The sequence below is a fragment of the Synechococcus sp. MIT S9504 genome, assembly GCF_047497135.1.
In the GTDB taxonomy this organism is placed as follows: domain Bacteria; phylum Cyanobacteriota; class Cyanobacteriia; order PCC-6307; family Cyanobiaceae; genus Synechococcus_C.
Genome location: NZ_CP138942.1, coordinates 766,433 through 815,852 on the forward strand (window position 1 = coordinate 766,433; position 49,420 = coordinate 815,852).

Genomic DNA, 49,420 nt, shown 5'->3' on the forward strand with positions numbered 1-49,420 from the left:
GCGGTGTAGCTGAGTTTGCGACCACCTTTGCCCATGCCGGCAGAACCACCGCCGAGATCGATGCCCTTGGCATTCAGCAGTGCTTCGTAGAACGCGGTGAAGTTCACCCGGTCAGAACCGTCTTTCTTCTTTGAGACATACCCACAGGCAGTTGCCAGATCAGTTTTGGATACATCACCTAGTTCTTTGACCTTGGACAGTAGATCGGCGCCGGTGAGCATTTCAGATAAATGAATTCGTCAACCATATTTATACCTTGCTGCCCATGAATAACAAGTCTTGAGCTTGTCTTGCCCTGAACCTTTCGTGGATCTCCTCTTTGGCGGATGTAGCGGATGAGCTCGCAGAAACCTGTCCCATGCCTGTAAGGATTTAGCTCAGTCGATGAATGCGACCTTCTCAGTGAGCCTCTCCCCAGCTCTCTGCAATGTTGCATTCCGCCTGCAGTGGAATGTCACCCAGGTACTGGTTCTGAAGCTTCTCTGAAGTCATCGAGGCCAAGGCGACGGCCTTCACTTCCTCCACCAGATCCCGTGGAACCTCGAGAAGAATCTCATCATGAATCAGGCCAATGATGTGAACACCTGGGAAGCGATCCAGCGCAGGCCAAAGGTCACCGAGTGCAGCGGCGAGCAGATCGCGACCAGAGCCCTGAACAGGAAAGTTGATTCCGTTGGTTCGTCCCAGCGGCTGCATCGCTCTGGTTCCATCCGGGCCTGCCTGTTTGCTGCGGAATGTCATTCGTCGTCCGGCAATACTGCGCACTTCAGTCACCGTCTCGCTGGAGAACTTCTCCATTTCCTGGCTCATCTGCGGGTGCAGGCGATGCCAGGCGTCGTAAACCTTGTGGGCTTCCATCTCCGAGACCTGCTCACCGCGAGCTCGGGAGAGCAATTTGCGAACACCTGAGAGCCCGCAGCCGTAGGCCAGGGCGAAATTGGCACGTTTCCCAATCGTTGAGCGCTCCGGATCCGCTTTGCTGATCTCTCTTCCGCAGGCCTGACTGGCGATGTAGGAATGCGGGTCGATGCCCTCCAGCAGGATCCTGCGCTGGCCATCGTCGTTGTAAAGCCTTGGGCTGGCCTGGAGACGGATCTCAATGGATGACCAGTCGAGGTCCATCAACACGCTGTTGGGGTTGCCGGTGCCCAGTGCTTTTTTGCGATCGCCGGTGATGCCCTGGAAATTGAACCCACACTGCCCGAGCTTCACGGCTTTGGGTTCGCCTTGTCTCTGGCCTGTTTTGAACCGCTCGGTATCGGAGGGAACGTGACTGCTGGTTTCGCGGATCAGGGCACTGGTGCTCATGCGACCAGTGCTGGCACCAATGATCCGGTAGTGGGGACGGACCCGGCCATCGGTGAGCCTGGCTTCTTCAAGCAGCCAGTTCACTTCTTTCAGTTCCTGATCCAGCGCCTTCAGCTGAAGCAGCTGCCCGATCACAGGATCGGGCAGGAAAGAGTTCAGAGTCCGGTCTTTGGTGTTGTCGATCGGCTCGTCCAGGTGACGACTCAGGGCGTTCTGCAACTTGTCCGGACTCCTGTAATTCTCGATCCCGAGTCTCTCCTGCACCTCTGCTGCCAACCGTTCCCGTTCGCTCAGAGCCTTCGTTCTGGATTGGAGTGCAGCCTCCATATCAACCGCCAGACCTCGAACCTGACCATCGGCGCAGGCACTGATCATGGAGCAATCAAGCCGGTGTACCGCGACCTGTTGCGTGGCCACAAGTTGCTGATGCAGCGCACGCCCCAGAGGCAGAACAATCTCGGCATCCAGAGCCGCATAGCGCAGCTGGCTGGCGGTGAGGGCATTCCCCCAGTCGCTGCTCTGTTCACCCTTGTCGAGTGCCCGATGCAGGTAGTGAGCAGACGCGGCGGCCAGGCTGTTGCTCGGCAAGTCGCCGATGATCTGACAGGCCAGCATCGTGTCCCACCACTGGCACAACGGTCTGATCCCTGCAGCGATCAGAAAGGTGGCTTCAAACAGGAGGTTGTGGCCCACCAACATGCGCTCAGGGTTGCGCGCAAGTGTGCACAGCCAATCAACGGCCGGTTGGCCGATCACCGCCACATCAATCACCAGCGTGCTGCTGCTGTCAGCCGTCTTCAGCTGAGCCAGACGAATCTCGCCCCCGAGAGATGGGCTGAGGCTGGCCTTGTGTCGCCAGAGATCGGTTCGACGGTTGAACGTCTCCAGATCAAAGCCAATGGACAGTGCCATCGAGTCGGGATCCGGCAGATCATCCGGCCTGACGATGTAATGGATGCCATTGGGGGACTTCCCGGAGAAAGGCACCGGGTCAGCCGGTTGGATGGCGTCAGACCCTGGGAATAGCAGTTGCTGATCGAACAACGAGTTGACGTTCTCCAGGCAGTCTCGGCTGGTTGAGGCGATTGAGGAGTGCCGGGCGATGCAGGGGCTCTCGATCCGACTCAGTTCTTGACTGGGCAGGCGCAGGCGTCCATCTGCAGCTCGCGGGTCACGGCTGCCACACCATCCATGTCGCGGAAGGCGCGGTACATCTCCAGCTGTTTGTTCAGGTCTTGGCAACGGTTGCTGTTGGCTTTCATCTGTCCAACTCCAACGATGGTGGTGCACTCATGCTGGCCAGCGCAAATGCAGGCGTCGGTGACAACGGCTACGGATAACCGATCGATGTGTTGCCCTCTGTGATGCGTGGATGAGTCAGATGAAAAAAACCTGTGAATCTGCCTCTTTGCAACTCGTCCGGAAAGATCCTGAAACCGAACCTCTGAGGTCGGCTGTCCCCTCTGCTCAGCGCAGTGAGGCAGGCATAGAACGAAAAGGTCCTTCTCGGAGACATCCATGACAGCAGTTCCTGTTCAGTGCGCCTGTCCTGGTTGCAGCTGCGCCGTTGATGAAGCCACAGCCATGCGGCGTGGCAACCAGCTCTTCTGTTCGCAAGCCTGCGCCAACGGTCACATCAACAGCGAGCCCTGCCATGGCCATGAGCCCTGGGGTTGCAACTGCGCCGGCTGATCTCCCTGATTCACTCTGCATCTGACCCATTGCACCTAAAACCATGACTGACACCACCCAACGCCGCTTTGGCTTTGTCAATTTCGCTGAAACCTGGAATGGCCGTTTGGCAATGCTCGGTTTCGTGATTGGTCTGGGCACCGAACTGCTCACAGGCCAGGGCATCCTCAATCAGCTCGGTTTCTGACCGTCGCTGTCATCTGCAAAGATCGGCTTATCAAGCTCTGAGCCTGAGCGTGTGTTCGGCTCAGGGCGGATTTCACTGTCACGATCGGGCTTCGGCCTGGCGATCGTTGGATAACAGTCATTCAACGTCTCACCTTGGTGAGGCTTCTGCCGTCTCTGCACCATGACCAACCATCGCCTGTCGGTTGAGCAGAAATTCAACCTTGAATCGTCGTTTCGTGAGATCGATGCCTGTGAGGACATCGAGCAGTTACGAGAGCTCAGCAAACAGATCATCACGGCGCAGGAAAACGAGAAAGCCTTTGCCCGGGAAACGATTGTGCAGATCAGACGCGAGTTCGAGGCAAGCGCCGCTCGCCGTTTCGGCTTCGCTTAGGTCAGGAGTCAGCTGATGTCGCCACTGCAAACGATCAACCGCTATCTGGTGCGCTACCGGGATCTCAGCGGAGCAACCCTCGAAGGTTGCGTCTATGCCTCCGATGCGATGGAGGCCAGAGATCTGGCCCGCGAATTCACAGCTGAACTGCGGCAGCGTCCGAATCTGATCCGCGCGATCCTCAGAGTTCACTGAACACTGATCCACCGCAGTCTGTTCAGCCTGCACGCTGCTGTTGAAGCACCTCGATCTTCTGGTTCAGTTGTGCGTTGAGTTCTTCGAGGTGACAGACCTCATGTTCGAGCACCTGCATGTATTTGGCGATGGAGGGATCCGTGCCTCGCAGGCTTTTGCGCGCCTGCTTCTGCAGGTCTTTGTCCACATTCATCCATCCAGCGGCCAGTGAAGAGAACCCTACGGAGCTAAGCCACAGTGATGTGGTCACGCGGGGTTGGCTTATGTGGAGACCTTTCTCAACCTGGCAAAACCCTCGCGCGATTTCTGGTGCTGTTCACAGTGAGCCTCATCACGGCTGTCTGGCTGCAGTGGTCATGGCTATACCGGCTGCTCGCGGCAGCTGCGCTGTGGGTGCTCTTCAAGCTGTTCCGGTCGTGAAGGTCGACATGCGTTCTTCGCTGAAGCCGCCGCAAAACAAATGCCCCGCCTCAAGCGGGGCTTGTTGCTGAGTTGGAGATTGATCAGCTGATCAGCCTTCGAGCTTGGCGGGCTCGGCCTCGCCTTCCCTCAGTTCGGCGTCGATGATCATCACAGCAGCAGGGTTGCCGGCAGCGAACTTGACGCGGCCCAGCAGATAGGCGGCTTCGTGCTCAGAAAGACGTTGGGCGTCAACGATTGCGTCGAGGAACACAGTCGTGCGGCGGTCAATGTCCTTTTCAGCAGTGCCGTAAAGCTGCAGCACCGAGGCGGTCACATCAGCTTCCATGCGGAAGACATTGGCGATCACCTGCTCCACATCAGGCCATTGCTGGCGGGGTGGTTCGATCGTGTCGAGCACAGGGCGCTGACCTCTGGAGATCAGATAGTCAGCAAACTTGGCGGCGTGCTCCTGCTCCTGCTTGGCTTCATCACGCAGATGCTCGGCAAAGCCGGTCAGTTCACGTTCAGCAAACCAGACAGCAGCAGCGAAGTAATCAGCAGCTGACTGACGCTCAAGGTTGAGATGGGCTTCCATCAGGTCGAGCAGTTCGCTGGACATGGGTTCGGCCATGGCCCGGCCTGCAGGACCGACGGGAATGGTGATGGTGGCCTGGGTGGCGGAATTTGTCATTGCGTTGTCCTCTGGGAGGGATGCATCAGTTCTACATCACAAAACAGCGAAAGATATGCGTAAAAACCGAACATTAGTGGATCAAAATATGCTTTTGAGAATCACATTCAAAAACCCCAAATATGCTTTTGAGAATCACATTCAGCAGTGCTAATCTGCTGCTGAGAATCAGTTTCGTTTGCGGGGCAGGACGGATGGCGGCCGGCGGCCCGGACGCGCCTGCGGCTAATGTTTCGCAATGTTAAGAGCGCGGGCCGCTGGCCTTTCGCCTCATTGCTGCATCCATGACCTATCCCTTCGGAGCTGCCAGAGCCGAGCTTGAGAAAGCTTTTGCGCTCCCTTCTGTGCCGCCCGCCTCCGAGTCGAATCGGGTCTCCAGAGCACGCGAACTCAGTGAGTCCGACCGTGCAGTGGCTCTGTTTGAGCATCCCGACCACTGATCCGATCGTTGAATGGACCTTGCAGTGCCCGACCAGCTCACTGCTCAGGAGATCGATCGTGTGATCGAGATGGCCTGGGAAGATCGCACCCCGTTCGAAGCGATCGAATTTCAATTCGGTTTGCCGGAGTCGGCGGTGATTGCTTTGATGCGTTCTGAGCTCAAGTCCGGTTCTTTTCGTGCCTGGCGCAAGCGAGTGACCGGCCGGCGCACCAAGCATGGAATTACCAGTCAGTCCGACCGGTTCCGCGCCACCTGTCACAAATGAGATGACAACATCCAGATCCAGCTCAACCCGCAGTGTGCTGATCACCGGTGCCTCCAGTGGCATCGGCCTGGCCACGGCCCATCAGCTGCTCGATCGAGGTTGGCGTGTCTTTGCGGCTGCCCGCCGACTTGAGTCGATGGAGCCGTTGCGCAGCCGCGGTGCTGAGGTGCTGCCGCTTGATCTGGCTGATGAAGGGTCGCGCCGGCAGCTCGCCGATGTGATCAATCGCGAGGCAGGGGCATTGGATGCCCTGGTGAACAACGCCGGCTACGGGGAAGCGGGTCCGGTGGAGACCATGCCTGTCGAGCGTGCCAGGGCGATGTTTGAGGTCAATGTTTTCGGGCTGATCGGCCTCACCCAGATGCTGCTGCCGCCCATGCGTGAACGGCGTTGTGGTCGCATCATCAATCTTTCATCGATTGCGGGACGTTTTGTCACGCCCGGGGCCGGCTGGTACGGCGCCAGCAAGCATGCTCTTGAGGGCATCAGTGATGCTCTGCGTCTGGAGCTGCACAGCTTCGGGGTGCAGGTGGTGCTGGTGGAGCCGGGACTGATCCGCACCGGCTTCGCGTCCAACAGTGCAGCTTCCTTGCAGTGGCAGGCATTGCACCCCGTCTGGGGCCTCATGATGCGTCGTGTGGGAATGGCATGGGATCAGGGTTATCGCCAGGCTTCCTCGCCGGAGCTGGTCGCCCGCACCATCGTCTCGGCTCTGGAGGCACCCAGGCCGAAGCCTCGTTACCGCTGTGGCAGTCAGTCGGAAGCACTGGTGCTGCAGCGTTTCATCCCCACCCGGCTGTGGGATGCACTGGTGCGCCAGCGCATGATCGGTTAGCGGCGTCCAGGCTTTGCAGCGCCAGCCACTGAGGCATCAATGCGCGCGGAATTGGTCTGGGTTAATAGTCACGTGGATCAACCGGTCCATGACGCAACACCGTATTCACCACTGTTGCAGCCTGATCACTGCGGACGATGGCGGCAGGCGGAATTCTCGGTGGAATGCGGACCCAGGTTCGATCATTTTGCGTCAATCGGATTGACTGAACTGGCGATTCTGAAGAATGATCAGATCTATGTTGCCACTCAAAACCATCAACTGGTCGGTTAGGCGACGATGGCAGAACAACTCGGCGTGCAGGCTGGTTGTCACGTCCGCAACGAGCGTTTTATGACTGGTCAGGGGATCACTGAAAAAGGCATTTCCCGTGTCAAGGCCTCCGCATCGGATGATTTCAATTGATTGTTGATTCACCATAATATTTGCATTGATTGTGCAAATCATCGCGACTCAATCGTTGGAGCTGATGTGTGCATGAATACCCATTCAGCCTGTTGTCAGCTATTGATCATTCGCTGCTTCAGCGATTCAAACGATGGCTGGTTCCAGCATCGATGGTGAGATCAGCCTGAAGCCGGCGTCCTTGATCTTCCGGTTCGAAACACGGGCATTCATGCTGCGTTCGCTAGTTGAACTGGAGTGGCTCCAGAGCACCGGAGGCAAGCCATCCTGATCGCAGATCAGGGTGGAGAGTTCTCTTCGGCTGAGCTGCATGTCGTCGACCAGGTTGTAGATGCCTGTCAGTTTCTGTTCGGATGCGAACTGCACGCCTCTGGCGATGTCGACAAGGCCGCTCCAGGCATTGATGGCATTGCCGTTCTTGGGCACCTGCTGCCCGGCGGCCTCGCGGATCATGCCCACCATGTCTCGACCGGGTCCATAGATCCCGCCCAGCCTCAGCACGCAGATCGAGGTGTCAGGGCGGTCAATGTCGAGCATCAGCTCTTCAGCTGACGCAAGCATGCTGTTCACCGGCGAGCTGGAGTCCACTGATGAGTGCTCCCACACCTCTGCTCCCTGCCGGTCTCCGTACACGCTGACGCTGCTGATGTATGTGATGTGCAGGGGTTGCGTGCTGGTTCTGCGCCTCAGTGCGCCGGCAAGATTGCGCATGCCTCGGGCGAACACATCGCTGTAGCCATCGTTCTGCCTGGTGGGTGCCACGCTGATCAGCAGGCCCTGCAGATCGGCAAGGAAGGAGAGGTCTGGATCTGCATCGGTGATGTCGAGCTGGCGGACGTCATCCATCAGTTGCCGCAGTTCGCGCACGTTCTCCACTGAACGAGTGGTGGCAGTCACGGCCTGACCGGCCCTTTTCATGCGCATGGCCACGGCGGTGCCAACGTATCCGCTGCCGATGACTCCGTATCTGAGGACCATGTTTGCTGTTCATGTCAACCTCTTTTAACGGATCTTGAACTGCCACTGTTGCAGCAGCGCTGACCGTTTGGCCGTTCTGTTGGTGCGGGCTTGCTGATGATGCGCGATCCATGATTGGCTGCCCTGATTGCGATGTGCAGTGAATGGACGACGAAAATCAGATGCAGCTGGAGCGCCTGCGCACTGTTCTTGAAGTGGCCAGGCGCAACGGCAATCAGCTGTTTATCGACAACATCGAGCGTGAGATCGCAGCCCTGGAACGTGGTGAGTGTTCTCCCATCGTTGAGGAGTACCTCACGGAGGAGGAACGTTCTTGAGCTTCAGCAGTGCCACATCAGCTCTGACGCATGCGCTGCTCAGGAATGCGGTGATGTTGGTGATGTTGACGGATCCCTCCTGGGCCGGTCTCGATCACTACACAGAGCTTGACCGGGTCAACGGCTGGCTGATTGAGCGCAAGCAGGGGGCCGATGGTGCTTTGAGCTGCCGCGCGTATCTGCCCTCAGGTGCGTCGTGGTTCAGCAGCAACATTCATCTGGATGTCAGCGGCGAGCTTATGGTGCCCGCAGGACGCCGCTTTGAAGGGGATCAACAAGAGCTCAAGGCGGTTCGTGAGGCATTAGACCGCTGCAGCCGTGATTTTCTTTATCTGCCGCGTTGAACCGCGCTGATCATGAATGATCAAAGCCTGCGAACCGGCACAACGGTCATTCCCACCGGTGCCAGGGCAATCAGGGCCAGCTTCATGTGCTGAATTCCGAAGGGGATGCCCACGATTGTCACAAAACAGGCCAGGGCGGAGGTCAGATGGCCGATCGCCAGCCACCATCCCGCCACCAGAAACCAGAGAACGTTGCCGATCAACCCCAGTGATCCGGTGCCCAGATCATCGCGGCCGCGCAGCTCCCTGCGGTTCACGGCTTTCTGGCCGAAGGGCCAGAGTGAGAAACGTCCGATCACGAAGCAGGAGCGTGCCCAGGGCAGCCCCACCACCGTGATCGCGCAGATCACTCCGGCCAGCCACCAGCCAAGAGCCATCATCAGACCGCCGAGCACGATCCAGAGAATGTTGAGCAAGGAACTCAGCATGGGAGCTGCTTCGAGAATCGCGATCTCTCCACACAATGATCCGCTTTCACGCATCCGCTGGAAATCGTGTTCAATTGCACCAGTTCATCAGCAGCGATGACGGCATCACCGGTTCAGCAGTTTCTCGAGCGTCTGGGCCGTGATCCGCTCCTGCAGGTCAAGGTCCAGGCGGCGGTTACCGCCGACGAGGTGGCCCGGCTGGCCCAGGAGCTCGGTTATGCCTTCTCCGGCAGCGACCTTCTGATGTTGTCTGGCCGCAGTGCGGCTGGGGTTCGCGTCACACGGGTGAATCACCCCGGTGAATATCCAGGTCGTTACTACTGAATTCAGCTGTTGTCATGGAGGTGCATTCGGTCACAGACAACTTCGCAGAGCTCTGACAATGTCGCTGGAATTTGAGATTTCAAGTGGCAGCCAGGTTCTTCAACAACGTTCCTGTCCGCTGCAAAAAAGGCTGCGAAGACAGATTCATCGCCGTGACGGAGCAATGGGTCAATCCCGAAGGGATGCTTGATGCCTACTGGGCCAGGACAGGCGAACGCTCCTACTGCTTTGTCGGTCTCTGGGAGAGCTAGGAGAGTCTGGTGGCAGCACGGCCTCAGATGATTAAACATCTCATCTCGGTGAGCGAGTTCTTCGAGGAGCTCTCGCCGGAGCTCGGAGTCACCGACCCTGCCTATGGCCCTGTCATCACCCACAAGCCTTGAATTGGCGACCCGGTCACACCATCGACGGCCAGTTCAACGGATCTTTTGTGCCGAGCTTTCAATTCACTGGATCCTGGCAGCTATGGAAAAAAAACGGTCTTTGAATCGCTTGGGTCATGGCATCAACCAATGACGAACAGAAATAGGCTCATTAGGATTAGATGCCATGCTTAAAGAAGATGATGAGTATCAATGAGGTCGCGTATGAACATGCGGGAACCAGTTATAAAGACTGTTTTATATATCCAGAATCGTTGGATAAGCCTGTCCCGATTGTGATTGTTATTCCTGATTATCATGGATTCACTCCATATGTTCAGGCAGAAGCGAGATGGTTGAGCGAGATGGGATTTGTTGGATATTGCGTTGATATTTATGGTGAACAAGCGATGCCAAAGTTATCAGAGGATGCAGCGAAGAAGGTCATGCCTCTGTTCAATAATCGTGCAGAGACTCTTGCGCGCACGCACGCTGCGCTGACGCACGCCTGCTCTCTGCAAGGAGTTGATTCGACCAGATCGGGTGTGATCGGCTTTTCCAGTGGAGGCCTGTTTGCTCTTGACATGGCACGTCGGATCAAGGGTATTCGAGCTGTTGCTTCCATTTGGGGAGTTGCCCTGCCATGGGAGCTCAAGCCAGCACCGATGATTGAATCCAATGTTGATGGAGCAAGTTTGCTGCTCATTCACGGAACCAAGGATGTCTTTAATCCTATGGAGTCAAATATGAATATGATCCGAGAGCTGGATGAAGCAGGAACTGATTATCAGCTCATACTCCTGGGAGGCAAAAAGCATGCCTTCAGTTTGAAAACCGAGGATAATTTAGAGGTGATTGGCGGAGAGGAGCCTCAGGCACTTCTTTATGATGAGTTGGCTGATCAACGTGCACATCACTATCTAAAACATTTTTTTTCAGAAGCTTTCGAGGAAAGCCCCAAGCAGGATTCATGAATCAGCTCTCTGGAGACAGGGCCTTTCGCTGATCAGGAACGACAGCTGTTTGCCCTGGCCTTGAATGCGTTTTGTGCTGCGTGGGCAACGTCCGGGAAACTTTTGTTTTCAGCTGCTGCTGGGATTGGTTGGAGTGTTGCTGTCGATCTGATGGCCTGACCCCTTGATTGGCTTTTCTTAGGTTCAGGGGACGACCTCATGGTTGCTATCACTGTCGTGATGCTGCCGCTGAAGCTTCGTCTACTGCTTGGACGCTCGAATTGTGATGAGGGCTCCGCTCTGGACCGTGATCAGCACACAAATCACCTTCAAATTTCAACATGCATGTCGCGATCGTTGTTGCGGGATCGATTGAGGCATGCAGCGCTTCTGTGCTGATACGCTCCACCTCCCTGCGTTGGTTGTTCAGTAAGCAGCGAGACTCTTCAGCTCGGTCAGGCCATTGATACGGTGGCTCTGCTGATCAAGCTGCAGATTGGGAACCAAAGTCTGATGCTGTGCTTGTTGAAGGCCATCGATTGTGATTCCGACTGATTCATTAAGTCATTCAGGTGTTCTGCAGCAGCCGGCGGATCTGCGTCAATGTGGACATACCCGACGATGCATTCCGCAATACGCCGTCGGGTTCGTCACAAGCGAACGCCCACCTCTGAACGGTCGCCCTGTGATCATGGCGAGGCGGTTTGCATTGTTGTTGCATCACTTGCACCGCATCGCCTGACAAATGCACCGTGTGCATCAGTCGATGACGTAATTCATCGGGTCGTCTCCGTTGAAGCTGCTGCAAGGGGTTTGTGCCCGGCCGCCGGGAAGCATTGTTTCTGGAATCAACCCATCCTTGAAGCCCTGACAGAGTTCAGCCGGTGGTCTGCTGTCTACCCAGTCCTGGAAGTCGAAATCACTCCATGCCATCAGTTGTGCCATCAACAGAATTTCCTGCATGCCGACTCAGCTCTCACTCCATTGCTAGCCGGCTGAGCCTGTTGATGGCTTGTTCTGATCGCAAGCTGGCGCGGCAGTGATCAAGGCTGTTTGCTCTGACGCAGGCTTGCGTATTGCTTACCGGGCCAGAAGAACAGTTTGAAGTTTGGATAAATCGCCAGGATGCCAAGGGTGATGATCAGAGACTGCATGCCAACAAAGGGAAACACCTCATACCCAGGCATCAGGCTGCTCAACACGGAAATGTAGAGCCAGTTTTTCTTTAAGCGTGGCCCCAGATCTCTCCATCGTCTCCAGGTGATCGGCAGCAAGAGAAAGATGTACAGAATCTCAGCCAGCAGCCACACTCTGACGGCGTGATCAGAGCTCCATTGTGTAATTGCCGTTGATAACTCCTCGTAAGAGCTGCTGAAGTAACCTCTGAAAATCAAGGCAAAACAAAGGAAGAGAATCAGTCCGCCAATGAATGACCTCAAGATGGCGCTACCCCAGTAATCAATGCGACCCATCTCACCATCAAAAGAGAAGAAAGAAGGCTTTTCTTTGGTCATATCAATCAGACCTCAGCTGAATGAACGCTACCTGATTTGACGCTGAAAAGCTCAGCTTCGCTTTGCTCGCTCATTGTTTGTTTTTGTCGTACAGGCAGATGTTGCGCGAAGCCGCAGCGGCGGCCTGCAACAGCTCGGCATAGAAAGGTTGACCGGCTTGCCCTGACAAGACACGCAGTACATGCATTTCATGCATCTGCATCATTTCTGGAGTGCTGAGCAAAACAGCGCCCATCAGTGTGACGGCGGCGCCGGCCAGGTCTGACTGGAAAGCCATCAAAGAGATTGCGTTGGAGATGTATCCGGTGTAATCAACCTCCGCATGTTCACTGCTCTCGTTGACCGGATGCAGTATTGCCTGTGACTTTGCTCATAGAGCAGGATCGAGTTCACTGGGAATGAGATTACGCGTGCAGTCTCCGTAATCAAAGTATTGCTTGTTGGTGAGTTGCTGTCTGGAAGCGGCTGTTCAGGCACAACGCACGGAACCTGGGAGATTACAAACAGGTTGTGAGAAGCTTTATCCGTTAAGTTGATGATTCAGGCCGTTGTCAAGATTGCTGAACAGATTTTCTGCCAACGAGACAAGATCAACTCAAGGCATTCGTCGTTCAGCTGCAAATAGCTGGCAACTGACAGGAAAAGATCAAAGCAGCAGTTAAGGACAAGGTTGTCGCGTCCACAGCCTGAAAAGCAGGGTTCAGCATCCCCACCGATGATATCAAAAGGGCCCAATCAATCCGAAGCTTCTGATCAAGAGCTTGATGGTGGCGCAGGTGGAGCTGCTGCACTGTGCGAAATATCTGTATTTAATTGCCGTATGAATCTTTAGACGTTTGTCAGAATTTTGACGATTTTAAAATATATGCTATACGAAAAGATGGAAGGCAGACGGCTCCAGTGCAGGCGGCAGCTTAAACACTCAAAGTCACTTCAATAGAAGAGGCTGTTTATTTTTTGATTGCCCCATTATTTGCATGGATTCAAATACAGTGCCCGGCGTGGCTGGGCCCAGTTGGCCGCAAGTCGATCGAATCAAACGCCTATTGATGTCTGCGGTCAATTGCTGAACCCAGGCGATTTTCCTTCAGCGGCAGCCAGCGATCTCGACACCCAGGCATGAGTGTCGACACAGATGCATGACTGGCTTTTGCTGCAGCCAGAGCTGCCTTATGCCAGGGCTAGGGCCTTCTTGTTTTCGTCTTGCACGCTTGTTTCAACAACGGGCGGGAACAGCATGAACACCAGACAGGTGAGGATTTCATCGAGACCGTCGTCATCAAGGGCCTGACGCGACGCTTGTCCTGAGATTGAGAGCCAGGCCAGCAGCGCTGCTCCATCGCTGTGATCCACTTTGGTCATTTCGCCCTGATCACCATCGACGGTTTCCATGCCATGACGGTCCTCCAGGATCGCCACAACCCTTTCCAGCAGGTGCTGGCGGTTGAGACCACCCTCCGCCTCCATTTCAACGAACAGGTCTGCCCCCTCGGTTTCAAAGCGGACGTTGTAGAGCTTCGCGGCCATTCGTCGCTCCTTGATGGATCCCTGTGCGGGTGTCTATGCAGTATCGGCAGGTCCGTTCCACACGGCAACGGAGGTCGACGTTCAGCTCACCCTTAGTTGCAGAAAAGTCTCGTCCACCTCAGTCGTGGCGCTGTCGTCCTCATGGCTGCTGCAGCAGTAGAGCAGGTTGATGATGCGCCCAATCTCAAGGTTCCGATCACCGACCTCTTGCCAGAGCCGGCGTGTCAATTCCTGATCGGCCAGAACGAATTGTGCGTCGACAAGCTTGCGGGCCATGCTGAAGCAGGTCTGACGGTCATTGCGGGCACGGCATTCCACTCCGGCCAGCACGGTTTGATTCAGCAGTTGCGTGGAGACCATTGCTTCGCTCAGGTCTGACGGCACGGCATCAACTCCCTGGTGCATCATGCTTGTCTCTCTCTTCGCTCAGTCTTCAGTCTGATTTGCACTTCAGGCGCGAGAATCGGTGTTCCTGCTCAGATCAGCTTCAGTGGCAAATGATCGGATGTATCGGGTGAGGGTTCTTCGCGACGATGGCGTTGAAGATGAGCTTACGCGCAGGTGCTACGGCACCTACGACGAGGCCTACGACGAACTCGAACGGTTTTATGCCGACCTCTGTTGTTCCGATGACCGTGTTGAGTATTCAATAACGATGGATGAGACTGGAATCTCGAGTTCCTAAGCATGCTCGGCATGGTTGCTTCATGCAGAAGACTTGATTGGTCTGAGCAGTCGAAGCACTTAAGGATTGACCCTCAGATCAGCAGGCCTGCATAGCAGCTGGTGACCACACCGTCTGCTGATGGGTATATCGCGAAGCCTACGTTGGCGTCTTCAAACACTGAGTTATTGGTGCTCAGGACGCTGCCGGGGATATCAAACAGGGTCCATTCCGCATCGCTGAAGCCTCCTTCCTTCAGACGTTTCACTTTGGCGATGGCTCCAATGCCGATAGAACCGTCTTCCGCGCTGATCGTCGCGGGCAGGGTGTACTCATCTTTGCCGTTGAAATAAATCCCTTCGAAGTGTGTTTCGATCGAGTCATCCCTTTCAATCTCGGAGCTGATCACGCCTTTGTCGATCAGCAGCTCATTAAGGGCATCGATGTCGTCATAGGAATAGGTGCGAAAGTTGCCGTACTGGCCAGTGATGGAGTCGTAGTCAATCAAGGTGGCCACACCGATGCCGTCAGCGTCCAACCCTGTATCGAGAGCAGCGCCGCCGGCGATCGTGTAACTGCTCGATGTGTTGTGCCAGATGCCATAAGCAGTTGTGGTTTTGTAATTCCCTGGGTAAGGGATGTCGCTGCATCGACCAGTGGCAGGGTCATAGAGAAAGGCCTGGATTGCTGTTTCGGAATCAGTGCTCGCATCGAAAAGGTCGTATCCACCAACTGCGAGATCACCGCTCACGCTGTGCAGAAAAGTGAAAGTGGCTTTGACTCCGTCTGGATTTGTCGGCCAGACGACTTGGAAATCGCTGGCATCCGGCTCGGCAGTCACCGGACCTTGATAGTAGAAACCCTTTCGATAATTCTGCTTGCTGTTAGCTGTTGTCTCACTGCTGTCTTGCCAGGAGCCAACCAGGTTGACGTTGCCATCCAGTCGCGGATTAACGCCATAAATGCTGGTGGCATCAATGTTATTGCGGCTCACGTCGTTGAAGATCGCATTCATCACGGTCCACACACCACTCCCGCTGCCACTGGCGGTCATTGCATGATTGATCGGACCGTAATAAACAGTGCCGTCGTCACCGCTTGTGCCAACGATGTAATAGTTATCACTCTGAACGGAGCCCTTGATGCCTTGCAGGCCAAACTTGTTGTAAAGCGAACTGGTCGTGTCGGTTGACGCGCCTGGCCCGGTGTAGAGGAATGGTGCAATCAGGTTGAGATTACTTGTGACACGTCCCATTGATATGCGGTTGGTGATGATCTTTATTGATACTGAATCCATGCCAATCCGGATTCAGGCTTCCACTTCAGATTGCAAAAGTCCGATGATAGTGCGGTGTTTTTTTAAAAATTCTTCAGCTTCAGGATGGATTCGTAATCATCACAAGCCAGATTTTGATCAATGATTAACGCTGATGTTGCAAGAGTTCCGTTTCGGTTTTATTTTGAGTGTTCAATCATTGTCAAGTGTCTGTCACCAGCATTTGCTCCGAGCTGGTCTCTCTGTCACACCCTTCCTTGACAACACCTTGCAGGCGCGAAGGATTCGATGTCCAACCGCACTGAATGAGTTGATGATTGAGGTGATTGTCTGAATCAGAACCCTAGCTAAAACGTCTGTTGATTTCTGTTGCTGCTGATTGGCTGATCTGCATTGATGCAGGAAGCTTTGGCTTGCTCGATATTCTTACGATTATTGATCTGCTTAACTACGCAACTGCAGGTTTCGTTGAGTTGACTCAGGAGTAATTGTTTCTCGGCCTGCTGATACTCCTTTCGCATGGCTGCGGCGCAGCTGCTGAAGATGATGTTGTCTTTGAAATCAGCCTGGGCAGGTTCAGTCGCGCTGAATGCGACCAGAGCAACAGTAATCGTGCTCAACACTCGTGCCATGGAGACTCACAATCTTTTGCTTCAGCGGTAGCTTAAACCCCGTAGTGCAGTTATCGGTGATTCACATCTGGTCATTGTTGCTTTCACCAAACGCTCACTTTTCGTTGTTGACATCGGCGAGGGTCGATCAGACCCATGGCTACGTTGACGCCTTTTAAAATGATCTTTGAATCCTCGTCGTGAGGGTTCAGACGAGGCAAGCCTGTTGATCAGAAGCGCTGTGTCATGTGCCGACAACTCACCGTCGATACCCCACTTCAGGCAAGACAGCGGTGCAGGGGACTGACTTCTCATCTGCAGAACGTACGATTGGATTCCTGTCACCCTAAAGTCAGCGAATGCGGACAAATAAGCAAACAAGCTGAAGAAATGCGGTCCTCTTTGAGTAAAAATCACCACCAGATTCGCTGAATCGCCGTCACCGGTCAGCAAAGGCTTACGGCAGAAAGCAGCCGCCTTACATGCGAACTCATCTCTGCGACCGCTCGGTTGGCTTGAGGATGGTGGATGTGGATAGGTCTGTACGCGACTGGGTAGGCATGTCTGGCATTGCTGGCCGCGCCTCGACGTTGTTGTCGCTTGTGGGAATTCGGTCTTGGTGAAAGCTTTTTGGCTTGAGGCGAGCTCCTTCTGCGTGGCATCACTGCATTAAAGGCGACAGTAAGCTATGCATCAGCAGATACAGAGTCACTCCAATCAGGACGGCAGGAAGTGTGAAACTCATTGAAATCCTCCGATTGTTTTGACTTTATAAGGGTCATTCGTGCTTTTAGTAGTCCTTGCAACACAAAACTTTGACGAGGTAATAATGCTTAGGGCTATATACTTAACAAGGTTTCTGTTGTTCAAGCTGAATTCTTTCTTGCGCTGATGTCAGGTTCCGGTGCTGATTGTTCTTGGATTCAATGGATCTGGACTGTTTGGCCAGGGCGTCGAAAGCAGATTTGTTTGTTGCTCTGAGGGTTACTGCAAAGGCCTTGCCTGATGAATCTGCGCGACAGAGCGGAGCATGTTCCCCGTGGGCGGTTTGGCGACGTCCACATCGAGCAGTGTCGAACCAGCAATCACAGCCACACCAACAATGGCGCAGGTCAGGCGGCAGCCATGCAGTTTGATCGTTTCGAGGATTCGCGCATCGCCGACACCAGCTGCGCTGATTGAGATCAAGATCAGCAGTACGAGAACAGTTGGCATAGATCAGATGCCGATAAGAACACCATCGCCTGACGTCCGTGGATACGGCTGCTGCGGATTCCACCACCTTCAGATGAAGGAAGGGTTCGTGACACCAGCTTGCCGTTGAGTACGGGGTTGATACCGTTAGTAAAATGAATTTTCATTCTTCAACCGATAACAATGGCTCAAGGATATCGCCCGCTCACCCTTGAAGAATTAGAGGCAGCTTCTGAGATCTTCTTTCCCCGCTTCAATCTGATTCTTGAACGTATGCCAGAAAAGGCAACAATCGAAGATACTCTTAATGTCATGGAGAAGGTTTTGAAGCTCGGTCATAAGCAGAGGCATGATCGCGAAAAGGCTCAGGAATTCAGTTTTGGAAGGCTCAGAAAATTTGGATTCATACAGAGCAACGTCAAGGCAGACGATGATGTTTAAATCACCACTTCTATTGAACTCTCAGCGGTTTAAGCGGATTTGATGATCAAAGCCGATTGTTGATTGATCATTGAATCAATAGTGCATTGATAGTTTGTTTGAATTAATTTCAAAGTCCGCCAAGCCTAATGCGGTCTTGCTGTTGGAGTTGTTGTGATTTTTTTTCTGATCTTCAACAGGTTCTCATTGTGATTGGCTTTGCCTTCAATGAAATCAATGTCATTGCTGTGATAAATGTGCCTAATTGTGTGATGTTCTTGCTGATGATTCTTTCTCTTTCCCTTAGTTTCCGCTCATCTAAACCCTGGATTTATGTCTGGTTTTCTCAAGGCTTTTGCGATGTTTCTCGTTAATTCAGCTTTATTGATTTGCCTCAGCCTGGGGCTACTTGTCACAGCATGTTCCAATCCAGGTGTTGCCCTGAACAGTCAACCTGTTGCCCTGGAATCTGTCTCAATGGAATCAGTGGATGCTGATCAGGCGCTTGATGACTCTGGTTCGCTGAACGATGCGATCAACGGCTCCGGACTCTGAGCTTGTGACTACTGAATGCATTTCAGCTGAATCTGAACAGGCCTTGGCTGACTTCCTTGATCAACCCCCATGTCATCGATGACTCCCCAGAACCGCAAATTCCCCTTAAGATCAGCACAAATACCTAGCTTTGAAGCCTTCTTCAATGGTCTCCTTCATCGTTCTCGGCACGGTCGTCGCTCTGACGATCTTTCTGAGGGCGACCAGTGAACTGGATTCTGAGGTCTGAGCACCCATGTGGTTAATCACGGTTTCATTGCTGACCGGTTTCACTGTTGTTGCTCTCGCCCTCTGAAAACAGGCAGAGCATTGCCACCAGCTGTTGGTGATCGCTGAGTTGTCTTGCTGTCTTCGGCTTGGCACAGCTGAATGTTCTCTCCAGGCTTAGCCTTCAGGACTAATTGCACCGTTCCCATGGGCCTGATCGGTTGGTTGTTGCAATGGCCCGTCCGTGCTGTGGTTCTGCTCCTTGTGGCAGCGATGCCTTTGGGGGTTGAACTGGCCGGGTTCCAGGCGGCTCTCTCGTCAGCCGTCGCGATTGGATTGCTTGGCACTCTGCTGATCCTGCCTTTGAAATTTGTGCTGGCGCTTCCCTGGGCGGTGACCAGTCTTGGCGGATTGATTGCCCCGGTCAGCTGGTTGTTCGACTGGTTAATCACCGTGATTCTGTTCAGTCTGGCCGCAGCGTTGATTGATGGTTTTCGCTTGAAGGACGGACTGCGAAGTGCTGTGCTCGGTGCCGTGGCCTACAGCGTCATCAGCGCTGTATTCATCCGTGTTCTCGGGCTCGCCGACGTTGGGGTGATCCGGGCCGCTGCCGGAGGCTGAGGCCTCGCTTCCTCGAGCGAATGCAGTTCGATCGGGAAGATAAGCAAATACACCTGGTTACACAGCTTTACAAAGCGCCTATGATTGTTTACAGAAGTTTACGGTTTTGATGACTGATTATTCCGCGGCGATCTACGGCCTTATTGCGTTTGCCTCTGTCATCACGGCAGGAGTCGTTTACGTGCTTGCTCAGCCCACAGATCTCCCTTCGTCTAGAAAGGCCACGAATTGATGATGTCGACAGCACTACTCCCTTTTGTCTACGCAACTGCATGTGCATTTGTTTTGTTGTCTGCATTCCGTAGCCTTTCATTGGCATTCAGGCGTCAAAACAGAAAAGCTGACAGAACAGGTTTGAAAACCACACACCCGGAGTTACTGGATGAAAATGGCTTCATCACCAGGGAAGAATTGCTTGTTGTCCACTTCGGTGGATTCGATGGCAATCCTTTCTCAGTTAATGCGTAATCGTGGATGCTGATCTGATGGAAGTTCTTACAGCGATTGCAATTCTTCCTTTTGTTGCCGCACTGGCGATAGGTGCACGTCAGGCAGAACGTGAGGAAGATTAATTCTCATCCTGAGAAGTACTCTCAGCCTTTTGATGCATCCCCGGGTCTGCATAAGAATCATTCATGTTGACTCTTGCATTCTGCGGAATGCTTGCATTGATGAATGCGGTTCTTATTATGCTTGCTCTATTTGTTGATAAAATATTTGTTTGACATTATTGTTTCACACTATCATTTGCCTCAATATTCTTGTTTTAACTGTTTTTGCGATTGTCGAACCAGTTTTAATTCAAACAAATTAAAAGTATTGCCGAAAAGCTTTGAAGTTTCACGGCAATACGGGTCAGATCCAGAGTGTTTGTTGCTGGAGGCTTAAATTCTGGTATCAATTTGTCATGGACAGTGTCAAGACTTGATTGGATCTCTGGAGATATTCACGCTTGGAGTTCTTGAATTCTTGATGGCACGTTCTAGCAATTCATCCGCAGATTGCTGGGTGATCAGACGTTTGCCTGATCTGATGAACTGTTCGCCAAGATCAGAGGGGTGAATAGCCATGGCAGGTCTTGCGACGACCTATGTGCTAACGCAGGTTATGACCACTCTGAAGGGTGTATAACCGCACCCCTGAATCAACAGTTGCTCGACAAGTTCTTTTGGACCTCTGAACGCATATGACTCAGTAAAGAGGACAAGACATGCTGGTGCCTCTTGCCACAGACATGCCGTTCAGCTTGGAAAGGCCAATGGCCTGGAAACTTTTGAACCATCTTTCAACAGCTTCCCTCTCTTCTTCGTTGCAACGTTCAAGGATTTCGCGCTGCAGGACCTGTCGAATCTGTGAGTCCATTACAAAACTTCATGCCAACAGATTCTGGCGAATTCTCCTTGTGCGATTCGTTGGCTTGATTACGGAAGGATGTTCTAAATGCTGCTGAGATCTGGGTTTTGAGCATTTTTACTCAGCCCTGAAATTCCTTTGTTGCGCGGGTCGATGTGGGCTTGGCGTCATAACTTTGCTTTGAGTTCTTCGGTCGTGAGGCTTTTGAGATGGTTGAGATACGCCTGTTGCATCATTTCAGCCGGACTGATGCCGATCTCCCTGCAGTAAGCACGATATTTTGCGAAGACCTGATTAACCAGATTTTCTTTTTCGTTCATTGAGCCATCCATTGAACGCTGAAGAACATGGTGAAGCAGCTTGTGCAGATTTGGGCAAAAAGAAACCCCCGCCAAAGGCAGGGGTTCAGAAAGATCATCGTGAGTGTGTCCTTGTTTCCACCACGTGAGCTTTTCTCCTCACGAAAGTAATTTAGCCGTGCAACTGGCACTGTGCCACTTGTTCGCAGGACGGTCTCTTGAATGGCACAGAGAAGCTGCTAGAACTCGGTTGGTTGGTTCTCCTCACAGAGACTCCAACTCCTCACACCCACTGAAGGCCCTTTGGGCCTTTTTTTTTGCGGATTGGGAACCATCCCCTTTCATTCCTTGTTCAGCTGGATTGTGCCATGCACACCACTGCTGGTGCTTTTCAATAAAAAAGCCTGCCACTGGGGCAGGCCGGGTGATGGGGTCTCCAAAGCTAGATCGCCGAAACGCTAGATGCAGGGGTTTGCCCCGAGTGTTTCAAGACTGTTAATAGTTCAGGCAATTCTGAAGGGTGTCTTTAAAAGCTCCACATATGTGGTCTGCGCATTACCGTTTCCACCAGCGCCACAAGATGTGGTGCAAACAGCCGGGTGATGGGGATTGCTGGGCTTGAGGGGTGAACCGCTCCATGTCTGGGGCGGTTCTTTTGTTTGCATCTGTCGCTTCATTGCTGGCGGGCCTGCCGGGGCAATGGTCTTGAACTTGAAGAAGACCATTGCTGATGAGCTGCCACCAAGCAACTTGCCTCTGCAGACGTTGCTGTCCAGTGGTTGCTGGAGATAAAGCGTTGATCAGGCTGCGCGCTTGTCGTCTTTGAGCCAGATGTTTCGCCTGCTGTCAGGTAGGCGTACAACCGATCTTTCGTAACGACTGCGGCAGCTCTGCCTGAGGAGGTGCTGTTCTGCTTCCTGTAGAAGGATTGTCAATCTTTGATCCGTCATCACTGAGTCACAAAGGGCTTCATCATTGAGAAGCAGCCCGCTTGATTGTCAAGGGATTTGATTGTGAGTTCTTTGTTAACTCTTCCACAAAGTGATCCGGATCGCTTGTGGCATTTTTGCTCAGCCCTGAACGTAACGCAATCTTTACAACGTGAAGCGAAGGTTACATGGTTGGGACTTGCAAATCTTTGCTTCTTCGTGTTGCTCTTTTATGAGATGAGAGGCCAGACTGTTTTCATCCAGGAGTAGGTATGGCTCGTCGTCGCGTCTTCCCAAGTCCTGAGACAAGGGCGGCTCAGAAACTCTATGAATCGCTGATTGTGACCGGGGTTGGCATTGCTTTGATCGGTATGGTCACCACTTGCTATCTGGCCTTGTCCGAAGCTGCGAGTGCCCCCTTTAATGCCTGGATTGACGGCAGAGCGTTTTTTTGAAATCGGATTTCATATCTCACCGGTTCCATCCCGCTGAATGTCCCCTATCGGTATCACTCTGCAGATTCTAAATTTTCATCATAGGGAACAATTTAGATGATTAACATTCGCTTGATTGATGTTACCCCAGAGTTTTAGACCAATTATTGCGAAGCTGCATCTCAATGGCTCATTCCAGTCGCATCTGCTTGACTTCAAAGGGGTCCACCATCGATGCCCTGGGAGGTGGTCAGTACAGAGTCTGCGATCAAAGCCGAAGCTGCACAGTCACCGAAGGGCTCTGGGCTGCCTATGAATCCTTGCGTGAGCTCGAGCAAAAACGCGTCCAGTGAGTCAGTTATCTGCTTCGAGTTGCTTGAATTGTTCAGAAATTGGGGCAATCAGAGCCTTTGATTCCTCTTCACTGAGATTGAGGTTTTCGGCTGCCCTCTCGATCAGAGCTTCAAGTGCTCGTCGCTTGTTGTGATCAGTCATACCAGTTTTCTAGCGAGTCTTGCCTGCCGACGCACAACTCGCGTGCTTAAGACCACACATTTTGCTTATCGATCCAGTCGTGATGAGCGCGTCAATTTTTACTCTGAACTGGTTCGTACCGCAGGTTGAGGTCATCACCCAAAACCATTAAGAAAGTGATCTCTGACTGGAACGAGAGGAGATGACAGGTCTGTTCCTCTTCATTGGTTCCATAGCAATAGGTGTCGAAATCAGATGGATCTCTCTCTGATTCGAACACCTCGCCGTTCCTCAGCACAAATCTTGTCATCATCGTTTGAACCCATGATGGTTTGGTAGCCAGAGGGCACTAATGAGTCATGTCATTGTGCAGACCAGGTCCTGATCTTCTGACAAGCTTGCATGCTTGTTCTTGTCACGACCGCCTCTCAGCTGAGCTGGTGTTGTTTGGCCTCAGCGTTGTGTGAGCAGAGGGTTTTTGACCTGCGCATGCCAGACAGCCCCCATTGATGCGATAGGGGGCGAGATGTCCTCTCAGGCAACAGCTTCCACGAAAAAACAAGACCTGTCCTAGTTCTCGAGCATGGGCATCGGTCAACGGAAGTCGAAGCCAGCTGTCCGGTACTTGCCCCTTCAACGCTTCGCGCTGACGTTCAGCGTCATCTCGTCTCTGACGTTCTTCACGGTCATTCTTGGCGCAGACACCCTCGACCTGCAGCTCTCTGGAACAAACCAGACAAGCTGTGATCACTGGTTTCTTGCGTGCTGTGTTCTTTGAAAGCTTGTCACCGGGCACCTCTCTTTCTCTGCCACAGCTGCAACGGCACCACCAAAAGGCGTTTCCACTTTTGGTACGCCGTCCGGAAGCGCGAACCACAGTTAATCGGCCGTAGATCTCACCAACACGGTTGCGGGGTTGCGATGGCATGCCAATCTCCACATCTCAAAGATGTAGCAGCGGCCTCAGGTTCAAGCTTTATTTTTCGTCTTTCGTCAGGTCGACACCAATCTCTTTCATTGCACTGACGGTGTCATTGACTGAGGGCACCACTGCAACCCGCCTTTTGAGTTTGTCCAGAGGTTGAAGTAACCAGGTCCAGACAGACGATTTTTTGCCTCGTTTTTGGGTCTCCAAGTGTTCGGTTCATCACCATCATTAATTTAGCGCGTCTTTTTCGTACCGTTGTCGATCCTGTCAGCCTCTTGGCAGATCTGCTTGGCTGATTGACTCTTGGATCCACAGCTCTTGAATATTTATCTTCACTAACCTCTGAACCACAATCAAATTCCCCCCCTGATCTGATCAATCACGTTAGTTTTAGCGTTAAGAAGTCGACCGACAATTCGTGTTGTTTCGCCCTCACCCACATTCAGGTCTGAAAGCTCCTGAAATTTATTGAAGAAGAGCTGATCAATTTCTTCGCAAAACGTGTCGTAAAAGATCGAAAGAGCTTTTTTTTTGTCATCGCCATAGAGTCTTTCCAATGTCATCAATCAGGTAATTACAACCTACTGTATCAAAAGTCAGTCTGGATGAGTGGAATTGCTGCGTTGCTCCAGTTGAAACTCATCAAATAGAGCTGATGCTGCCAGTGTTTGTTTTTTGGCAATTAGATGTTCAATGCGATTGGACAGCCACTGCTCCAATCGGTCAATGTTTTCACCTGACCAAATAAAGGTTGGCAGCACTTAACAAAGCTCCCTTGACTTTGAGATCTTTTCATCTTGTCAACAGCTGGGGCTGTTGATGTTTTTGATGCGGTCCTCATGAATAATCTCCCAAGTCCCATCTTGATGGGTGATTAGGAAATATTCTTCGGAAATTTTTATTAGCTTATTTTTAATCATTGTAATAACATACTTTCTTGTAGGCTTTTGAAAGTGTGCCGATTGATACTGTCTGTTGATGTTTTTGCTTCTTTGCTTCTGGGTCTGTGATGGATCCCTCTCTTTCAACTCTTTGCTACACGAATCCGGCCACTCGCGACACCTGATGTGGTCTCATTCATTTCAGGTCAGTCGATTTTCTTGGCCGAAGGTTGAAGAGCCGATTGCTTATCCGCGATTGGCTTGATTTGATTGATGGAGATTCCTCCTTTCAATTCGAATCAGGCACGTTGGGCTGGTGAGGACTAGGGATGGTTTCACCAGCGCAACGCATTCAGATCTCTCTCTGTTGCGTACCTCGACAACGGTCAGGCTTTGATCAGGTGTAGAGTTGTCAAGTTTTATTTGCCTGAAAGTCATGAGCGAAGAAACATCGAATCAATTTTCCTCTGACTTGTGCCTACTGATTTTGCGTGTGTCAGCAGGCGTTCTAATGATTCACCATGGTTTTGAGAAGCTGCAGGATCCTGCTGGGTTTACCTCATTTATTGTTGATCAGTATTTTTCATTCCTGCCTTTTGATCATGTCCTCTGGACATATCTGGCTGCCTACACTCAGATTATCGGATCGGTTGTTCTCATCTTTGGGATTGCAACTCGTCCTGCCGTGATTGGTTTGCTGTCGACCATGCTGTTCGCCATGACCTTTCATCTTCTGGATACAGGCCTTCAAGGTGCTCCATTTGCAGTTGTTGAAGCCCACAACTATGAATTTGAGACTTCAGCGCTGTACCTGTTTATTTTCCTTGTTCTTGCCATTGCCGGACCAGGTTCGCTGAGTCTGTCCAGGATCTATCGAGATCGATTTCCGCAACCTCTCCAAGGCTTTGTGTGAACGGCTGATCACTCTTTTGTCACCGAAACGTCGCAGCAGCCACGTTTTGGCACTGAGTATTTCTACCATAAACTAGCCCACCTGCGCAGAAAGCCCTCCATTTGGGAGGGCTTTTTACTGGGTTTCTGCAAGCATCTGGTCAATTGCGCGTCGAGCCGCAGCATCGGCAGCCTTCAGTGATGGATATTCTCTGCCGAGTTGTTTGAGGTGTCCCTTCGGCGAACCAAGCACGAGATATCCAGGTCCACCAGTCATTTCTTTAATGACATAAGCCATGCCTTTGTGCTCGTATCGACCCTGGAGCATCGAACAGTTGTTGATCATTAATCATCCTTTAGCAGATTTATGGCTTTTTGACCGTCTCATATGGCGTCTGGCTTGATCGGCTCCATCTTCTCTGTTGCAGACGAGTCATTGATTGACGACCTGAGACTCGTTGGATCTGAATGATTGAAAATTTTACATTTGTTCGCGGAAATTTAGCCACAATCTTGTTTTGGAAAGGTTTGACTGACTGGCTTAGGGATGTGCGCCTTCGTATTGCTTGAGTCACTGACACGACCTTTTAGAGTTGTCCTTGCTGGCAGCAGTCGAGTGATTGCTTGTTATTTGCTGCTGATTCGGTCGAGAATATTGAGCTCGATCCATTGCCTGGTCTGAGCTCTTTCCTTTTTTAAAGGTGTCGGATTGGAAAGAGCTCTGAGGTCGACATTGCTTTTGTAGACAGAGGGTATGTACGAATCTTCCATCAATCTACGCAGAAGAGTGTTTTTAATATATTGATCTCTCGCGAACGTGATAACGACTGAAATGATGAAAGCTGGTGGAAGTGTGGCGATCAGGATGCTCGAAAAGTCGGCGGTTTCTGTAAACTTTGGAAGAATATATATAATATTGAAGATCAGTAATATGGCTGCATATATTTTGTTGCTCAAGAGTCCTTCTTCGAGCTTCTTTCCCAGCTTTCTTGGTGTGGTTAGATTGAATTTCATCAGAATTGTCTATTTTAATTAATCTAATTAAGTCTCTCTGTTGTTGATGCAAAAAACATCACATTCAGTCTGGACATTCAGTTTGAGCGGTGAGCCTCAGTTCGCTCCTGTTTCTGGTGGATGCCGCCGCAGGCGATGATCAACTGCGTTGCTTGTGTCCATGGCTCTTGATCAGTTGAAGGCGTTTCTGGTTCTGATGCAGAACGATCCAGATCTGAAAGACGCCGTGCTTGCCTCCTCCACTGCTGATGATGTGGCCAGGATCGCTGCTGATCTTGGCTACGAATTCGCCGGCGATGAACTGTTGCGCTTTTCTGGTCAGAAAGTTGGACGTGTCACTGTCTCTAAACGTGAAACACCTGGGGAATACAACTGAAGGGTGGTGTCTGTCACGCTTTTGCCTCTCGCGCGTTCAGCACGTTGTCGTTCAGACCTGTCGACGATGAAAACCGTTGCTTAACTAAGCAAACCCTTGATGGGAGCAACCACTGATGTCATCTGCTGTTGCCCCTCTGGATGCTTCAGCCACTGTCGTGGCAATTGGCGATGTTCACGGTTGTGCCACCAGATTGATGCTGGCGCTTCTTCCCCACTTTCATACGGGGGCTGAACTGATGTTCCTCGGGGATCTGTTTGATCGGTCACCCGAGCCTGAAGGCGATGCCAGGGTGATCGAGCTGGTGCGATCCTTGCAGGCCGACCCACCTGCCTATGGACTTTCGGCCGTCACGGTTCTGCGCGGCAACCATGAGCAGATGTTGCTTGATGCGATCGATGAGCAGAGGCCTGGTGGTGCCATCCAGCTTTGGATGCGCAATGGCGGCAACCATGACTTCCTTGCGACCGCCCGTGAGCATCGCGATTGGTTAGATGCTCTCCCTTTATCTGCAATTCGAGGCTCGTATCTCTTTGTTCATGCAGGTGTCAGGCCAGGTGTTCCTCTGGATCAGCAGCTGGATAGCGATCTGCTCTGGATCCGTTCACCTTTTCTGGAGTGTGAGCATGGATTGCCTTACACAGTGGTGCATGGGCACTCCATCAGTCGCGATTTTGCCGTGACGCGTTTGCCACACCGTATCGGTATAGACACCGGTGCTTTCCTCAGCGGCAGGCTCACTGCTCTGCCACTACGGATATGAAGCAACTACCCGGGCGCAGTCGCCCTGCCTGGCTTCAGCAGTTGCTTGGTTTTGCTGCACTGGTCATCGTCACGGTCTGGATGGTGACGCTTTTGCCGGTACTGCTGATTGTTGGTTTGATCGCAGCGGTTCTGTTGATTCCGGTGCTCAAGCAGATCGGTCAGGAAATGGATCACCTTGATCGAAGTCAAAGGGGTGAACCTTCCCCACCCAGGGATGTGACGCCCTGGCATCGACGGATCTGGAATCGCTGGAACAGCCGCTGATTCGGAAGATCCGTGTTTCTTTACCGTCAGCTGTTGTCATCATCGGCTTAGAACAGCAACTGTCTCCTCCCGTGGGCTCCAGTGACCCCCTCTTCCAGGCCAGCTCCATTGCTGCAGCGATCGAGCAGTTGGCTGATCAGCTCACTCCATCTGTGATTCGTGCAGCCCGTGCAGACCAGCAAGGATGTGCAGATCTCGATCGCATTGAGTACGCTCTCGGAACCATCGGTAAAGCATTAATCCTGACGGATTACGCCATTGACCAGGAAAAGGACATCGACAAACTCCAGGCTTTCAGAGAGTCTCAGCAGGGCTGAGTCGTTTAAGAATGATTCATCTCTGAAACCGATCATCATCACCATGCCTCTGATCAATCTGCGCACATCTCTTGCTTCTGTCGATCGTCGCGATGAGCTGCTGCTTGAGCTTTCAGCCAAGCTGGCCGAGCTGACCGGCAAACCTGAGGATTACGTGATGACACTCCTCGAGACCGATGTGCCGATGACCTTCGGCGGTAGCTCCGCTCCTGCCGCATTCGTTGAGATCAAGTCAATTGGGGCCCTATACCCTCCTGCGATGACGGCGGCATTCTCTGAGCTGATCACGGCTCGAACTGGGATTCCTGCCGACAGGATCTACATCAGCTTCGATGACGTTCCTGCAAGTGCCTTGGGTTGGAATGGAAGCACTTTCGGCTGACGCGTTTTCTGTCTGTTGCACTGGCCGCTGCGCCCAGTTGTCCATAACCTGAACGGCCATACATCGTTTTCATGGCGGTTCTCGGGCGTCAGGCCATCTTGCGGGCGATCGACAATGGTGCCATCAGCATCACACCGTTCATTCCGGAGCATGTGGGCCCTGCATCGGTGGATCTCACCCTTGCCAGCAGTTTCCGGGTGTTTCGCAAAGTGCATGAAATTGTCGATGTGAATGAACACACCGACTACCGCGCGTTCACCGACAAGGTGGACATCGCAGAGGGCGAGCACATCCTGATGATGCCGGGTGAAACCATCCTGGGGATCACTGAAGAGCGTCTGAGGCTGGGCCCCGGACTGTGTGGATGGCTGGAGGGCCGCAGCCGCTTTGCTCGTCTTGGATTGATGGTGCACATCAGTGCTCCTTTCATGGGCCCTGGCATCGATAGCCAGCAGGTTCTGGAGATGAGCAATTTCGGTCCAGCTCCGCTCGCCGTTCATCCTGGAACAGCCATCTGTCAATTCATCTTTCAGACCCTCGATGGCGAGGAAAATTACCAAGGACGATTCGCGGGACAGAATCAGAGCAGTTTTTGAACCATCCTCGACGCGTCAGTCAGTGATACCGCAAGCGATGCGAGCACCTCCACCTCCGAGGGGAGGAACGTCGCTGTAGGTGTCTCCACCGGCATGCACGATCAGAGCCCGCCCGTGCAAATCAGCTGTTCTCAGCCGCGGAGCCACAACTTCGGTGGTCGTGCTGCCGTCGGCATTCACAATCAGACGACTGAGATCACCTCGGTGCCCATCGCCGAAAGGACCGCTGTGCCTGTTGGTGTTGTCGGGATCCCAGTGGCCCTCGGCTGCGAGCCCTGGGATGCTGACGTTTTCGTCGTTGATTGCCGCCTGACAGGACGAGCCTGCATGGAGATGGAAACCATGTTCGCCTTCGCTCAGGCTGGTAAGGGACGGTGTGAGCACAAGTCCGTTCTTGCTGTCGCTGGCCAGAACCGTGCCGATCGACTCACCGACTCCGTCTTTGGAGATGGTGTGGATGTCAATTTCCAGTGTCTTGGCCTGAACTTGCCCGGGCAGCAACAGGGCGACGCACAGGGCCAGCAATGAGGCGAGAAGACGCATTGAAAACATCCATTTCGGGCCATTCTGCTCCTGTGACTTGATCGCTGTGATCAACAGCTGACGCTCACTGCTATCAGAAGTGCAGTGCATCTTCCGCCTGCTCAGCGCATGCAACTTCGGCTTGAGTCGCGCACGATCTCTCAGGCGATCCAGACCTGTATGGATCTTCTGGATGGGTTCCGGATTGTCGTGGTGATGGGCGATCGCCTTGCTCTCACAGGAATCTGCCTGGCTCCGTTCATTGCCCCCCGGCTGGTGGGAGGAGCCACAACAGAGGATGAAGGGCTGCAACTGGTCCAGCAGTTGCAACCTGATCTGTTGCTGCTGACCGAAGAGCTTGAAATTGGCTACGGCATTCGCCTGATGCAGAGAGTGCATGAGCACTGCCCCGGCACCCGCATGCTGATCTTCCTCAGTCGTGAATCGCAGGACGTTGTTCAGGAGGCGATGCAGGCCCACGCTGATGGCGTGATTTTCCGCTCCTCGATGGGCACCGGTCACGGTGATTTCATCCAGGCACTGCAGACCCTCAGCAGTGGTGGTGTCTATTACCCCGAAGATGTGCGCCGGCTGGTGAATTCACACCAATCCGAAGAACTGCCGAAGTTTGTGGAGGAGCTCAGCGAGCGTGAGAAGGAAGTGGTGAGCGCGGTGGCAGGTGGTCTTACCAATGCAGAGATCGCATCTGCTTTCCAAATCTCAACTGAAACGGTGAAGAGCCATGTGTCCAATGCGATGAACAAGCTGGCAGTTCGCGATCGCACGCAGCTTGCGGTTTCTGCGCTTCTCTATGGATTGATTGATCCTCAGACGGTTTGATGGCTTTGCCAACTCCTGAGTTGTATTTGCGAGTTTACAGAGCGGTCGCTGACAATGAAATTCAACCTGGCTAATGTTCATGTGACTGTTTATTGATGCACGCAGTATGGAAAACCTTCTCTCGCTAGTTGTTAATGCTACTGACAATTGTATCTATGTGAAAGATCGGGATTTACGATTTCTTTTTGTGAATTCTGCGGTTAGCCGCCTCTATGAGGCAGATGCTGAAAGCATGATTGGTAAAAGTGATATTGATTTCATTGCTCCTGAGCAGTCAGCGCTGTTCAATGAGGCTGACCGCCGGGTGATTGATTCAGGAGTTAAGGAGTGTTTTCGTTTTGAAATTGAGATTAAGGGTGTCATTTATATTGCAGAAGATCACAAGTTTCCCGTTATGATTGATGGCTCTCGCTGCGTTGCGGGAATTGGTGTTTTGACGCCAAAAGCAGGCTGATTTTATAGTCAGATCTCTTTGAACTGATTGCTCTTTGCTTTTTAAACAGAAACTTTCCAACCAAGACATTCCTTCGTGTTCTTTCCGAAATGACTGATTCCCTGAGGCTTGATTTTTCAAGCGGCCGAACTTATCTGACTGGGTTGGCACCAATCAATCAGGAGCTGATGAAAATTGGAGTGAGAGTCTCCATTGTCCCTCTTGTTAAAGAGTCATTGGAGATATTAAAGTTGTCAATTTCGCCAAGCAGCGAATTGCTGAGTTTGCAGCAACAACAACAGCTGATCAGCATGTATGCTCTTGATCGTCAAGAGCTTCTGGGACTTATCGCTGAGGCTGGTCGCGATCCTGCTTGTGAAAGCGGTGGCTCACTTGTGACATCTGAAAAAGATGTTCCTCCTTACCCAAAAGTTTACGATCTTAAAGCGCTGGGTGCTCAAGGGCAGGTCGATACGCAGCTGAAATTTGGCCCCTTTCATGTCAACAGTAGCGCCGACGGTGTCGGGGTCGATGAGGTGATGACTTTGGTGTCTGGCGGCCCTTGGACATGGTTTTTTGCTAACTCTCAGGATGGTGAGTTGATGAAGTTGTCCCTCGGTTACGTGCAGCCATCAAAGGGTGCAATGCGTTTGTCTTATTGCGGAATCAACCCCCATGGTGCGTTTATGCAAAGTCTTTCATCGCCCGATGGATCAAATGGAGGTATTTGCGTTGCCCATGCGCATGGACCACATGAGTGGCGTCTCGAGTACGCAGATGTGGGTGTAAATCCTTGGTGCGATTTCAGTGATTCGTGCCGCCCTGTATTGCTTTGATCGAAATCTCTACCTTGATTAATGTTGTGTTTGCAAATTTCTATTTTAAGGTCATCGATTGCTGAATTCTTTTGATGTTTGCTGTAGATTGTTGATTGGTTTTCTGAATATGTGTCGATAGTCGTCGTGATGCTTTTATTGCATTACTACTCATCGCACTTGCTTGTGCAATTTAAGCTCCAAGAAATGGTTGGAGTCTCCTGATGGCAATCCCCTGAGTCGATAAATTCGATAGGTTGTTGCCATGTCAACGGTCTGGATGAAGCGTATGAAAGCGGTCCTGAATGGAACAGTGCTTGCGGAAAGCGATGACATCGTGATGGTGGATGGCAATCCCTATTTCCCCCGCCCGGCAATGCGTCAGGAGTTCTTTCGCGATTCCAGTCACATCACGGTTTGCGGCTGGAAGGGCACTGCCCGCTACTGGGATGTGGTTCTCGCTGACAACGTCATTGCCAACGCCGTTTGGAGTTACGAAACGCCCAAGCCGGAGGCAGGTCAGATCCGCGAGCGATTTGCTTTTTACTGCGGTAAAGGGATTGAGGTGAGCTGAGTCTTCAAAAGCGCCATTGAGCAGCTGAGGTCACAACGCGGATGGCTTGTATCCGTGTGAATGGGTGCTCAGAAGCCGATCACCAAAACAGATCCTGAAGCCGACATCGCTTAAGGGGCGGCAACTGTGTGCGATTTGGCTGGATGTTGTCATGCCTTGTATGGATCTGAATGGGGGCAACCCAAAAGCAATCCTCAGGCGTGGCGAGCAGCAGCATCAATACCTTGAAAGATAGTGATTATCGTTTTCAAATGGTACGGACAAAAACGATAATCGTTGTCATTTTTTTGTGTCATTGTGTGGCTGTTGCATGCTTGTGTTTGGTCAATATCTGGTTTCTGTTAGACCTATTACAGATGTAATCTTCGGATGACGACAACAGTTTTGATCTGTGCCTGCCCATCCTGTCAGTGCGAAGCTGATGGTCCATCTGCTGTTCAAAGGAATGGACAAAGCTTCTGTTCTGATGCCTGCGCCAACGGACATCCCAACCATGAGCCTTGCCATGATGCCGCTGGTGCTTGTGGTTGCACTTGTGGCGGATAGTCATTCAGTGTTGAGGCGAATCCCGGGCTGAGCCTGGCTGCAGCCGTCAAGGCGAGATTGATAATCATTCCCGACCTCTCGCAGTTGGAGGTGATAACCATTCTCGCAATTCGCTGTCAAAGTGTAACTCTCAGCCAGTTTTCAGCTGATACCTCTCCATCAGCTGTTAGGACAATCAAAGTCGCTATCAAGCCGATGTGCTGCAACAATCCGAACGCTGAACATCACAAGCATCAGCCCGGAGATAATAAAGCTCCTGCTAAGTGAGCTGGCTTGTCATCGAACAGGCCGTCAACTTTCTGAGTTTCCACTCAGGCGAAGTCAACGGCTCAATCCAACAGTGAATGCTCTAAGCCCCTCTCTGCAGGGGCTTTTTTGTAAAAGATAAACTCAAATCGCTCTTAGAGCTCCAGCCCATCGAACGGTGTGCTGACCTTGCTTGCATGGTCCGGATGGGTAACAAGCTTTTCTCAAGCAAATATTCACTCGCCGGGAACGGGAGTGGCATTGATCGTGATTGCCATCACTCTCATTCCTGTGGGCATGGTTTCACTGGCTCAGCTCAGTTGCTTTGGCCGATCGAGCTCACAGTTCTCCGCATGGTCAATCCATCGCATGCGTTTGTAGATGGCCGGCTGAATGGAGTGAACCAAACAATCAATGCCGACCATTGCCATCGTCGGCTGTTGGTGTGGAAATAGGCTGTGATCTGTGCTGATTAACGCTGACCGACCCGGCGGGTATCCCTATCCACCGGATTGGCAAACGCCCGAATGCTCGACGCAGATCGGACTATGACTATGACGACTGCAGAGCTCCATCTGTGGACTGCCAATCAGACAGCTGACCCAAGCCAAAAAAAAGACCCAGAGGGTCTTTGGTGGGTGTGAGGAGTTGGGAATCTCGGTGAGGAGAGCCAACTACAAAAGGTATAGCTACAGCTTTGTCGTTCGGTGCATTGCACACACACCTGGTTGCAATTTCACGGCAGGTTGCTCAGGGCTTCGTTTTGATCAGAACAATTCAAAGGCTGCAAATCGGCTGTAACTTCTGGTTTTTTTAACCCCTCTGCCTGTGGCGGGCAGGTCTGTGCAATGGGCTTTCTTCAACACAGCCGCCCAATAAAAAAAGACCCCACGGCTAGTGCTGAAAGGGTCCGGATGATGGAGATTCATATTTTGTCCAGATGGGTGGAGCACGTCAACGACACATATGGTGCATTGAATCTGAAGTTCGTGACAAGGTATACATGAACACCTATTTCGAAGCGATCATCTCTAACCTTTTCCCATGGGTCGGGTGATGGGGGTTAACCGATTTCCCAGTTTCAACCATTGCTGAGGCAATGGTTTTTTCTTGTCATCCACGAGTCACTTTAAAAACTCACAAAAAGAGGTCGGATCACTCCGACCTCAGATCCATCTCGAACTCAACTGATGATGCCAGTTACGTGTGGTGATGCAAGCATGGCAGCATTCAGATCGAACCAAGCTGAACGGTGATCTCATCGTTTCCTTTTTCGGCGATTTGCCTTACGCGTTCCCCCGTATCTGTAGCCCGGTTGGTCGGCAATTCTTGTCCTGCACGTTGCACATACAAGGGTCCACTCTGCTGTGATTTCGCTGCGCACGCGGTAGTGCACCCATCCTTGAAGTCCACAGAGACTGCAACAGAATCGGCGTTCAGCCATTGATCAACGGCCCAGAGCTCCGTCCCGCCAGGGATATCGCGCGTGTTCGATAAGAGTGTCGCGATTCCTTCTGGCCACATCTGCGGTTGCAACATCAACCCATCTCTCCAGAAGAGGGATCGCCTTGTTCACCGTCTCGAGGCATTCGGCGTGCAACAGCGGCATCAACCAGAACTGTCGACGTGCTCTCTGAGGTTCATGTTCCAGCCAATGTTGGTCCAGAGCGAGTTGGCTCAATCGCTGGGCGCGGACATCGCCCTGGTAGGCGCGCGCCTGATCACGCCAGATCTGTCGAGAGAACTGATCAAGTAACAACACGAGCGCCAAAGACGAGGTCTGATCCGCTTCCCACGCGATCAACCGATTGTGCTGAGCTGCCTCAGCCAGTGCCCCGAATCGTTCGCTGACAGAACGATCAAATTCCTGATTGCGCCGGAACCATTGCCATGGCCTGCATTCTTCAAACCAGAAGTGAAGGATGTCCTGCGCGAGGGGCAATCCCTCAGGCGCCATTGCGAACTCGTTTCACCGCCAGACCTGCTTCCGCAGCTGTGACGGCAGCCAGCAACACAAGGCCCACCAGTCCGATCAGCTGATTCTGGCTTTCCGCGTCAGCTGTGGCCCCTTGTCCAAGGGCAGTTCCGGCAACAAACCAGGCTGTTGCCAGTGCGGAGGTGATCCAGTAGGCCTTCCAGCGACGCTGGTAGAGATACCCCGCACCAAGGCCGGGCAATACATTCAGCAGGACGGCAACCCATCCTGCCGATGCGGCGAGAACCTGATCACGGTTGGGAAGGACCATCGTTGCTGAAGACTGTGAGCTCATGGCTTGTTTTGATTGGCTGCGTAGGCCACGGCTCCACCCGCCACCAGAGTGAGCAGCCCTGTGCTCAGCAGAAATCCTGTGAGCATGATCAGGCCGAGGACGGAACCAAGCAGTGACATTTTCACTCGCAGCAGCTTGGATTTGAATAACAGGATCAGCAACAGCGTCACGGTTGCCTTGAGTCCGGCAATCTTGGCGGTGCTGATCGGGCAGAAAGGAACGAAAGGAGGAATCATCGAATGGACCTGCACAAGGGTGCGACCCCGTTACTCTGTCGTTTCCCAGGCGCTGCTGTGGATCAACCTCTGCAACGGCAAGAGATTTGGGGCAATCGCCTGTTGTCGTTCCTGCTGGTGTTGATCGTGATGACCACGGCGGTGCTACCGGTGTCAGCGGCCTGGATCTGTGACGGTGACAGGCTGACTGCGGAACCCATTCAGCTCGGTCGGGACGCCTTTGGAGCCACGGCTGATCCAATCCCTAACAGTGCCGAAGGCACCGTACCCGGGGATCTGATCCTGCTCAGCTGGCGGGGCGTGACCCTTCAGTTACCGCGAACCAACAATGCTGGGGCTCCGAGTTACACAGACGGTCGCTGGTGGTGGCAGGTCGAGGATCCTGAGCATCCAGATTTCCGCCAGCGCAAGGGGGGCATCATCAGTTATGCCTGCAGTCCTGAACGATGAACTTCCGTCTTTAGGTTGCGGGTGCAAGGCCCTGCACAAGTGAGTACTCATAGGCCGCAGCCGCCAGGAGCAGCACGCCGATCACACCAATCAGCACTCGACCGTCAATGCGTTCCAAGGTGAAACAGTCTGCCGGGCAGAACCAATGGAGACTCAGGCTAGGTGTGATGCGGCGACGGGGCTACAACTCGAAGGCTCTGCGCCATTGCTCGTTTTCTTCAAATCGGTCTGTCTCCATAGGAACTGAGGCGCAGCTAAATATTGGACAGTGGTGCAATATATCCTGTCGATCCTGACTCATTAACGCCATGTTCTGTGTTGCACTCTGATGAGTATTGGGTGCAGGTTGGGTGAGATGTGAATATTCAGACTGCCTTGGCGTGAATGAATGTCACCAGGTCTGTCTTAACTCAGCGAATGTCACCTGAATCAGCATCTGCAACCTGAAAGAGGTTGTGAATGCTTGTGCTTGGGACATAAGCTGCACCTTCAGAGAAGATCAGCTCAGAGGCGCATAAAGAATGATTCCTGCAGTCAGAAGAGCCAGCAGCGATGAAAAGATATAGAAGAAAACCATTGACGCGAGCGACAAAAGCGAATTGCCAGAGAACCTGCCTCAGTCAAACTTGGCTGAAGTTCAGTGAAGGTAATGAGGATCACAGCCGCACCATATTTGTTGTGCTTGTATCGATTAAAAGACTCGCTCGAAGATTTTTTGGTTTTAAACGTTGTATTGGATGTGCATGATGAGCACAATCAGGCCTGGTGTCTTGTCTAAAAACAGAGGACGTTCCCCTTGCCGCTCGAAGATGCGGTGGTCCATGAACATCGTCCCTGCACTGGATCGACACCAGTGTCAGCTGCTCATGGCGTCTTAGGCCCCTGCTTTTGTTGTGGTGATGGCTGAGGTGCTGGCGGCAGTGGAGCCCTTTCCCATTCCTGCTGGTTGCTCGTAGCCACAACAAAGATCACCCGCTCATTCTGACTCAAGCTCTTCAGACTCCTCATGCAATGACTGGCCTTTGTATTCATTGTCCAGATGTGTATCGGTCTCCACCAGGGTCCAGCCGTCATCCCGAAGCATTGAGTTGATCACCTGATCGCGATAGTCGACCTCCAAAGCACCATCAATCCCGAATGCGGCCATGATCTTGTCACGATCGGCGATTAAATCCTCTCTGTAGATCTCATAGAGGTCCGGGTTTTCGATCAAACTTGGATCGGGCTTGCCATCCAGTCGCCACAGCCATCGGTAAAGGAAAGGTTTGTATTTCGACTTGGTCCGCACGATGGGCAACAGCTGCTCCAGTGTCAGCAGATCGCACCGGGTCTGCGCGTCCCAGATCTGTTCATCGCTGAGGGCTTCTGATGTCTGCTTGCAGTGATCGAAGAGAGCCTTAATGAACTGCTGAGCTGTGCACTGAAATGAAAGTTCCTGGGGGGCGATACCCTCTTGAGCCAGATACACCATTCGGTTGAGGTCGTTCTGGCAGAAGCTTCCCTGCAGGGCATAAACGGCGGCAGCTTTGCGAATGTCCCAGAACAAGCCTGTGTTGTCCGCACAGGCACGGGTGATGAAGGCATTAAAAACTTTTTGATGATCGGGAGTGATATGAATTGAAAGGGCTCGCACTGCTGATGCAAACTCCTGTTCCAGCTGACGATCGAAACCCTGCTGATGGGATCTGTAGAGAGCACTGCGGCGCCACTCATTGAGGTCTCCCTTCCATCGCGCGGGTGGACTGGGATCTTTGTACAACTGAAATTTCTCTTTTCCCTCCAGGCTCCAGTTGTAAGCCGATAGATCCTCGGCTTTCACACCCTCGACCATGTGGATATCGTGGCCCTGCTGATTGGAAATGAGACGCACCACCGCCAGAGTGCTGCGCGGTAGTTCGATCGTGTCAATGGCTATCACTCCTGTTCCCTCGCTGGATAGTTCGATCAGCGTGCCGTTGTCGTTGTGGCTGAAGCTGTGCAGGCAACTTTCAGGGAGGCGCTCGCTGCGAATTTTCTTCGTGATCGGATCGATTCCGATCGAATATGACCCGATGGGAACTCCTTTGATGCCGTTAGGTCGCCATGAGCTTTCGTCTGAACTGCAGATCAGGACCACCCGATTGTCGATCTGACGTGTCATCTTCCCCATCCCGAGGGCTGGCACCTTAATCGTTTCGACCAGAGCCCAGAGCCAGCCGGTTTCGGGTTCCGTAGGCCATGCGTCATGACCTCCACATGCTCAGCCCCCAGCTGAGCTGAACGAGGCTGAATGAATTACGGGATGAACGGGCGGATCGTCTGGCTTGGATTGATCCACTAAAAGCTGTCCGTCTTTCCAAAGACATTGCATTTCAAGGGAATCGAGGTCAATAACGCGATAAGCACCCTCGCATTGCGCCGACAAGATGCGCACTCTGACTCTTGCTTCATCGAGAAAGAGACCTCGTTGCTTGGTTTGCCAACCCTTGTCTGTCAGTCGCTGAATCGAAAACACTGAAGGACCTGACTTCTTCTTTCAGCCTGGATGCTGATGAACCTTTTTCGTTGCAAGCTGCGGGGAAGCTTCGGGATCACGTTCAAGGTTGACCAGGCCAATCACCCTTTGCGCGACCTAACTGGACTGATTCAAATTCAGCTGTGTTGCTGATCAGTCAAAAAGAAACCCCCGCCGAAGGCAGGGGTTCTGAAAACTCTGCGGGAGTGTGTCCTTGTTTCCACCCCGTGAGCTTTTCTCCTCACTTGTTCAAAGTAGCCACTTTGGTGGCACTGTGCCAGTTGTTGTTCAACCAGTCCGTTGAAAGGCACACCCCATGGCGTGAGTCTGGCGCGGGCTTTCCTCCGCGAGACAGTCAACTGCTCACACCGACTGATCGCTCCTGGGCGCGATGAGTTTTTTTTTGTCTTGCTTGTCTTGTTCTGGCAATGACGGGCTTGCTCCGCGCAACTTCAGCTTCGATCGCCCTCTCATCCCCTTCCTGTCGCCTGCGTTAAGCAGCGAATCCTTGTATGAAAGTTGCTGGCTCTTGGCTGAGCCTGCTTTCTGGGGCGGGATCCCACCACCAAGAAGAAGGCACAGTGGGATGCCTGTTGTCACTGCCCATTGGTTCGGCTGGCACCAGCGCATCCTCTGGCTCGGAGAACAACAGCTTTGAGTGAGAGCATCTTTTTGAAGTAAGAGCATCTGTCAGCCGGAACAGCCCTCAGCGGGAACAGCTTTCAGCAGGGTTAATTTCGCTCGGCTGGTCAGCACCGGGACGCCATCAGTTCTATGGATCCTTGGGCCAGTCAGGAGAGATGATTTTCCGCCTGTTCAGGCCGTTGCCTTCACCACAAAGGTCATCACCATGATGGCGAGTGCAACCATGCAGCCGAAGAGGGGCAGAGACAGGTGCAGTCCTTTCATTGGTATGCCAGCGGTCCTCGACTATGGACGCTTTTTTCTTACCGACGACTAAGGATTAATGACCATTTCTCCATCAGTGACTAGAACACTGTCCAAATCGATTCTCGTTGTCATGTCAGCCAGGATCACGACATGAAGCGCAATTGGAGTGAGATCGAGCCGCACTGGTTGCGACTGAGTAACAGGACTGCATTTGATCTCAGTGCTGAGTGCGTGGTGATTGATCAGCGCAACGAGGTGATGCAGACCACCCTTTCAGGCCTCTCGACTCATCTCAGAGTCTCGTCTGCCATGTCGAATCCTCTGATGAAACAGTTCATTGCCCTGGCGAGAGAGCTTGGAGCAGAGAATGCCATGCACAAGATGCTGATGGAGTCGGGGGAGGAATTCGCTCAGTTATGGAAGGAGGCTCAATCGGACTTGCAGCGAGGCGCTATCACAACGATGGACGATGTTGTCGAGGCAGTTGCAACCGCCAAGAAAGGCTATGACGAATCCCCGAGACGAATCCTTGTGATTCAAGTCAATCAATGCGATTGCGACGTACTCCTGGTTGGGCCACCGGATCATGACGAGTCAGAGTCTTTTAATGCTTGAAATTTATGGTTTGAGGATCAATCAATCGTTGGCTGCTTTGCTTGCTTTGATTCAGGGGGCTGATCTCCATGAACAATCAAAAGGTTCGCTCCCTGATCGATATCTCACTTCGTGCAACACTTTCCGGCCACAGAAAATCAATTATGCCCATCAAGATATTGTCTTGAATGAGACACCCTTCAATGACATTGCCTTAAATGACATTGCCTTCAATGACATTGCCTTGAATGACATTGGTGCATCAATTCACGTTCTGGAAAAACGCGTGCCACGTTGTGGCAGTGATCTCGATTGGATTCTGATGTAAGCCCAATCTCTTTCTGGAGTTGGCTGAACCAGCGAGCTAATCGTTATTGAAGACGATGGTCGGTCCTCACTTGAAAATTCAATCAGAAGTTGCACCGCTTGTGTTTGATCAGCATTAGCAGGCGCCGTTTGGTCTCAAGTCGTTGTTCTGGCAACTGTTCTTCAAGCGGTGGAACTCCACTCCAGCAAGGCGAACAGAACATGTGGCCATTACGCAGCCAGTACGTTTTCATCGAACCTCCAACTGACTGGCCACAGATCAGACATTGAAAAGGCTCTGGCATCGTCAACGCAGACCTGCAACCTGTCAGGCCACAGTGCGCTTCTTTGCTGATGAAGACTGTTCAGAATAAGCGTCTGGCTTGGTGGGTGAATCTTTTGTCGACATTGGTGTGCCAAACCAACGCCGCTTGCCGCTTACCACAATGTACTCGTCGTAATTGTTTTGATGCTTGTCAGACATGGAGACACTTCTGATGTCCTGATCGTTACGAACCTGTGTTTGAATGCCAGCCTCCTTAACCAATTTTCAAATACAGCTGCATCAGTCGCTGGGCCACGATCTCCCGCCATTGAGTTGGTCTTGACGGCGGGAGTGTCAACTGATGAGCTTGCCGTCAACAACTTGTCTCAGAAGTTCGACATTTTGCAGAACAGTTCGAATGACCGAGCTTGTTGTGTTCGAGGATTTGCTCGCTGCTACTCGATCTCTGGACGTCCTCGACCTGCATGGATGGTCGCCACTTCTGTGATTTCCTCAATCCCCAAGTGCTTACGCCAGTCTTGTGAGCCGTTCAATAAGTGATCGAGTTCCTCCGCTGTCAATTTGTTGTCCAGTCCGCCGAGGGTGCCTTTGATTGCGCATTTGATGATGATCTCTTGCTCATACGTCATGATTTGAAGACTGCTCGCTTCAGTCTGCTCCATGATTACGAGTTCGCTTGAGGTTAGTCTGTTGTTTACCACCTGAATTTTTCGGTGGGCTTGGCATTCCCTCTCAATTGCATCAACTCATCGGCGAAAATAGGATTGTCATTATCCGGTAACTCAAACACATAGCCGATGTATTGGATCTCTTTCTTTTCGCAGAATCGATTTGTTGTGGCACCCTTGTATTCAATGCTCTCTAAGTATCCGCTTGGCTCAAGTGTGAATTGGACTCCTTGGCTGGCCCAGTCTTCACATGCTTGTTCTGCTTGCAGGACTGACTGATAATTGTTGCTGCATGCTGTCAAGCTGCCAATCAAGAATATCAGAAACAAAGGAAGAGTTTTCATTGTATTGATGCGAAAATGTGCTTTTTCTCTAACCAAGCCTACTTGCGCTTTGATTGTTCAATGGACGTTGACTGCTAGCCGTTGTCGATCGATCTGTTCAGGTGGCTTCGACTCTTGATGACGTCGTGCTATCAATTGTTTGCACCACTGCAGTTCGCTTGCTTCAACAATCCATTCCATTGGTCTCAAATCGGGGAAGTCCGCTTCCGTTTTGAAATTGGCGAGGCTCTGCTGAGCCATGACGGCCATCTTCCCAAGATGTCAGATCTCGATTGGAGCAGTGCGGGTTGCGCCACTGCCTCCTGTGTGGCAGATGCTGAGAATTGTTTGTTGTATTACTGCAGTGAGTGACTGTTGCTTCCAGTGTTGCCCGAGTTGATGCCTCGCTCCTTGAAAATGGACTGAATCTATGGGTTCTCTGACGCCTGACTGTGAGCCATCCCAACGCATTTACTTTGAAGTTGGGAAGAAGCTCAGTTCCTTTGAGCATCTGCGGCTGCCAGCTCACGGATTCGTCAAAGGTTGAGTCACAATTTCAGGTGGTGCAACTTCTTTCAGCCATGCCAATGGATGTCGATGAACTTGCATGATCCCCGCTGGATTTTGGTTGCCTGGGCCGTGGTGGCGCTCGCTTCCGCACTGCGCTTCTGGAGACTCACCGGTCCCTTTCGATCCAAAATGAAGGCGCAGCAGCGTTTGGAATCGCTCAACCCTCAGCAGGCGCGCGCCTCTCTTGAAAGGTCCTGGCTGAAAAGTGACACACGAAACCATCGCTGAATAAAATGGGCGGATGGCTGATTCGATGTCATCTCAGCGTTTGGAGCGGGAGCTGACCAGGGCCGTTGAAATGGGTCGTTGGCTCAGCGATGACGAGCTCGAGCAGATCGAGCTCGAGCAGCGCTTGAACAGGCAGCGGCAGCAGCAGGATGCTCAGCGGCGTCTGAAGCTAGGTCTCTTCACAGCTGTCTGTGTGGTCATACCGCCCCTTTGGCCTGTCGCTCTGGGGCTCAGCCTCCATCTGCTGTTTCCCCAGTCATTTCGCCGACTGCTCTGGTTCGCCGGAGGAAGCCTGTTACTGCTCACTTTGCTGGGAGCAGCTGTGAGTGTCACTGTTGTGTCGTTGCTCTGGATGTTGATCAGCTGATTTTCAGAGATTGAGGATCAACCAGGCCAGTGAACAACCGACCAACAGCGAGATAATGCCAAGCAGAGCCTTCCAGAAGCGTGGCTCATTGGACTGGAACAAGGGTCTTCAGAATTACTAAGTCAGGTCAGCCTGATTGATCCATTGTCAACCTGTCTGAGCAGATCGCTGCGTAGCTTGAGATCCTGGTCGTCGAGATCCCTGCGTGTGAGCAGCGATCGGTAAGCAGCTTCACTGATGCGGCTGTGTAGTTTGGCGTTCAGGTAGAGCTCAACCATGGGTGACCTGATCCTTTAAAAACCCTAATCGCGAAAGTCATTCGATTGTGGGGCTCCGCAGGGTCATTGGACACCGCTGTCAGGTGACTTTGAGGCAATGATTGCCAGGACGGGCCGCATCATCCACCCGTCGGGATGAACGGAGGCACGTCCTGTTTGAGTACCCAGCAGGTTGCTGCTTTCTGTGTCTGCCAGGCCTGCATCAGTTGTCGGGCCAATTGGCGAAGCTGCTCAGGATCCTGGGTTGTTTCGAGGGCACGATTGAATTGCTCGATCTGGAATTGCTGTTCGGTGGTGAGTTGAATGCTGCCGTTCATGTCGATCAACATTGCGGAGTGCACGCAAAGTATCGGGATAAACCAAACGTTTTGTTGCAGATCACACGGTTATCCCGGGTTTTCAGTGTGTCCTCACTTAAGCCTTGATCGATGCCTTGCTTAGGTTGCTCTCGGCATCATCAACAATAGCGTCAGCATCAGGAGCATTTTAAGACGTTTTGACGCCGAGATCCATCGGTGCCACTCGCTCTTTTTGAGGCTGATGCAAGATGCATCAATGCCAGCAGTCAGCCAACTGCAACCCCTGGCTGCTGATGAGACGGTCAGAAAATTTTTTGTCCAAAGACCTTTATCTGGCTTGATGGTTGACGTCAATTCCAGGCAAGCCAAGGCAAAGCGAGCAGGCGCAGAGTCAGGTTCTGCCAAAGCGCAGGACAACCACTGCGAGGGTCTCTGGCAAGACCAGAAGGATCACCACCTGTGTCAGCGACAGTTCATCCCCTGTCCTGGAATTTGCATTTCCATTGGCTTCGCAGAGTCACAGCGTTTTCACCACGCATGCCTCGACTGGGCTTCAACAGGAAAGTTTGACCAACTGGCACTGGCTGATCGTGATCGACGCACTGCCTCTGATCACCCGTCGGGCCCATTGGATCACGGTGGCATGTTGTGAACCTGAAGAACTGTGGTTCAGCAAGCCAACCTTCCTTCTCTTCACCCGCGGTGACGAGTCGATCTGTGCCGATAACCGTGGAACTGCTTGAGGACCTGTTTGGACAGGGTGGGTTGGTTCCCGGAGTCAGACTGAGCCTCTCGACCATGCAAAACCCAAATTTTTCCTCGCGAGAGTCGTGACGACACCAACCAGCAGGAAAAGCTCAAAGCCGTTCAATCAGTTGATGCAGTGGTATGAATCGCCAAGGAAGATGGTCACGAAGTTTTTGCTGGCAAGCTTGTCCTATTCAGCGAAAAAGAACTAGAAGGCGTGGCTGGTGGTGGAGGTGATGCTTGTTGTGCTCAAACAGACGCGAATTTTATTTCTGGCTGAAATAAACAAAAGAATTCTTGTGATGCTGTTCGGTTGTATTGACTCACCCTGCGTAGCCGCAGCAATCGTAATGAATTCTCAGCGCTAAGTCGCTCCCTTCAAACGATCAATCATTCATCAATGCCTGGCACGAATGAGCTCAGTTGAGCAGTAAGAGCTCAACTTGAATGGCTGATGGTGAAGGCTGTTGGTTCTCAACTCAATCAACGCTCTGAAGCTGCTCATGCGTTGTTGAGACTCGAATCTTACTGAAACCTTAAACTCAGCTGAAAAAGAGCTGATCCGTTCTTCATCGAAATCAAGTCTTCGTTAGGTTCTAGCTAGCTAACGGCGTTACGCCTGCCTCAGTCAGGAAGGGAGCCAACCCATGACCAACGAAGAGAGCACCAGTTCCAGGGATTTCATTGTTGTTGGTGGAAGACGTCGCTGGTTTTCTGTTCCAAGCAGAGATGAGCGCTTCAATGAGCTTCAGCAACGAGTCGCCCAGGAACGAGATCTAGCTATTCCCGAGCGACCATCAGACATGGGCTGATAACGCTGCACCGCGTCGCTCCTCGTGTGTCGTCGTTTTCGACACTGAAGGTGTGAAGTTGCCTCTCAGCTGGGACTTTCAAGCAATTGATGCCCAGCGAACGCTGAGAGTGCCTGTTTAATTGCCTGGGATCAATCTTTTGATGCTGCATTGATTGAGACACTCATCTGAACTCAGGGCACAATCTCAAGCTGAACAATTGGAGTTGGGAGATCGATCGAGATTCGCCGTTACCCAGCAAATGCCGTCAGAATGTACTAAGGGCAAAATTTTTGCTTGTTTTGTTCAGTGTTGGAACGTTTTGAGCTCATGAGTCTCCAGGATCCACTGTGATATTGGCGATCCTTGCAGGTTTGGGGTCGATGCACGGTCGCTAAGCACTGACGCAACGCAGCTTCCGGGCTGAATCGAGAGATCTCGGGCCACACCATCGCTACGCTGCGGATCTGAAAACCTGATCAAATTCCGTCGTCAGCTTCTTTAAAAAAATCGATGTATCTCAAAACCTTTTCAAAGAGTGTTCTGCTGGTTCTTTTGACAGTTGGATTAATTGGATGTTTTGGTCGTAATCAAAAAAATATCAAAAAGATTCCAATGATGATGGATTCTAATAAAGTTCTTGCTTTGGTTGATTGTTCCAAAGGCGAAGTTCAGATGGTGGACGATTCAGAAATTTCGAAGCATGGCGCCAAGTGGATGTCTCAACTGGAGTTGGAGAAATCAGTGATGAAAGATGCTAAAAAGCATGGGATGCAAGAAGTTGTTCCCTTGGCGATGGACATGTGGGAAAGTCAAATCGATATTGTTTGCAGTAAACAACGATCGTCATAGTTCCAGCCAGGTATGCTCTACTGCTAAGACGAAAATTTAAAAGTTAAAAGTCGATCCAGTTGATGATTTCTGGATCAGTGCTGGATCAACAGCCTCCTGGAATTCCTCAGGCAGTGGCGCTCTTGTTTCAAAGACACAGGCCTGGCTGCAACCAGATTCTGTCTATTCCCTCTGCTTCAATGACCTCGACAGCCATGTCGCGATGGTCAAGTCGGGCATGGCGCCGAGCTTTTCGATATGACCTCAGACAGTTCTTTCCAAATTCAAGGACGCTGCTCGTGATTTTCAGCGTCTGAATCCCATCTTCAGTTCAAAGAACTCCACTGGCAAGGTTGTCAGTGCTGGACGTAGCTTCTCAAGCTCATCGGGCAGACCATGCACTTCGAGCTTGGTGAGCTCGCAGATTTGCAGGATTTGCTGCAGCAGCTCACCAACATTCTCGAGATGTGCCAAGGCACCTGCTGCACCTCGGTAGCCTTCGCGGCAGTGGAGGATCTCTCCTGCTTTGGTAAACCCGTAGTAGAGGCAGAGAGGTTCCTGGCTTGAACGATCGACGAACTGTTTGCACAGTTCCATAACCTCCTGCTCACGTTCAGCAGGAACGCGGAAGTAGGGGTAGATCGAGACGCATTGGTCGTCAAGGGTCATGGCTGAGTGATCAGGTCAATCCCTTGATTAGCCATGGAGAGCGCTGCTGGTCAGACTGCCTTGCTGATGGACATCGGCTTCTGCTCTTTCATGGCTGTTGTGGCCTTGTTCATGCGCCCTGACTGACACAAAGCGTCGACCAGCTCGGTTGGCATCCTCCACAGATCGGTAATTACCCACGTGGGTGTAATCCACGCCATCGCTGGTTGCTGACACCGAGAACAGATTGTTGGTGACGCGCTGAACGCTCCAGTGCATGAAGCAGAAGGGAGCCGAATGATGCAGAGACATAACACGCCATAAAACGAATGTGTTCAAACTATGACGATTGCTGGATCACGGAGTGGCAGCTTCTCAAAACTCAAATAGGTATTTATGTTTCCTAAAGAATTAGCTTGGGTATGTTTTGCGCTCGATCAATTCTTGCATCGTTGTTGTTTCCGATGATCCTGACCGTGTTGCAGAAGTTGTTCTGATCTGGCACGACCAGTGTCTCGCAATGATCAGCCGTTGCTCTGGTTTCTAGTTAATTTTTTTGGGGTTCAGGATCTTGATCGCAGATGGGTAGACGGCAAGAGGGGCGATCCCGCGGTGCTTCTGGGGTGCGCCCGTGCAATCGCCCCGCGAAAACCTGTCCAGTCTGCGGCAGGCCGTTTCAGTGGCGCAGGAAATGGAAAGACGTCTGGGATGAGGTGCGCTACTGCTCTGAGCGCTGCAGGCGTCAAAAAAATTCCCCGATCAATGATCGGGGAGGCTGAAGCCGGTGATTGAAGTCCCCAACACCCGGCCTTGAATGGGGGTCTCGCAGCCATGGCTGCCACCCATTCATCCATCAATAGGTCTGGTGTGTGCTTTTGCGCAAGCCCCAGATCTGGTGTCAGTGGGCTGGGGGCTTGGCTTGAGCTGTGTCGTTCTGCCCGTCGCCTGCATCACTTTGGGGTCATGCCGCTAGATGTGGCGTGGATGGTCGCGCCGTAGTTGTCCGATCCGCGAAGCCCATGCGGACTGCGGCTGGAGAGATTGATCTGAGCCATCATGTTGACTGAGGTCTTCATCCAGACGGTTCATTTCCGCTGATATGCATTCCAAGCCACCATGTTTGAGATCATCTGTGTTCTGATTTTGCCGGTGATGTTGATCGTGTACTACGCAATTCAACGCCTTGTAGTGCATCACAGCAATATGGAAGTGAAGCTGATGATTCACGACCTGATCGTGGAAGCAATGAACAAGCACGATCACGACTTCGATGATTGATTGCCTCCTGGTTGGGGCATCCTCACCTCCTTTGCATGTCTTTGTCTGATCAGAGCGGTTAACACATAATCAGATGCAGTTGATGCCCATGACAGTTACCGCTCTGCATGGCTTCACGCTTGAGGCGGTCGAGCTTGCACCTGTTCCGGTGATTACCGTGTTGGCCCGTGGTCGGCTCACCCATGAGGACTATCTCTCGCTGATTCCACAGCTACAGGCCGCCATTGATGAGCAGACCAGCGATCGTCTCCGTCTTGTGTTTGACGCCCGCGAACTCAGGGGCTGGGAGCCTCGAGCTGCTCTCGACGACCTGCGCCTGAGCATTCATCATGGTCTTGCTGTTGAGCGTGTGGCTCTGATCACAGACGCACGCTGGCTCAGCTTGTTGAGTCGGCTGGCAGGTTTGCTGATGCCTGGGCAAATTCGCAGTTTTCGCGAACGGGAGGCGGGCGATGCCTGGGTGAGGTCCTGAGAGTTGAAGTCATTCCGTAATCTGTAACTATCTATGTTGAGTCATGGTGATTGCGGTTTGTTGAAGCGAGGCCTGCCTCTCGCCGCTGTCTGGATCGGTTTCCTCGTCATGACGGGTGCCTGCAGCAATCCGACACAGCTGGCCTCTTCCGGGTCGGATGATCCCACTAAGGACAGCCCTGTCGCCGATCGTTCGGGTCAAGACAGTCGCCCCAAGGTGCTGACCACCTTCACGATCCTTGCTGATATGGCTCGCAATGTCGCTGGCGACAGGCTGCAGGTGGAGTCCATCACCAAGCCCGGGGCGGAGATTCACGGTTATGAATTCACGCCCAGTGACATCGAGCGGGCTGCAGGTGCCGATCTGATCGTTGAAAACGGCCTGGGTCTTGAGCTCTGGGCCAGACGTTTCACGGAAGCCGCTGGTGATGTGCCCACCGTGACCCTGACTGATGGCATTGAACCGCTGCTGATTGGTGAGGACGCCTATGCCGGTCGCCCCAATCCACATGCCTGGATGTCGCCCAAGGCTGCCCAGCAGTATGTGGATCGCCTGGTTGAAGCTTTTTCGTCGCTTGATCCTGAGGGAACGCAGCAGTACAAGGCCAATGCAGAGGTGTACAAGGGCCGGCTTCAGACCCTGGATGCTGAGCTGCGCAACGCCCTGCAGGTGCTGCCGGCCGGTCAGCGCCTGCTGGTGACCTGTGAAGGCGCCTTCAGTTATCTGGCGCGCGACTACGACCTTGAAGAGGCTTATCTCTGGCCCGTCAACGCCGAAAGTCAGATTTCACCACGTCGCATGGGCCGATTGATTGAACGGGTGAAGCGTGATCAGGTTCCAGCAGTGTTCTGTGAAACCACTGTCAGCGACAAAGCCCAGCGCGAGGTGGCCAGAGCTGCCGGCAGTCGTTTCGGTGGTAGCTTTTATGTCGATTCCTTGTCAGATAGCAACGGCCCTGCCGCCACCCTTCTTGATCTGCAGCGCCACAATGTGAAACTCATTCGAGCCGGTCTGGGTTCCGCCGCCGATCCAAAGCCATGACGATTCGGATCGCAGCTGAACAGCTCTGCGTTGATTACAACGGCTCTGTCGCCCTCTACGACGCCTCGCTGACGCTTCCTGCGGGTTGCATCTGCGGAATGGTGGGAATGAACGGAGCTGGCAAAACCACCTTGTTCAAGGCACTCACAGGCTTTGTGCGTCCGTCCAGGGGACGGATCCGCATCAACGGTCTCAACGTGGCTGAAGCCCAGCGTGAGCAGGCTGTGGCTTACGTGCCCCAGAGCGAGGGTATCGACTGTGATTTCCCTGTTTCTGTCTGGGACGTCGTGATGATGGGCCGCTATGGCTCGATGAACCTGCTGCGCATCCCTCGTCAGTCAGATCGCCTTGCGGTGCGCAATGCACTCGAGCGTGTTGAAC

Annotated in this window: 78 protein-coding genes (2 of these 78 cut by a window edge); 46 read left to right on the forward strand and 32 right to left on the reverse strand. The window is 52.4% G+C overall.

Features of this window, described 5'->3' with window-relative positions:
• Positions 1–221: the 5' portion of an AbrB family transcriptional regulator gene (locus SIB58_RS04455; protein WP_066907853.1), read on the reverse strand. Its footprint begins 148 nt before the window's first position; the window shows 221 of its 369 coding nt (coding positions 1–221); its start codon is at positions 219–221; its stop codon lies beyond the left edge, outside the window.
• Positions 222–399: 178 nt separating this feature from the next.
• A complete protein-coding gene (locus SIB58_RS04460) occupies positions 400–2,550 on the reverse strand; it encodes a DNA polymerase (protein ID WP_156486814.1) in 2,151 nt (716 codons plus the stop codon).
• A 276-nt stretch (positions 2,551–2,826) separates the two neighbouring features.
• Between SIB58_RS04460 and SIB58_RS04465 the strand changes: the two genes are divergently transcribed.
• From SIB58_RS04465 to SIB58_RS04480, 4 genes are all read left to right on the forward strand, one after another.
• Complete coding sequence (locus SIB58_RS04465; protein WP_067327612.1) at positions 2,827–3,000, forward strand: conjugal transfer protein TrbI; 174 nt, start codon at positions 2,827–2,829, stop codon at positions 2,998–3,000.
• Positions 3,001–3,043: 43 nt separating this feature from the next.
• A complete protein-coding gene (locus SIB58_RS04470; RefSeq protein ID WP_066907841.1) occupies positions 3,044–3,187 on the forward strand; it encodes a chlorophyll a/b-binding protein in 144 nt (47 codons plus the stop codon).
• A gap of 162 nt (positions 3,188–3,349) precedes the next feature.
• Positions 3,350–3,562 (forward strand): hypothetical protein, encoded by a 213-nt coding sequence (locus SIB58_RS04475; protein WP_066907835.1) that lies wholly within the window; start codon positions 3,350–3,352, stop codon positions 3,560–3,562.
• Between the two features lie 15 nt (positions 3,563–3,577).
• Entirely contained in the window at positions 3,578–3,757 is a 180-nt protein-coding gene (locus SIB58_RS04480) for a hypothetical protein (RefSeq protein ID WP_186539988.1), read from the forward strand.
• 22 nt (positions 3,758–3,779) lie between these two features.
• On the opposite strand, the gene SIB58_RS04485 is transcribed toward SIB58_RS04480, so the two are convergent.
• Positions 3,780–3,950 carry a hypothetical protein gene (locus tag SIB58_RS04485; protein ID WP_156486815.1) on the reverse strand — a complete coding sequence of 57 codons (171 nt, stop codon included), beginning with the start codon at positions 3,948–3,950 and terminating at the stop codon, positions 3,780–3,782.
• 47 nt (positions 3,951–3,997) lie between these two features.
• Here SIB58_RS04485 and SIB58_RS04490 point away from each other — a divergent pair, with 47 nt between their 5' ends.
• A complete protein-coding gene (locus SIB58_RS04490) occupies positions 3,998–4,177 on the forward strand; it encodes a hypothetical protein (protein ID WP_067327618.1) in 180 nt (59 codons plus the stop codon).
• A 91-nt stretch (positions 4,178–4,268) separates the two neighbouring features.
• Here the strand turns inward: SIB58_RS04490 and SIB58_RS04495 are convergent, their stop codons facing one another.
• Positions 4,269–4,850 carry a ferritin gene (locus tag SIB58_RS04495; RefSeq protein WP_186538112.1) on the reverse strand — a complete coding sequence of 194 codons (582 nt, stop codon included), beginning with the start codon at positions 4,848–4,850 and terminating at the stop codon, positions 4,269–4,271.
• A gap of 284 nt (positions 4,851–5,134) precedes the next feature.
• Here SIB58_RS04495 and SIB58_RS04500 point away from each other — a divergent pair, with 284 nt between their 5' ends.
• From SIB58_RS04500 to SIB58_RS04510, 3 genes are read left to right on the forward strand one after another with little or no spacing between them, the layout of a single operon-like run.
• Positions 5,135–5,290 carry a hypothetical protein gene (locus SIB58_RS04500; RefSeq protein ID WP_156486680.1) on the forward strand — a complete coding sequence of 52 codons (156 nt, stop codon included), beginning with the start codon at positions 5,135–5,137 and terminating at the stop codon, positions 5,288–5,290.
• Positions 5,291–5,302: 12 nt separating this feature from the next.
• Positions 5,303–5,557 (forward strand): TIGR03643 family protein, encoded by a 255-nt coding sequence (locus SIB58_RS04505; protein ID WP_066909373.1) that lies wholly within the window; start codon positions 5,303–5,305, stop codon positions 5,555–5,557.
• 1 nt (position 5,558) lies between these two features.
• The gene (locus SIB58_RS04510; protein WP_066909376.1) at positions 5,559–6,392 is read left to right on the forward strand and encodes an SDR family NAD(P)-dependent oxidoreductase; all 834 of its coding nucleotides are present in this window, start codon (positions 5,559–5,561) and stop codon (positions 6,390–6,392) included.
• Positions 6,393–6,453: 61 nt separating this feature from the next.
• On the opposite strand, the gene SIB58_RS04515 is transcribed toward SIB58_RS04510, so the two are convergent.
• A complete protein-coding gene (locus SIB58_RS04515; protein WP_255355644.1) occupies positions 6,454–6,588 on the reverse strand; it encodes a hypothetical protein in 135 nt (44 codons plus the stop codon).
• An 83-nt stretch (positions 6,589–6,671) separates the two neighbouring features.
• Between SIB58_RS04515 and SIB58_RS04520 the strand changes: the two genes are divergently transcribed.
• A complete protein-coding gene (locus tag SIB58_RS04520; protein ID WP_255359961.1) occupies positions 6,672–6,797 on the forward strand; it encodes a hypothetical protein in 126 nt (41 codons plus the stop codon).
• Between the two features lie 126 nt (positions 6,798–6,923).
• Here SIB58_RS04520 and SIB58_RS04525 read toward each other — a convergent pair whose 3' ends face one another.
• Positions 6,924–7,775: an NAD-dependent epimerase/dehydratase family protein gene (locus tag SIB58_RS04525; protein ID WP_066909379.1), complete on the reverse strand. Its 852-nt coding sequence runs from the start codon at positions 7,773–7,775 to the stop codon at positions 6,924–6,926.
• 143 nt (positions 7,776–7,918) lie between these two features.
• Between SIB58_RS04525 and SIB58_RS04530 the strand changes: the two genes are divergently transcribed.
• Both SIB58_RS04530 and SIB58_RS04535 read left to right on the forward strand, forming a co-directional pair.
• Positions 7,919–8,092, forward strand: coding sequence for a hypothetical protein (locus SIB58_RS04530; RefSeq protein WP_186539997.1), 174 nt, complete (start codon positions 7,919–7,921; stop codon positions 8,090–8,092).
• Positions 8,089–8,436 carry a hypothetical protein gene (locus tag SIB58_RS04535; RefSeq protein WP_082823371.1) on the forward strand — a complete coding sequence of 116 codons (348 nt, stop codon included), beginning with the start codon at positions 8,089–8,091 and terminating at the stop codon, positions 8,434–8,436. The genes SIB58_RS04530 and SIB58_RS04535 overlap by 4 nt, the downstream gene beginning before the upstream one ends.
• 20 nt (positions 8,437–8,456) lie before the next feature.
• On the opposite strand, the gene SIB58_RS04540 is transcribed toward SIB58_RS04535, so the two are convergent.
• Complete coding sequence (locus tag SIB58_RS04540; protein WP_066909744.1) at positions 8,457–8,864, reverse strand: YccF domain-containing protein; 408 nt, start codon at positions 8,862–8,864, stop codon at positions 8,457–8,459.
• Between the two features lie 96 nt (positions 8,865–8,960).
• Here SIB58_RS04540 and SIB58_RS04545 point away from each other — a divergent pair, with 96 nt between their 5' ends.
• The 3 genes from SIB58_RS04545 to SIB58_RS04555 all read left to right on the forward strand — a co-directional run bounded on the left by SIB58_RS04545 (position 8,961) and on the right by SIB58_RS04555 (position 10,524).
• On the forward strand, positions 8,961–9,188 hold the full coding sequence (locus tag SIB58_RS04545) for a Nif11-like leader peptide family natural product precursor (protein WP_067326568.1): 228 nt from the start codon (positions 8,961–8,963) through the stop codon (positions 9,186–9,188).
• An 83-nt stretch (positions 9,189–9,271) separates the two neighbouring features.
• Complete coding sequence (locus SIB58_RS04550) at positions 9,272–9,439, forward strand: hypothetical protein (RefSeq protein WP_231857131.1); 168 nt, start codon at positions 9,272–9,274, stop codon at positions 9,437–9,439.
• Positions 9,440–9,825: 386 nt separating this feature from the next.
• Complete coding sequence (locus SIB58_RS04555; protein WP_074159335.1) at positions 9,826–10,524, forward strand: dienelactone hydrolase family protein; 699 nt, start codon at positions 9,826–9,828, stop codon at positions 10,522–10,524.
• Positions 10,525–11,262: 738 nt separating this feature from the next.
• Here the strand turns inward: SIB58_RS04555 and SIB58_RS04560 are convergent.
• The 5 genes from SIB58_RS04560 to SIB58_RS04580 form a co-directional block, all read right to left on the reverse strand.
• On the reverse strand, positions 11,263–11,466 hold the full coding sequence (locus SIB58_RS04560) for a hypothetical protein (protein ID WP_066909391.1): 204 nt from the start codon (positions 11,464–11,466) through the stop codon (positions 11,263–11,265).
• Positions 11,467–11,546: 80 nt separating this feature from the next.
• Positions 11,547–12,017: a DUF805 domain-containing protein gene (locus SIB58_RS04565; RefSeq protein WP_066909394.1), complete on the reverse strand. Its 471-nt coding sequence runs from the start codon at positions 12,015–12,017 to the stop codon at positions 11,547–11,549.
• Positions 12,018–12,087: 70 nt separating this feature from the next.
• Entirely contained in the window at positions 12,088–12,294 is a 207-nt protein-coding gene (locus SIB58_RS04570; protein ID WP_067326571.1) for a hypothetical protein, read from the reverse strand.
• An 893-nt stretch (positions 12,295–13,187) separates the two neighbouring features.
• Entirely contained in the window at positions 13,188–13,544 is a 357-nt protein-coding gene (locus tag SIB58_RS04575; protein ID WP_066909403.1) for a hypothetical protein, read from the reverse strand.
• A gap of 81 nt (positions 13,545–13,625) precedes the next feature.
• Positions 13,626–13,928 carry a hypothetical protein gene (locus tag SIB58_RS04580; protein ID WP_231884180.1) on the reverse strand — a complete coding sequence of 101 codons (303 nt, stop codon included), beginning with the start codon at positions 13,926–13,928 and terminating at the stop codon, positions 13,626–13,628.
• Positions 13,929–14,034: 106 nt separating this feature from the next.
• Between SIB58_RS04580 and SIB58_RS04585 the strand changes: the two genes are divergently transcribed.
• Positions 14,035–14,229: a hypothetical protein gene (locus SIB58_RS04585; protein WP_369813439.1), complete on the forward strand. Its 195-nt coding sequence runs from the start codon at positions 14,035–14,037 to the stop codon at positions 14,227–14,229.
• Between the two features lie 73 nt (positions 14,230–14,302).
• Here SIB58_RS04585 and SIB58_RS04590 read toward each other — a convergent pair whose 3' ends face one another.
• Both SIB58_RS04590 and SIB58_RS04595 read right to left on the reverse strand, forming a co-directional pair.
• Positions 14,303–15,463, reverse strand: coding sequence for a hypothetical protein (locus SIB58_RS04590; protein ID WP_067326576.1), 1,161 nt, complete (start codon positions 15,461–15,463; stop codon positions 14,303–14,305).
• 1,616 nt (positions 15,464–17,079) lie between these two features.
• On the reverse strand, positions 17,080–17,310 hold the full coding sequence (locus tag SIB58_RS04595; RefSeq protein WP_067326582.1) for a hypothetical protein: 231 nt from the start codon (positions 17,308–17,310) through the stop codon (positions 17,080–17,082).
• Positions 17,311–17,472: 162 nt separating this feature from the next.
• Here SIB58_RS04595 and SIB58_RS04600 point away from each other — a divergent pair, with 162 nt between their 5' ends.
• From SIB58_RS04600 to SIB58_RS04615, 4 genes are all read left to right on the forward strand, one after another.
• Positions 17,473–17,730 carry a hypothetical protein gene (locus SIB58_RS04600; protein ID WP_066909418.1) on the forward strand — a complete coding sequence of 86 codons (258 nt, stop codon included), beginning with the start codon at positions 17,473–17,475 and terminating at the stop codon, positions 17,728–17,730.
• Positions 17,731–18,042: 312 nt separating this feature from the next.
• Positions 18,043–18,264, forward strand: coding sequence for a hypothetical protein (locus SIB58_RS04605; RefSeq protein WP_067326585.1), 222 nt, complete (start codon positions 18,043–18,045; stop codon positions 18,262–18,264).
• Positions 18,265–18,678: 414 nt separating this feature from the next.
• Positions 18,679–19,092 carry a phage holin family protein gene (locus SIB58_RS04610; protein WP_066909421.1) on the forward strand — a complete coding sequence of 138 codons (414 nt, stop codon included), beginning with the start codon at positions 18,679–18,681 and terminating at the stop codon, positions 19,090–19,092.
• A 234-nt stretch (positions 19,093–19,326) separates the two neighbouring features.
• A complete protein-coding gene (locus tag SIB58_RS04615; protein ID WP_066909747.1) occupies positions 19,327–19,560 on the forward strand; it encodes a DUF2973 domain-containing protein in 234 nt (77 codons plus the stop codon).
• A 1,052-nt stretch (positions 19,561–20,612) separates the two neighbouring features.
• On the opposite strand, the gene SIB58_RS04620 is transcribed toward SIB58_RS04615, so the two are convergent.
• Positions 20,613–20,840 carry a hypothetical protein gene (locus SIB58_RS04620; protein ID WP_156486682.1) on the reverse strand — a complete coding sequence of 76 codons (228 nt, stop codon included), beginning with the start codon at positions 20,838–20,840 and terminating at the stop codon, positions 20,613–20,615.
• A gap of 1,105 nt (positions 20,841–21,945) precedes the next feature.
• On the opposite strand from SIB58_RS04620, the gene SIB58_RS04625 reads away from it, so the two are divergent.
• The gene (locus SIB58_RS04625) at positions 21,946–22,128 is read left to right on the forward strand and encodes a hypothetical protein (protein ID WP_066909427.1); all 183 of its coding nucleotides are present in this window, start codon (positions 21,946–21,948) and stop codon (positions 22,126–22,128) included.
• A 188-nt stretch (positions 22,129–22,316) separates the two neighbouring features.
• Positions 22,317–22,460 carry a hypothetical protein gene (locus SIB58_RS04630; protein ID WP_197461160.1) on the forward strand — a complete coding sequence of 48 codons (144 nt, stop codon included), beginning with the start codon at positions 22,317–22,319 and terminating at the stop codon, positions 22,458–22,460.
• Positions 22,461–22,996: 536 nt separating this feature from the next.
• Here SIB58_RS04630 and SIB58_RS04635 read toward each other — a convergent pair.
• The 3 genes from SIB58_RS04635 to SIB58_RS04645 form a co-directional block, all read right to left on the reverse strand.
• A complete protein-coding gene (locus SIB58_RS04635; RefSeq protein WP_066909750.1) occupies positions 22,997–23,509 on the reverse strand; it encodes an early protein (E6) in 513 nt (170 codons plus the stop codon).
• Between the two features lie 353 nt (positions 23,510–23,862).
• Complete coding sequence (locus tag SIB58_RS04640) at positions 23,863–24,072, reverse strand: hypothetical protein (protein ID WP_066909437.1); 210 nt, start codon at positions 24,070–24,072, stop codon at positions 23,863–23,865.
• Between the two features lie 33 nt (positions 24,073–24,105).
• Entirely contained in the window at positions 24,106–24,270 is a 165-nt protein-coding gene (locus SIB58_RS04645) for a hypothetical protein (RefSeq protein WP_156486683.1), read from the reverse strand.
• Positions 24,271–24,826: 556 nt separating this feature from the next.
• On the opposite strand from SIB58_RS04645, the gene SIB58_RS04650 reads away from it, so the two are divergent.
• Positions 24,827–25,303, forward strand: a complete 477-nt coding sequence (locus SIB58_RS04650) for a DoxX family protein (protein WP_074159336.1) — start codon at positions 24,827–24,829, stop codon at positions 25,301–25,303.
• 114 nt (positions 25,304–25,417) lie between these two features.
• Here SIB58_RS04650 and SIB58_RS04655 read toward each other — a convergent pair whose 3' ends face one another.
• Positions 25,418–25,609, reverse strand: coding sequence for a hypothetical protein (locus SIB58_RS04655; RefSeq protein ID WP_156486684.1), 192 nt, complete (start codon positions 25,607–25,609; stop codon positions 25,418–25,420).
• 846 nt (positions 25,610–26,455) lie between these two features.
• On the opposite strand from SIB58_RS04655, the gene SIB58_RS04660 reads away from it, so the two are divergent.
• From SIB58_RS04660 to dcd, 6 genes are all read left to right on the forward strand, one after another.
• Complete coding sequence (locus SIB58_RS04660; RefSeq protein ID WP_066909452.1) at positions 26,456–26,671, forward strand: Nif11-like leader peptide family natural product precursor; 216 nt, start codon at positions 26,456–26,458, stop codon at positions 26,669–26,671.
• Positions 26,672–26,786: 115 nt separating this feature from the next.
• Positions 26,787–27,434 (forward strand): metallophosphoesterase family protein, encoded by a 648-nt coding sequence (locus SIB58_RS04665; protein WP_066909455.1) that lies wholly within the window; start codon positions 26,787–26,789, stop codon positions 27,432–27,434.
• Entirely contained in the window at positions 27,431–27,700 is a 270-nt protein-coding gene (locus SIB58_RS04670; protein WP_066909458.1) for a hypothetical protein, read from the forward strand. Before SIB58_RS04665 ends, SIB58_RS04670 begins: the two co-directional genes overlap by 4 nt.
• A 71-nt stretch (positions 27,701–27,771) precedes the next feature.
• Positions 27,772–28,017 carry a hypothetical protein gene (locus SIB58_RS04675; RefSeq protein WP_066909461.1) on the forward strand — a complete coding sequence of 82 codons (246 nt, stop codon included), beginning with the start codon at positions 27,772–27,774 and terminating at the stop codon, positions 28,015–28,017.
• A 43-nt stretch (positions 28,018–28,060) separates the two neighbouring features.
• Entirely contained in the window at positions 28,061–28,399 is a 339-nt protein-coding gene (locus SIB58_RS04680) for a phenylpyruvate tautomerase MIF-related protein (RefSeq protein ID WP_066909464.1), read from the forward strand.
• A gap of 71 nt (positions 28,400–28,470) precedes the next feature.
• The gene (gene dcd, locus SIB58_RS04685) at positions 28,471–28,995 is read left to right on the forward strand and encodes a dCTP deaminase (protein WP_066909467.1); all 525 of its coding nucleotides are present in this window, start codon (positions 28,471–28,473) and stop codon (positions 28,993–28,995) included.
• A gap of 15 nt (positions 28,996–29,010) precedes the next feature.
• Here the strand turns inward: dcd and sodC are convergent, their stop codons facing one another.
• Positions 29,011–29,538 carry a superoxide dismutase family protein gene (gene sodC / locus SIB58_RS04690; protein WP_067326670.1) on the reverse strand — a complete coding sequence of 176 codons (528 nt, stop codon included), beginning with the start codon at positions 29,536–29,538 and terminating at the stop codon, positions 29,011–29,013.
• Positions 29,539–29,646: 108 nt separating this feature from the next.
• On the opposite strand from sodC, the gene SIB58_RS04695 reads away from it, so the two are divergent.
• The 5 genes from SIB58_RS04695 (at position 29,647) to SIB58_RS04715 (ending at position 32,725) form a co-directional block, all read left to right on the forward strand.
• On the forward strand, positions 29,647–30,357 hold the full coding sequence (locus SIB58_RS04695; RefSeq protein WP_066909756.1) for a response regulator transcription factor: 711 nt from the start codon (positions 29,647–29,649) through the stop codon (positions 30,355–30,357).
• Positions 30,358–30,463: 106 nt separating this feature from the next.
• Complete coding sequence (locus SIB58_RS04700) at positions 30,464–30,811, forward strand: PAS domain-containing protein (protein ID WP_067326590.1); 348 nt, start codon at positions 30,464–30,466, stop codon at positions 30,809–30,811.
• A gap of 89 nt (positions 30,812–30,900) precedes the next feature.
• The gene (locus tag SIB58_RS04705) at positions 30,901–31,626 is read left to right on the forward strand and encodes a hypothetical protein (protein ID WP_156486685.1); all 726 of its coding nucleotides are present in this window, start codon (positions 30,901–30,903) and stop codon (positions 31,624–31,626) included.
• A gap of 268 nt (positions 31,627–31,894) precedes the next feature.
• Complete coding sequence (locus SIB58_RS04710; RefSeq protein WP_066909759.1) at positions 31,895–32,179, forward strand: DUF427 domain-containing protein; 285 nt, start codon at positions 31,895–31,897, stop codon at positions 32,177–32,179.
• Positions 32,180–32,548: 369 nt separating this feature from the next.
• Positions 32,549–32,725 (forward strand): conjugal transfer protein TrbI, encoded by a 177-nt coding sequence (locus tag SIB58_RS04715; protein WP_074159337.1) that lies wholly within the window; start codon positions 32,549–32,551, stop codon positions 32,723–32,725.
• A 1,693-nt stretch (positions 32,726–34,418) separates the two neighbouring features.
• Here the strand turns inward: SIB58_RS04715 and SIB58_RS04720 are convergent.
• The 3 genes from SIB58_RS04720 to SIB58_RS04730 are packed head-to-tail and all read right to left on the reverse strand — an operon-like array spanning position 34,419 to position 35,477.
• The gene (locus tag SIB58_RS04720) at positions 34,419–34,928 is read right to left on the reverse strand and encodes a DUF924 family protein (RefSeq protein ID WP_066909481.1); all 510 of its coding nucleotides are present in this window, start codon (positions 34,926–34,928) and stop codon (positions 34,419–34,421) included.
• Positions 34,918–35,217, reverse strand: coding sequence for a hypothetical protein (locus tag SIB58_RS04725; protein WP_066909484.1), 300 nt, complete (start codon positions 35,215–35,217; stop codon positions 34,918–34,920). The genes SIB58_RS04720 and SIB58_RS04725 overlap by 11 nt, the downstream gene beginning before the upstream one ends.
• 20 nt (positions 35,218–35,237) lie before the next feature.
• Positions 35,238–35,477 carry a hypothetical protein gene (locus SIB58_RS04730; RefSeq protein ID WP_066909487.1) on the reverse strand — a complete coding sequence of 80 codons (240 nt, stop codon included), beginning with the start codon at positions 35,475–35,477 and terminating at the stop codon, positions 35,238–35,240.
• A 3-nt stretch (positions 35,478–35,480) separates the two neighbouring features.
• Between SIB58_RS04730 and SIB58_RS04735 the strand changes: the two genes are divergently transcribed.
• Positions 35,481–35,927: a hypothetical protein gene (locus SIB58_RS04735; protein ID WP_369818650.1), complete on the forward strand. Its 447-nt coding sequence runs from the start codon at positions 35,481–35,483 to the stop codon at positions 35,925–35,927.
• A gap of 976 nt (positions 35,928–36,903) precedes the next feature.
• Here the strand turns inward: SIB58_RS04735 and SIB58_RS04740 are convergent.
• Positions 36,904–38,067, reverse strand: a complete 1,164-nt coding sequence (locus SIB58_RS04740; RefSeq protein ID WP_067326593.1) for a hypothetical protein — start codon at positions 38,065–38,067, stop codon at positions 36,904–36,906.
• 1,395 nt (positions 38,068–39,462) lie between these two features.
• Between SIB58_RS04740 and SIB58_RS04745 the strand changes: the two genes are divergently transcribed.
• The gene (locus tag SIB58_RS04745; RefSeq protein WP_066909496.1) at positions 39,463–39,927 is read left to right on the forward strand and encodes a hypothetical protein; all 465 of its coding nucleotides are present in this window, start codon (positions 39,463–39,465) and stop codon (positions 39,925–39,927) included.
• Positions 39,899–40,234 carry a hypothetical protein gene (locus SIB58_RS04750; protein ID WP_197461152.1) on the forward strand — a complete coding sequence of 112 codons (336 nt, stop codon included), beginning with the start codon at positions 39,899–39,901 and terminating at the stop codon, positions 40,232–40,234. Before SIB58_RS04745 ends, SIB58_RS04750 begins: the two co-directional genes overlap by 29 nt.
• 306 nt (positions 40,235–40,540) lie before the next feature.
• On the opposite strand, the gene SIB58_RS04755 is transcribed toward SIB58_RS04750, so the two are convergent.
• The 3 genes from SIB58_RS04755 to SIB58_RS04765 all read right to left on the reverse strand — a co-directional run bounded on the left by SIB58_RS04755 (position 40,541) and on the right by SIB58_RS04765 (position 41,510).
• On the reverse strand, positions 40,541–40,759 hold the full coding sequence (locus SIB58_RS04755) for a hypothetical protein (protein WP_156486687.1): 219 nt from the start codon (positions 40,757–40,759) through the stop codon (positions 40,541–40,543).
• A 173-nt stretch (positions 40,760–40,932) separates the two neighbouring features.
• Positions 40,933–41,160: a hypothetical protein gene (locus SIB58_RS04760; RefSeq protein WP_231884182.1), complete on the reverse strand. Its 228-nt coding sequence runs from the start codon at positions 41,158–41,160 to the stop codon at positions 40,933–40,935.
• A 32-nt stretch (positions 41,161–41,192) separates the two neighbouring features.
• Positions 41,193–41,510: a hypothetical protein gene (locus SIB58_RS04765; protein ID WP_156486688.1), complete on the reverse strand. Its 318-nt coding sequence runs from the start codon at positions 41,508–41,510 to the stop codon at positions 41,193–41,195.
• Between the two features lie 576 nt (positions 41,511–42,086).
• Between SIB58_RS04765 and SIB58_RS04770 the strand changes: the two genes are divergently transcribed.
• Entirely contained in the window at positions 42,087–42,287 is a 201-nt protein-coding gene (locus SIB58_RS04770; RefSeq protein ID WP_231884183.1) for a hypothetical protein, read from the forward strand.
• Positions 42,288–42,312: 25 nt separating this feature from the next.
• Positions 42,313–42,654 (forward strand): hypothetical protein, encoded by a 342-nt coding sequence (locus SIB58_RS04775; RefSeq protein WP_231857133.1) that lies wholly within the window; start codon positions 42,313–42,315, stop codon positions 42,652–42,654.
• 122 nt (positions 42,655–42,776) lie between these two features.
• Here SIB58_RS04775 and SIB58_RS04780 read toward each other — a convergent pair whose 3' ends face one another.
• Together SIB58_RS04780 and SIB58_RS04785 are read right to left on the reverse strand one after the other, a co-directional pair.
• Positions 42,777–42,932, reverse strand: coding sequence for a hypothetical protein (locus SIB58_RS04780; RefSeq protein WP_197461154.1), 156 nt, complete (start codon positions 42,930–42,932; stop codon positions 42,777–42,779).
• A gap of 119 nt (positions 42,933–43,051) precedes the next feature.
• The gene (locus SIB58_RS04785) at positions 43,052–43,249 is read right to left on the reverse strand and encodes a hypothetical protein (RefSeq protein ID WP_067326609.1); all 198 of its coding nucleotides are present in this window, start codon (positions 43,247–43,249) and stop codon (positions 43,052–43,054) included.
• Positions 43,250–43,575: 326 nt separating this feature from the next.
• On the opposite strand from SIB58_RS04785, the gene SIB58_RS04790 reads away from it, so the two are divergent.
• The 3 genes from SIB58_RS04790 (at position 43,576) to SIB58_RS04800 (ending at position 45,621) form a co-directional block, all read left to right on the forward strand.
• A complete protein-coding gene (locus SIB58_RS04790; RefSeq protein WP_066909517.1) occupies positions 43,576–43,974 on the forward strand; it encodes a hypothetical protein in 399 nt (132 codons plus the stop codon).
• A 651-nt stretch (positions 43,975–44,625) separates the two neighbouring features.
• Positions 44,626–44,790 (forward strand): hypothetical protein, encoded by a 165-nt coding sequence (locus SIB58_RS04795; protein ID WP_156486690.1) that lies wholly within the window; start codon positions 44,626–44,628, stop codon positions 44,788–44,790.
• Positions 44,791–45,282: 492 nt separating this feature from the next.
• A complete protein-coding gene (locus SIB58_RS04800) occupies positions 45,283–45,621 on the forward strand; it encodes a hypothetical protein (protein ID WP_067326611.1) in 339 nt (112 codons plus the stop codon).
• A gap of 285 nt (positions 45,622–45,906) precedes the next feature.
• Here SIB58_RS04800 and SIB58_RS04805 read toward each other — a convergent pair whose 3' ends face one another.
• Positions 45,907–46,269, reverse strand: a complete 363-nt coding sequence (locus tag SIB58_RS04805) for a putative quinol monooxygenase (protein WP_066909523.1) — start codon at positions 46,267–46,269, stop codon at positions 45,907–45,909.
• 27 nt (positions 46,270–46,296) lie between these two features.
• Positions 46,297–46,527 (reverse strand): hypothetical protein, encoded by a 231-nt coding sequence (locus SIB58_RS04810; RefSeq protein ID WP_156486691.1) that lies wholly within the window; start codon positions 46,525–46,527, stop codon positions 46,297–46,299.
• A 302-nt stretch (positions 46,528–46,829) separates the two neighbouring features.
• On the opposite strand from SIB58_RS04810, the gene SIB58_RS04815 reads away from it, so the two are divergent.
• Complete coding sequence (locus SIB58_RS04815; protein ID WP_074159339.1) at positions 46,830–47,027, forward strand: DUF2256 domain-containing protein; 198 nt, start codon at positions 46,830–46,832, stop codon at positions 47,025–47,027.
• A 171-nt stretch (positions 47,028–47,198) separates the two neighbouring features.
• Here the strand turns inward: SIB58_RS04815 and SIB58_RS04820 are convergent, their stop codons facing one another.
• The gene (locus SIB58_RS04820) at positions 47,199–47,324 is read right to left on the reverse strand and encodes a hypothetical protein (RefSeq protein WP_414494707.1); all 126 of its coding nucleotides are present in this window, start codon (positions 47,322–47,324) and stop codon (positions 47,199–47,201) included.
• 40 nt (positions 47,325–47,364) lie between these two features.
• Here SIB58_RS04820 and SIB58_RS04825 point away from each other — a divergent pair, with 40 nt between their 5' ends.
• From SIB58_RS04825 to SIB58_RS04840, 4 genes are all read left to right on the forward strand, one after another.
• Complete coding sequence (locus SIB58_RS04825; protein ID WP_186540067.1) at positions 47,365–47,526, forward strand: hypothetical protein; 162 nt, start codon at positions 47,365–47,367, stop codon at positions 47,524–47,526.
• Positions 47,527–47,614: 88 nt separating this feature from the next.
• Positions 47,615–47,998: an STAS/SEC14 domain-containing protein gene (locus SIB58_RS04830; RefSeq protein WP_067326678.1), complete on the forward strand. Its 384-nt coding sequence runs from the start codon at positions 47,615–47,617 to the stop codon at positions 47,996–47,998.
• Between the two features lie 108 nt (positions 47,999–48,106).
• Entirely contained in the window at positions 48,107–49,039 is a 933-nt protein-coding gene (locus SIB58_RS04835) for a metal ABC transporter substrate-binding protein (protein ID WP_156486707.1), read from the forward strand.
• 2 nt (positions 49,040–49,041) lie between these two features.
• Positions 49,042–49,420, forward strand: the 5' portion of a protein-coding gene (locus SIB58_RS04840; RefSeq protein ID WP_066909770.1) for a metal ABC transporter ATP-binding protein. It continues 368 nt past the right edge of the window; 379 of the gene's 747 nt are visible here — the first part of the coding sequence; it begins with the start codon at positions 49,042–49,044; its stop codon lies off the right edge, out of view.

What these genes read in the sequence shown, in the direction of transcription:
- SIB58_RS04795 (WP_156486690.1), top strand. Translation starts at nt 44,626, where the DNA reads ATGACCAACGAAGAGAGCACCAGTTCCAGGGATTTCATTGTTGTTGGT.
- SIB58_RS04475 (WP_066907835.1), top strand. Translation starts at nt 3,350, where the DNA reads ATGACCAACCATCGCCTGTCGGTTGAGCAGAAATTCAACCTTGAATCG.
- SIB58_RS04820 (WP_414494707.1), bottom strand. Translation starts at nt 47,324, where the DNA reads ATGAAGACCTCAGTCAACATGATGGCTCAGATCAATCTCTCCAGCCGC.
- SIB58_RS04560 (WP_066909391.1), bottom strand. Translation starts at nt 11,466, where the DNA reads ATGCAGGAAATTCTGTTGATGGCACAACTGATGGCATGGAGTGATTTC.
- SIB58_RS04650 (WP_074159336.1), top strand. Translation starts at nt 24,827, where the DNA reads ATGAGCGAAGAAACATCGAATCAATTTTCCTCTGACTTGTGCCTACTG.
- SIB58_RS04695 (WP_066909756.1), top strand. Translation starts at nt 29,647, where the DNA reads ATGCAACTTCGGCTTGAGTCGCGCACGATCTCTCAGGCGATCCAGACC.
- SIB58_RS04680 (WP_066909464.1), top strand. Translation starts at nt 28,061, where the DNA reads ATGCCTCTGATCAATCTGCGCACATCTCTTGCTTCTGTCGATCGTCGC.
- SIB58_RS04745 (WP_066909496.1), top strand. Translation starts at nt 39,463, where the DNA reads ATGAAGCGCAATTGGAGTGAGATCGAGCCGCACTGGTTGCGACTGAGT.
- SIB58_RS04470 (WP_066907841.1), top strand. Translation starts at nt 3,044, where the DNA reads ATGACTGACACCACCCAACGCCGCTTTGGCTTTGTCAATTTCGCTGAA.
- SIB58_RS04520 (WP_255359961.1), top strand. Translation starts at nt 6,672, where the DNA reads ATGGCAGAACAACTCGGCGTGCAGGCTGGTTGTCACGTCCGCAACGAG.
- SIB58_RS04780 (WP_197461154.1), bottom strand. Translation starts at nt 42,932, where the DNA reads ATGGTTGAGCTCTACCTGAACGCCAAACTACACAGCCGCATCAGTGAA.
- SIB58_RS04815 (WP_074159339.1), top strand. Translation starts at nt 46,830, where the DNA reads ATGGGTAGACGGCAAGAGGGGCGATCCCGCGGTGCTTCTGGGGTGCGC.
- SIB58_RS04735 (WP_369818650.1), top strand. Translation starts at nt 35,481, where the DNA reads ATGGACCTGCACAAGGGTGCGACCCCGTTACTCTGTCGTTTCCCAGGC.
- SIB58_RS04600 (WP_066909418.1), top strand. Translation starts at nt 17,473, where the DNA reads ATGGCTCAAGGATATCGCCCGCTCACCCTTGAAGAATTAGAGGCAGCT.
- SIB58_RS04800 (WP_067326611.1), top strand. Translation starts at nt 45,283, where the DNA reads ATGTATCTCAAAACCTTTTCAAAGAGTGTTCTGCTGGTTCTTTTGACA.
- SIB58_RS04805 (WP_066909523.1), bottom strand. Translation starts at nt 46,269, where the DNA reads ATGACCCTTGACGACCAATGCGTCTCGATCTACCCCTACTTCCGCGTT.
- SIB58_RS04770 (WP_231884183.1), top strand. Translation starts at nt 42,087, where the DNA reads ATGAACTTGCATGATCCCCGCTGGATTTTGGTTGCCTGGGCCGTGGTG.
- dcd (WP_066909467.1), top strand. Translation starts at nt 28,471, where the DNA reads ATGGCGGTTCTCGGGCGTCAGGCCATCTTGCGGGCGATCGACAATGGT.
- SIB58_RS04835 (WP_156486707.1), top strand. Translation starts at nt 48,107, where the DNA reads ATGACGGGTGCCTGCAGCAATCCGACACAGCTGGCCTCTTCCGGGTCG.
- SIB58_RS04730 (WP_066909487.1), bottom strand. Translation starts at nt 35,477, where the DNA reads ATGATTCCTCCTTTCGTTCCTTTCTGCCCGATCAGCACCGCCAAGATT.
- SIB58_RS04670 (WP_066909458.1), top strand. Translation starts at nt 27,431, where the DNA reads ATGAAGCAACTACCCGGGCGCAGTCGCCCTGCCTGGCTTCAGCAGTTG.
- SIB58_RS04610 (WP_066909421.1), top strand. Translation starts at nt 18,679, where the DNA reads ATGGGCCTGATCGGTTGGTTGTTGCAATGGCCCGTCCGTGCTGTGGTT.
- SIB58_RS04810 (WP_156486691.1), bottom strand. Translation starts at nt 46,527, where the DNA reads ATGCACTGGAGCGTTCAGCGCGTCACCAACAATCTGTTCTCGGTGTCA.
- SIB58_RS04500 (WP_156486680.1), top strand. Translation starts at nt 5,135, where the DNA reads ATGACCTATCCCTTCGGAGCTGCCAGAGCCGAGCTTGAGAAAGCTTTT.
- SIB58_RS04665 (WP_066909455.1), top strand. Translation starts at nt 26,787, where the DNA reads ATGTCATCTGCTGTTGCCCCTCTGGATGCTTCAGCCACTGTCGTGGCA.
- SIB58_RS04660 (WP_066909452.1), top strand. Translation starts at nt 26,456, where the DNA reads ATGGCTCTTGATCAGTTGAAGGCGTTTCTGGTTCTGATGCAGAACGAT.
- SIB58_RS04605 (WP_067326585.1), top strand. Translation starts at nt 18,043, where the DNA reads ATGTCTGGTTTTCTCAAGGCTTTTGCGATGTTTCTCGTTAATTCAGCT.
- SIB58_RS04715 (WP_074159337.1), top strand. Translation starts at nt 32,549, where the DNA reads ATGACGACAACAGTTTTGATCTGTGCCTGCCCATCCTGTCAGTGCGAA.
- SIB58_RS04655 (WP_156486684.1), bottom strand. Translation starts at nt 25,609, where the DNA reads ATGCTCCAGGGTCGATACGAGCACAAAGGCATGGCTTATGTCATTAAA.
- SIB58_RS04705 (WP_156486685.1), top strand. Translation starts at nt 30,901, where the DNA reads ATGACTGATTCCCTGAGGCTTGATTTTTCAAGCGGCCGAACTTATCTG.
- SIB58_RS04785 (WP_067326609.1), bottom strand. Translation starts at nt 43,249, where the DNA reads ATGAACGGCAGCATTCAACTCACCACCGAACAGCAATTCCAGATCGAG.
- SIB58_RS04510 (WP_066909376.1), top strand. Translation starts at nt 5,559, where the DNA reads ATGACAACATCCAGATCCAGCTCAACCCGCAGTGTGCTGATCACCGGT.
- SIB58_RS04635 (WP_066909750.1), bottom strand. Translation starts at nt 23,509, where the DNA reads ATGCCATCGCAACCCCGCAACCGTGTTGGTGAGATCTACGGCCGATTA.
- SIB58_RS04640 (WP_066909437.1), bottom strand. Translation starts at nt 24,072, where the DNA reads ATGACATTGGAAAGACTCTATGGCGATGACAAAAAAAAAGCTCTTTCG.
- SIB58_RS04725 (WP_066909484.1), bottom strand. Translation starts at nt 35,217, where the DNA reads ATGGTCCTTCCCAACCGTGATCAGGTTCTCGCCGCATCGGCAGGATGG.
- SIB58_RS04495 (WP_186538112.1), bottom strand. Translation starts at nt 4,850, where the DNA reads ATGACAAATTCCGCCACCCAGGCCACCATCACCATTCCCGTCGGTCCT.
- SIB58_RS04625 (WP_066909427.1), top strand. Translation starts at nt 21,946, where the DNA reads ATGGCTCGTCGTCGCGTCTTCCCAAGTCCTGAGACAAGGGCGGCTCAG.
- SIB58_RS04485 (WP_156486815.1), bottom strand. Translation starts at nt 3,950, where the DNA reads ATGAATGTGGACAAAGACCTGCAGAAGCAGGCGCGCAAAAGCCTGCGA.
- SIB58_RS04505 (WP_066909373.1), top strand. Translation starts at nt 5,303, where the DNA reads ATGGACCTTGCAGTGCCCGACCAGCTCACTGCTCAGGAGATCGATCGT.
- SIB58_RS04825 (WP_186540067.1), top strand. Translation starts at nt 47,365, where the DNA reads ATGTTTGAGATCATCTGTGTTCTGATTTTGCCGGTGATGTTGATCGTG.
- SIB58_RS04490 (WP_067327618.1), top strand. Translation starts at nt 3,998, where the DNA reads ATGTGGTCACGCGGGGTTGGCTTATGTGGAGACCTTTCTCAACCTGGC.
- SIB58_RS04465 (WP_067327612.1), top strand. Translation starts at nt 2,827, where the DNA reads ATGACAGCAGTTCCTGTTCAGTGCGCCTGTCCTGGTTGCAGCTGCGCC.
- SIB58_RS04545 (WP_067326568.1), top strand. Translation starts at nt 8,961, where the DNA reads ATGACGGCATCACCGGTTCAGCAGTTTCTCGAGCGTCTGGGCCGTGAT.
- SIB58_RS04575 (WP_066909403.1), bottom strand. Translation starts at nt 13,544, where the DNA reads ATGGCCGCGAAGCTCTACAACGTCCGCTTTGAAACCGAGGGGGCAGAC.
- SIB58_RS04530 (WP_186539997.1), top strand. Translation starts at nt 7,919, where the DNA reads ATGGACGACGAAAATCAGATGCAGCTGGAGCGCCTGCGCACTGTTCTT.
- SIB58_RS04525 (WP_066909379.1), bottom strand. Translation starts at nt 7,775, where the DNA reads ATGGTCCTCAGATACGGAGTCATCGGCAGCGGATACGTTGGCACCGCC.
- SIB58_RS04590 (WP_067326576.1), bottom strand. Translation starts at nt 15,463, where the DNA reads ATGGGACGTGTCACAAGTAATCTCAACCTGATTGCACCATTCCTCTAC.
- SIB58_RS04570 (WP_067326571.1), bottom strand. Translation starts at nt 12,294, where the DNA reads ATGGCTTTCCAGTCAGACCTGGCCGGCGCCGCCGTCACACTGATGGGC.
- SIB58_RS04760 (WP_231884182.1), bottom strand. Translation starts at nt 41,160, where the DNA reads ATGGAGCAGACTGAAGCGAGCAGTCTTCAAATCATGACGTATGAGCAA.
- SIB58_RS04540 (WP_066909744.1), bottom strand. Translation starts at nt 8,864, where the DNA reads ATGCTGAGTTCCTTGCTCAACATTCTCTGGATCGTGCTCGGCGGTCTG.
- SIB58_RS04700 (WP_067326590.1), top strand. Translation starts at nt 30,464, where the DNA reads ATGGAAAACCTTCTCTCGCTAGTTGTTAATGCTACTGACAATTGTATC.
- SIB58_RS04615 (WP_066909747.1), top strand. Translation starts at nt 19,327, where the DNA reads ATGTCGACAGCACTACTCCCTTTTGTCTACGCAACTGCATGTGCATTT.
- SIB58_RS04750 (WP_197461152.1), top strand. Translation starts at nt 39,899, where the DNA reads ATGACGAGTCAGAGTCTTTTAATGCTTGAAATTTATGGTTTGAGGATC.
- SIB58_RS04830 (WP_067326678.1), top strand. Translation starts at nt 47,615, where the DNA reads ATGACAGTTACCGCTCTGCATGGCTTCACGCTTGAGGCGGTCGAGCTT.
- SIB58_RS04740 (WP_067326593.1), bottom strand. Translation starts at nt 38,067, where the DNA reads ATGACACGTCAGATCGACAATCGGGTGGTCCTGATCTGCAGTTCAGAC.
- SIB58_RS04480 (WP_186539988.1), top strand. Translation starts at nt 3,578, where the DNA reads ATGTCGCCACTGCAAACGATCAACCGCTATCTGGTGCGCTACCGGGAT.
- SIB58_RS04765 (WP_156486688.1), bottom strand. Translation starts at nt 41,510, where the DNA reads ATGAAAACTCTTCCTTTGTTTCTGATATTCTTGATTGGCAGCTTGACA.
- SIB58_RS04775 (WP_231857133.1), top strand. Translation starts at nt 42,313, where the DNA reads ATGTCATCTCAGCGTTTGGAGCGGGAGCTGACCAGGGCCGTTGAAATG.
- SIB58_RS04565 (WP_066909394.1), bottom strand. Translation starts at nt 12,017, where the DNA reads ATGACCAAAGAAAAGCCTTCTTTCTTCTCTTTTGATGGTGAGATGGGT.
- SIB58_RS04595 (WP_067326582.1), bottom strand. Translation starts at nt 17,310, where the DNA reads ATGCCAACTGTTCTCGTACTGCTGATCTTGATCTCAATCAGCGCAGCT.
- SIB58_RS04710 (WP_066909759.1), top strand. Translation starts at nt 31,895, where the DNA reads ATGAAAGCGGTCCTGAATGGAACAGTGCTTGCGGAAAGCGATGACATC.
- SIB58_RS04720 (WP_066909481.1), bottom strand. Translation starts at nt 34,928, where the DNA reads ATGGCGCCTGAGGGATTGCCCCTCGCGCAGGACATCCTTCACTTCTGG.
- sodC (WP_067326670.1), bottom strand. Translation starts at nt 29,538, where the DNA reads ATGCGTCTTCTCGCCTCATTGCTGGCCCTGTGCGTCGCCCTGTTGCTG.